At 45.2% G+C, this 57,671-nt stretch carries 52 protein-coding genes, 8 tRNA genes and 3 pseudogenes (1 of these 63 running past the window's edge); 48 read left to right on the plus strand and 15 right to left on the minus strand.

The genetic code is table 11. The features are described from left to right. Window positions 1-82: 82 nt before the first annotated feature. The 9 genes from C7R92_RS10910 (at window position 83) to rocF (ending at window position 1,919) form a co-directional block, all read left to right on the plus strand. A tRNA-Glu gene (locus C7R92_RS10910) sits at window positions 83-156 on the plus strand. A gap of 86 nt (window positions 157-242) precedes the next feature. Next, a tRNA-Val gene (locus C7R92_RS10915) sits at window positions 243-318 on the plus strand. Between the two features lie 8 nt (window positions 319-326). Further along, window positions 327-411: transfer RNA gene (locus C7R92_RS10920), tRNA-Tyr, on the plus strand. A 21-nt stretch (window positions 412-432) separates the two neighbouring features. Continuing rightward, window positions 433-507 (plus strand) — tRNA-Gln (locus C7R92_RS10925). 6 nt (window positions 508-513) lie between these two features. Next, window positions 514-589, plus strand: a tRNA-Lys gene (locus C7R92_RS10930). Between the two features lie 20 nt (window positions 590-609). Then, a tRNA-Arg gene (locus C7R92_RS10935) sits at window positions 610-686 on the plus strand. Between the two features lie 5 nt (window positions 687-691). After that, window positions 692-768 (plus strand) — tRNA-Pro (locus C7R92_RS10940). Window positions 769-777: 9 nt separating this feature from the next. Further along, window positions 778-851, plus strand: a tRNA-Gly gene (locus C7R92_RS10945). Window positions 852-1,022: 171 nt separating this feature from the next. Beyond that, the gene (gene rocF / locus C7R92_RS10950) at window positions 1,023-1,919 is read left to right on the plus strand and encodes an arginase (RefSeq protein ID WP_026042930.1); all 897 of its coding nucleotides are present in this window, start codon (window positions 1,023-1,025) and stop codon (window positions 1,917-1,919) included. Window positions 1,920-2,012: 93 nt separating this feature from the next. Here the strand turns inward: rocF and C7R92_RS10955 are convergent, their stop codons facing one another. Further along, complete coding sequence (locus C7R92_RS10955) at window positions 2,013-2,171, minus strand: aspartyl-phosphate phosphatase Spo0E family protein (protein WP_017247071.1); 159 nt, start codon at window positions 2,169-2,171, stop codon at window positions 2,013-2,015. A gap of 170 nt (window positions 2,172-2,341) precedes the next feature. On the opposite strand from C7R92_RS10955, the gene sigW reads away from it, so the two are divergent. The 13 genes and pseudogenes from sigW to C7R92_RS11025 all read left to right on the plus strand — a co-directional run bounded on the left by sigW (window position 2,342) and on the right by C7R92_RS11025 (window position 15,785). Beyond that, entirely contained in the window at window positions 2,342-2,905 is a 564-nt protein-coding gene (gene sigW / locus C7R92_RS10960; RefSeq protein ID WP_016742677.1) for an RNA polymerase sigma factor SigW, read from the plus strand. Window positions 2,906-2,922: 17 nt separating this feature from the next. After that, window positions 2,923-3,546 carry a zf-HC2 domain-containing protein gene (locus C7R92_RS10965; protein WP_069852820.1) on the plus strand — a complete coding sequence of 208 codons (624 nt, stop codon included), beginning with the start codon at window positions 2,923-2,925 and terminating at the stop codon, window positions 3,544-3,546. 105 nt (window positions 3,547-3,651) lie between these two features. After that, window positions 3,652-4,476, plus strand: a complete 825-nt coding sequence (gene cdaA, locus C7R92_RS10970; protein ID WP_017247073.1) for a diadenylate cyclase CdaA — start codon at window positions 3,652-3,654, stop codon at window positions 4,474-4,476. Next, a complete protein-coding gene (locus C7R92_RS10975) occupies window positions 4,469-5,716 on the plus strand; it encodes a CdaR family protein (protein WP_017247074.1) in 1,248 nt (415 codons plus the stop codon). The genes cdaA and C7R92_RS10975 overlap by 8 nt, the downstream gene beginning before the upstream one ends. A gap of 43 nt (window positions 5,717-5,759) precedes the next feature. Then, window positions 5,760-7,106, plus strand: coding sequence for a phosphoglucosamine mutase (gene glmM, locus C7R92_RS10980; protein ID WP_069852817.1), 1,347 nt, complete (start codon window positions 5,760-5,762; stop codon window positions 7,104-7,106). A 482-nt stretch (window positions 7,107-7,588) separates the two neighbouring features. After that, window positions 7,589-9,421 (plus strand): glutamine--fructose-6-phosphate transaminase (isomerizing), encoded by a 1,833-nt coding sequence (glmS, locus tag C7R92_RS10985; protein ID WP_106834278.1) that lies wholly within the window; start codon window positions 7,589-7,591, stop codon window positions 9,419-9,421. A gap of 257 nt (window positions 9,422-9,678) precedes the next feature. Further along, window positions 9,679-10,038 (plus strand): annotated as a pseudogene (locus tag C7R92_RS10990) (PDDEXK family nuclease); the annotation flags it as partial. 645 nt (window positions 10,039-10,683) lie between these two features. After that, window positions 10,684-12,093, plus strand: a pseudogene (locus C7R92_RS10995) (helix-turn-helix domain-containing protein). A gap of 350 nt (window positions 12,094-12,443) precedes the next feature. After that, on the plus strand, window positions 12,444-12,605 hold the full coding sequence (locus tag C7R92_RS32840) for an aspartyl-phosphate phosphatase Spo0E family protein (RefSeq protein WP_244195719.1): 162 nt from the start codon (window positions 12,444-12,446) through the stop codon (window positions 12,603-12,605). 134 nt (window positions 12,606-12,739) lie between these two features. Further along, window positions 12,740-13,471, plus strand: coding sequence for a hypothetical protein (locus tag C7R92_RS11005; protein WP_106834280.1), 732 nt, complete (start codon window positions 12,740-12,742; stop codon window positions 13,469-13,471). 101 nt (window positions 13,472-13,572) lie between these two features. After that, window positions 13,573-13,716 (plus strand): HNH endonuclease, encoded by a 144-nt coding sequence (locus C7R92_RS32845; RefSeq protein WP_279629816.1) that lies wholly within the window; start codon window positions 13,573-13,575, stop codon window positions 13,714-13,716. A 21-nt stretch (window positions 13,717-13,737) separates the two neighbouring features. Further along, on the plus strand, window positions 13,738-14,250 hold the full coding sequence (locus tag C7R92_RS11015) for an SMI1/KNR4 family protein (protein WP_106834282.1): 513 nt from the start codon (window positions 13,738-13,740) through the stop codon (window positions 14,248-14,250). Window positions 14,251-15,272: 1,022 nt separating this feature from the next. Then, on the plus strand, window positions 15,273-15,785 hold the full coding sequence (locus C7R92_RS11025; RefSeq protein WP_106834284.1) for a GNAT family N-acetyltransferase: 513 nt from the start codon (window positions 15,273-15,275) through the stop codon (window positions 15,783-15,785). Between the two features lie 390 nt (window positions 15,786-16,175). Here C7R92_RS11025 and C7R92_RS11030 read toward each other — a convergent pair whose 3' ends face one another. Beyond that, window positions 16,176-16,565: a hypothetical protein gene (locus C7R92_RS11030; RefSeq protein ID WP_106834285.1), complete on the minus strand. Its 390-nt coding sequence runs from the start codon at window positions 16,563-16,565 to the stop codon at window positions 16,176-16,178. Window positions 16,566-16,979: 414 nt separating this feature from the next. Here C7R92_RS11030 and C7R92_RS11035 point away from each other — a divergent pair, with 414 nt between their 5' ends. From C7R92_RS11035 to C7R92_RS11050, 4 genes are all read left to right on the plus strand, one after another. Further along, window positions 16,980-17,666, plus strand: a complete 687-nt coding sequence (locus C7R92_RS11035; RefSeq protein ID WP_017247084.1) for a response regulator transcription factor — start codon at window positions 16,980-16,982, stop codon at window positions 17,664-17,666. Next, complete coding sequence (locus tag C7R92_RS11040; protein ID WP_106834286.1) at window positions 17,659-18,660, plus strand: sensor histidine kinase; 1,002 nt, start codon at window positions 17,659-17,661, stop codon at window positions 18,658-18,660. The genes C7R92_RS11035 and C7R92_RS11040 overlap by 8 nt, the downstream gene beginning before the upstream one ends. 85 nt (window positions 18,661-18,745) lie before the next feature. Next, the gene (locus tag C7R92_RS11045; RefSeq protein ID WP_106834287.1) at window positions 18,746-19,429 is read left to right on the plus strand and encodes an ABC transporter ATP-binding protein; all 684 of its coding nucleotides are present in this window, start codon (window positions 18,746-18,748) and stop codon (window positions 19,427-19,429) included. Further along, entirely contained in the window at window positions 19,426-22,023 is a 2,598-nt protein-coding gene (locus C7R92_RS11050; RefSeq protein WP_106834288.1) for an ABC transporter permease, read from the plus strand. Before C7R92_RS11045 ends, C7R92_RS11050 begins: the two co-directional genes overlap by 4 nt. Before the next feature lie 97 nt (window positions 22,024-22,120). Here the strand turns inward: C7R92_RS11050 and glpT are convergent, their stop codons facing one another. Next, the gene (gene glpT / locus C7R92_RS11055; RefSeq protein WP_069852764.1) at window positions 22,121-23,485 is read right to left on the minus strand and encodes a glycerol-3-phosphate transporter; all 1,365 of its coding nucleotides are present in this window, start codon (window positions 23,483-23,485) and stop codon (window positions 22,121-22,123) included. Between the two features lie 479 nt (window positions 23,486-23,964). On the opposite strand from glpT, the gene C7R92_RS11060 reads away from it, so the two are divergent. Both C7R92_RS11060 and sstT read left to right on the plus strand, forming a co-directional pair. Then, complete coding sequence (locus C7R92_RS11060) at window positions 23,965-25,485, plus strand: chitinase (protein WP_106834289.1); 1,521 nt, start codon at window positions 23,965-23,967, stop codon at window positions 25,483-25,485. Window positions 25,486-25,850: 365 nt separating this feature from the next. Next, window positions 25,851-27,089 (plus strand): serine/threonine transporter SstT, encoded by a 1,239-nt coding sequence (gene sstT / locus C7R92_RS11065; RefSeq protein ID WP_106834290.1) that lies wholly within the window; start codon window positions 25,851-25,853, stop codon window positions 27,087-27,089. Window positions 27,090-27,211: 122 nt separating this feature from the next. On the opposite strand, the gene C7R92_RS11070 is transcribed toward sstT, so the two are convergent. Next, on the minus strand, window positions 27,212-28,273 hold the full coding sequence (locus C7R92_RS11070) for an SDR family oxidoreductase (RefSeq protein ID WP_106834291.1): 1,062 nt from the start codon (window positions 28,271-28,273) through the stop codon (window positions 27,212-27,214). Window positions 28,274-28,670: 397 nt separating this feature from the next. Between C7R92_RS11070 and C7R92_RS11075 the strand changes: the two genes are divergently transcribed. Continuing rightward, window positions 28,671-30,641: a methyl-accepting chemotaxis protein gene (locus tag C7R92_RS11075; RefSeq protein WP_106834292.1), complete on the plus strand. Its 1,971-nt coding sequence runs from the start codon at window positions 28,671-28,673 to the stop codon at window positions 30,639-30,641. 74 nt (window positions 30,642-30,715) lie between these two features. Here C7R92_RS11075 and C7R92_RS11080 read toward each other — a convergent pair whose 3' ends face one another. After that, window positions 30,716-31,297, minus strand: coding sequence for a TetR/AcrR family transcriptional regulator (locus C7R92_RS11080; protein WP_106834293.1), 582 nt, complete (start codon window positions 31,295-31,297; stop codon window positions 30,716-30,718). A gap of 249 nt (window positions 31,298-31,546) precedes the next feature. Here C7R92_RS11080 and C7R92_RS11085 point away from each other — a divergent pair, with 249 nt between their 5' ends. From C7R92_RS11085 to C7R92_RS11095, 3 genes are all read left to right on the plus strand, one after another. Further along, window positions 31,547-32,785 carry an MFS transporter gene (locus C7R92_RS11085; protein WP_208636199.1) on the plus strand — a complete coding sequence of 413 codons (1,239 nt, stop codon included), beginning with the start codon at window positions 31,547-31,549 and terminating at the stop codon, window positions 32,783-32,785. A gap of 96 nt (window positions 32,786-32,881) precedes the next feature. Continuing rightward, window positions 32,882-33,952: an LLM class flavin-dependent oxidoreductase gene (locus tag C7R92_RS11090; protein WP_069852748.1), complete on the plus strand. Its 1,071-nt coding sequence runs from the start codon at window positions 32,882-32,884 to the stop codon at window positions 33,950-33,952. A 13-nt stretch (window positions 33,953-33,965) separates the two neighbouring features. Next, on the plus strand, window positions 33,966-34,907 hold the full coding sequence (locus tag C7R92_RS11095; RefSeq protein WP_106834294.1) for an alpha/beta hydrolase: 942 nt from the start codon (window positions 33,966-33,968) through the stop codon (window positions 34,905-34,907). Window positions 34,908-35,025: 118 nt separating this feature from the next. On the opposite strand, the gene C7R92_RS11100 is transcribed toward C7R92_RS11095, so the two are convergent. Beyond that, window positions 35,026-35,370, minus strand: coding sequence for a carboxymuconolactone decarboxylase family protein (locus C7R92_RS11100; RefSeq protein ID WP_012684054.1), 345 nt, complete (start codon window positions 35,368-35,370; stop codon window positions 35,026-35,028). 387 nt (window positions 35,371-35,757) lie between these two features. On the opposite strand from C7R92_RS11100, the gene C7R92_RS11105 reads away from it, so the two are divergent. Beyond that, complete coding sequence (locus C7R92_RS11105; RefSeq protein ID WP_069852742.1) at window positions 35,758-37,137, plus strand: amino acid permease; 1,380 nt, start codon at window positions 35,758-35,760, stop codon at window positions 37,135-37,137. A 187-nt stretch (window positions 37,138-37,324) separates the two neighbouring features. Next, window positions 37,325-37,849: a DUF420 domain-containing protein gene (locus tag C7R92_RS11110; protein WP_017247099.1), complete on the plus strand. Its 525-nt coding sequence runs from the start codon at window positions 37,325-37,327 to the stop codon at window positions 37,847-37,849. Between the two features lie 57 nt (window positions 37,850-37,906). Here C7R92_RS11110 and C7R92_RS11115 read toward each other — a convergent pair whose 3' ends face one another. The 3 genes from C7R92_RS11115 to mphJ all read right to left on the minus strand — a co-directional run bounded on the left by C7R92_RS11115 (window position 37,907) and on the right by mphJ (window position 39,921). Then, window positions 37,907-38,416, minus strand: coding sequence for a PepSY-associated TM helix domain-containing protein (locus C7R92_RS11115; protein ID WP_106834295.1), 510 nt, complete (start codon window positions 38,414-38,416; stop codon window positions 37,907-37,909). Window positions 38,417-38,532: 116 nt separating this feature from the next. Next, complete coding sequence (locus tag C7R92_RS11120) at window positions 38,533-38,853, minus strand: hypothetical protein (protein ID WP_244195721.1); 321 nt, start codon at window positions 38,851-38,853, stop codon at window positions 38,533-38,535. 141 nt (window positions 38,854-38,994) lie between these two features. Further along, entirely contained in the window at window positions 38,995-39,921 is a 927-nt protein-coding gene (gene mphJ / locus C7R92_RS11125; protein ID WP_106834297.1) for a macrolide 2'-phosphotransferase MphJ, read from the minus strand. 226 nt (window positions 39,922-40,147) lie between these two features. On the opposite strand from mphJ, the gene C7R92_RS11130 reads away from it, so the two are divergent. Continuing rightward, window positions 40,148-40,909, plus strand: a complete 762-nt coding sequence (locus tag C7R92_RS11130; RefSeq protein WP_069852829.1) for an exodeoxyribonuclease III — start codon at window positions 40,148-40,150, stop codon at window positions 40,907-40,909. Window positions 40,910-41,117: 208 nt separating this feature from the next. Next, window positions 41,118-42,428 (plus strand): hemolysin family protein, encoded by a 1,311-nt coding sequence (locus C7R92_RS11135; RefSeq protein ID WP_412678976.1) that lies wholly within the window; start codon window positions 41,118-41,120, stop codon window positions 42,426-42,428. A 158-nt stretch (window positions 42,429-42,586) separates the two neighbouring features. Here the strand turns inward: C7R92_RS11135 and C7R92_RS11140 are convergent, their stop codons facing one another. Beyond that, window positions 42,587-43,138, minus strand: a complete 552-nt coding sequence (locus C7R92_RS11140; protein ID WP_106834299.1) for a dihydrofolate reductase family protein — start codon at window positions 43,136-43,138, stop codon at window positions 42,587-42,589. A 131-nt stretch (window positions 43,139-43,269) separates the two neighbouring features. Here C7R92_RS11140 and C7R92_RS11145 point away from each other — a divergent pair, with 131 nt between their 5' ends. Together C7R92_RS11145 and C7R92_RS11150 are read left to right on the plus strand one after the other, a co-directional pair. Continuing rightward, entirely contained in the window at window positions 43,270-43,728 is a 459-nt protein-coding gene (locus C7R92_RS11145; RefSeq protein ID WP_106834300.1) for a MarR family winged helix-turn-helix transcriptional regulator, read from the plus strand. Between the two features lie 130 nt (window positions 43,729-43,858). After that, entirely contained in the window at window positions 43,859-45,265 is a 1,407-nt protein-coding gene (locus tag C7R92_RS11150; RefSeq protein WP_106834301.1) for an alpha/beta hydrolase family protein, read from the plus strand. 169 nt (window positions 45,266-45,434) lie between these two features. Here C7R92_RS11150 and C7R92_RS11155 read toward each other — a convergent pair whose 3' ends face one another. After that, a complete protein-coding gene (locus C7R92_RS11155) occupies window positions 45,435-46,445 on the minus strand; it encodes an alpha/beta fold hydrolase (RefSeq protein WP_106834302.1) in 1,011 nt (336 codons plus the stop codon). Between the two features lie 92 nt (window positions 46,446-46,537). On the opposite strand from C7R92_RS11155, the gene C7R92_RS11160 reads away from it, so the two are divergent. The 3 genes from C7R92_RS11160 (at window position 46,538) to C7R92_RS11170 (ending at window position 48,658) form a co-directional block, all read left to right on the plus strand. Next, window positions 46,538-47,341, plus strand: coding sequence for a MerR family transcriptional regulator (locus C7R92_RS11160; protein ID WP_106834335.1), 804 nt, complete (start codon window positions 46,538-46,540; stop codon window positions 47,339-47,341). Between the two features lie 137 nt (window positions 47,342-47,478). Continuing rightward, on the plus strand, window positions 47,479-48,258 hold the full coding sequence (locus C7R92_RS11165) for a cyclase family protein (protein ID WP_106834303.1): 780 nt from the start codon (window positions 47,479-47,481) through the stop codon (window positions 48,256-48,258). A 4-nt stretch (window positions 48,259-48,262) separates the two neighbouring features. Continuing rightward, a complete protein-coding gene (locus tag C7R92_RS11170; protein ID WP_106834304.1) occupies window positions 48,263-48,658 on the plus strand; it encodes a hypothetical protein in 396 nt (131 codons plus the stop codon). Between the two features lie 41 nt (window positions 48,659-48,699). Here the strand turns inward: C7R92_RS11170 and C7R92_RS11175 are convergent, their stop codons facing one another. The 3 genes from C7R92_RS11175 to C7R92_RS11185 form a co-directional block, all read right to left on the minus strand. Continuing rightward, entirely contained in the window at window positions 48,700-48,999 is a 300-nt protein-coding gene (locus C7R92_RS11175; protein WP_106834305.1) for an Ada metal-binding domain-containing protein, read from the minus strand. Between the two features lie 83 nt (window positions 49,000-49,082). After that, window positions 49,083-50,201, minus strand: coding sequence for a deoxyribonuclease IV (locus C7R92_RS11180; protein ID WP_106834306.1), 1,119 nt, complete (start codon window positions 50,199-50,201; stop codon window positions 49,083-49,085). 19 nt (window positions 50,202-50,220) lie between these two features. Continuing rightward, window positions 50,221-51,153: a DNA-3-methyladenine glycosylase 2 gene (locus C7R92_RS11185; protein ID WP_106834307.1), complete on the minus strand. Its 933-nt coding sequence runs from the start codon at window positions 51,151-51,153 to the stop codon at window positions 50,221-50,223. A 169-nt stretch (window positions 51,154-51,322) separates the two neighbouring features. Between C7R92_RS11185 and C7R92_RS11190 the strand changes: the two genes are divergently transcribed. The 6 genes from C7R92_RS11190 to C7R92_RS11215 all read left to right on the plus strand — a co-directional run bounded on the left by C7R92_RS11190 (window position 51,323) and on the right by C7R92_RS11215 (window position 55,062). After that, complete coding sequence (locus tag C7R92_RS11190; RefSeq protein WP_035290891.1) at window positions 51,323-51,883, plus strand: bifunctional transcriptional activator/DNA repair enzyme AdaA; 561 nt, start codon at window positions 51,323-51,325, stop codon at window positions 51,881-51,883. An 82-nt stretch (window positions 51,884-51,965) separates the two neighbouring features. Continuing rightward, the gene (locus C7R92_RS11195; RefSeq protein WP_106834308.1) at window positions 51,966-53,072 is read left to right on the plus strand and encodes a threonine aldolase family protein; all 1,107 of its coding nucleotides are present in this window, start codon (window positions 51,966-51,968) and stop codon (window positions 53,070-53,072) included. A 91-nt stretch (window positions 53,073-53,163) separates the two neighbouring features. Further along, window positions 53,164-53,646, plus strand: a complete 483-nt coding sequence (locus C7R92_RS11200) for a GNAT family N-acetyltransferase (RefSeq protein WP_069852710.1) — start codon at window positions 53,164-53,166, stop codon at window positions 53,644-53,646. Between the two features lie 62 nt (window positions 53,647-53,708). Beyond that, the gene (locus C7R92_RS11205; protein WP_106834309.1) at window positions 53,709-54,293 is read left to right on the plus strand and encodes a TetR/AcrR family transcriptional regulator; all 585 of its coding nucleotides are present in this window, start codon (window positions 53,709-53,711) and stop codon (window positions 54,291-54,293) included. A 99-nt stretch (window positions 54,294-54,392) separates the two neighbouring features. After that, window positions 54,393-54,728, plus strand: a complete 336-nt coding sequence (locus C7R92_RS11210; protein WP_106834310.1) for a DMT family transporter — start codon at window positions 54,393-54,395, stop codon at window positions 54,726-54,728. A gap of 19 nt (window positions 54,729-54,747) precedes the next feature. Then, a complete protein-coding gene (locus tag C7R92_RS11215) occupies window positions 54,748-55,062 on the plus strand; it encodes a DMT family transporter (RefSeq protein ID WP_069852705.1) in 315 nt (104 codons plus the stop codon). 62 nt (window positions 55,063-55,124) lie between these two features. On the opposite strand, the pseudogene C7R92_RS11220 reads toward C7R92_RS11215, so the two are convergent. Continuing rightward, window positions 55,125-56,193: pseudogene (locus tag C7R92_RS11220) on the minus strand (response regulator transcription factor). A 134-nt stretch (window positions 56,194-56,327) separates the two neighbouring features. Here C7R92_RS11220 and C7R92_RS11225 point away from each other — a divergent pair. Further along, window positions 56,328-57,671, plus strand: partial view of an MFS transporter gene (locus tag C7R92_RS11225; RefSeq protein ID WP_106834311.1) — the 5' portion only. The gene runs 45 nt beyond the window's last position; the window shows 1,344 of its 1,389 coding nt (coding positions 1-1,344); its start codon is at window positions 56,328-56,330; the stop codon falls past the right edge of the window.

Here is a 57,671-nt window from a genome sequence, read left to right on the forward strand (position 1 = left end):
AGTCGGTAGAGCGTTTCCATGGTAAGGAAGAGGTCGCAGGTTCGATTCCTGTCGGGAGCACCAGAAGTAATCTTATGAAAATGGCCCGTTGGTGAAGCGGTTTAACACAGCAGCCTTTCACGCTGTCATACAGGGGTTCGAATCCCCTACGGGTCACCTAAAAACGCCTTAACAATGGTTAAGGTACCTGCAAAGTTCTCAGAGTATGCTAAGCAGCATACTCGTCACTTTGTCAGGGATTTGGAGGCTTAGCTCAGCTGGGAGAGCATCTGCCTTACAAGCAGAGGGTCGGCGGTTCGATCCCGTCAGCCTCCACCATAAAAAATGGGGAGATAGTGAAGTGGCTAAACACGGCAGACTGTAAATCTGCTCCCTCCGGGTTCGGCGGTTCGAATCCGTCTCTCCCCACCATTTTTTTATTTTGCGGGTTGTTGGGGTATAGCCAAGCGGTAAGGCAACGGACTTTGACTCCGTCATTCCTAGGTTCAAATCCTAGTACCCCAGCCATTTTGCGAGCCATTAGCTCAGTTGGTAGAGCATCTGACTTTTAATCAGAGGGTCGAAGGTTCGAGTCCTTCATGGCTCACCAGTTTTTTAAAATCATAATAGGTGCCCTTAGCTCAGCTGGATAGAGCGTTTGACTACGAATCAAAAGGTCGGGAGTTCGAATCTCTCAGGGCACGCCACTTATCGGGAAGTAGCTCAGCTTGGTAGAGTACTTGGCTTGGGACCAAGGGGTCGCAGGTTCGAATCCTGTCTTCCCGACCATTTTTATATGCGGGTGTAGTTCAATGGTAGAACTCCAGCCTTCCAAGCTGGTCGCGTGGGTTCGATTCCCATCACCCGCTCCATATGCTTACTAGAAACGAGAAACCGAAATGGTTGCTCGTTTTTTTGTGTTTTTGACAAAGCTTGTCCGACAGGTTATTTATGCAAAATCATGTCGAGTTGAGTCATTTTGCTTTCCGGGGCTACAATATAGGGGTAGAGAATGAATGAACGAAGGAAAGGGTGGCACTTCTATGAACAAAAACATGAGCATTGTTGGTGTACCGATGGATCTAGGTGCAGACCGCCGCGGAGTTGATATGGGACCTAGCGCTATCCGTTATGCAGGTGTGGTAGCACGCCTTGAAAAGATGGGTTTCAATATTGAAGACCGAGGAGATATTTTTGTAACGCGCCCTCATCACTTCACCGAGACGGAAAACCATAAATACCTGGATGAAGTCGTGGAAGCCAATGAAAAGCTTGCCAATGTTGTAAGCGATATCATGACTGCTGGTCGATTCCCACTCGTATTGGGGGGCGATCACAGCATTGCCCTTGGAACCATTGCAGGTGTGGCTAAGCACGTAAAAAACCTGGGCGTGATTTGGTTTGATGCTCATGGTGATCTGAATACGGGTGCCACTTCTCCATCGGGAAATATTCATGGTATGCCTTTGGCAGCGAGCTTGGGTTATGGGCATGAGCGTCTGACGAGCATTGGGGGATATACACCAAAGGTACAAGCAGAAAACGTGGTCATCATCGGTGCGCGTGATCTGGATCAAGGTGAGCGTGAATTGATCAAGCGTATTGGAATGAAGGTTTTCACCATGCATGAAATTGATAAATTGGGTATGGCTCGAGTCATGGATGAAGCAATCGCGCATGTGTCCAAAAACACAGATGGCGTGCATTTGAGTCTCGATTTGGATGGACTTGATCCACACGATGCTCCGGGAGTAGGGACGCCAGTAATAGGTGGTATCTCCTATCGTGAAGGGCATGTCTCATTGGAAATGCTGGCAGATGCAGATATTCTTTGTTCGGCAGAATTCGTAGAGGTCAACCCGATTCTTGACCGAGAAAACATGACAGCTCGCGTTGCAGTCGCTTTAATGAGTTCCGTTTTTGGCGATAAATTACTGTAAAATAAATGAAGATCATCATGAAAAAAGAGAGGCTTTTGGCCCTCTTTTTTTGTTTTTCCGCATCTTTACATTGATAGGGGAAAGCGGTACATTCTAAGGATGGAGACGAAGTTTATTTAATAGCTGGTCCAGTTGTACACTTAGCGTAACTAATTCTGGAGTAATGCAGGCTTGTTTTTTGTACTGTTCGTTGAGTTCTTTTCGCAGCATCTCAATCTCGAGGAGAACGTCTTTTTTTGACAATCGTTGCACTCTCCTTTCCACCCGTGAGATAAATGAGCTATCATTACTTATATATAGAGGAAAGCAAAACGCTTATTCCTCTATTTCCCAACAAATTATCCGCACAAACACAAGATAAAAAATGAAACCATATGCAGTATCATCCGTATATAGGATTACGGTATTGTGGGGAGGATCGCATGGATTTTGTAGAGAAACGGTTGACTCAGCGGGCAAAACGCGGAGACCGTGAAGCTTTTGCGGAGTTAATCGAGATTTATAAAGACAAGATATTTCAGCTCGCATATCGTATGGTGGGAAACCGTCAGGATGCAGAGGACATCGCGCAAGAAACATTTTTGCGTGTCTATGCCAATTTGCATTCATACGATGACAGCTATAAGTTCTCCACGTGGATCTACAGGATCGCGACCAATCTATGTATCGACCGTGGCCGGAAAAAACGACCTGACTTTTCATTGGATGAAGAAACCGAACCAGGGCAAGGCCTGGACTGGTATTCACGCCTGTCTTCTAACGAGCGAACACCGGAAGACAAAGTCGTAACGCAGGAGCTGCAGGAGACGGTGCAAGATGCTTTGTCTCATTTACAGCCCAAATATCGCTCGATTATGATCTTGCGTTATATTGAGGATTTGTCGTTGCAGGAGATCAGCGATATCGTAAAGCTTCCCATAACGACAATCAAGACGCGTATTCACCGAGGAAGGGAAGCATTACGCAGCAAGTTGCGATTGATGTGAGAAAGGAGAAAATCACGATGGAATGCCGGGATATGATTTGCCTCATCCACGAATATTTAGATGGGGACACTGATGAATTAGCCAATCTGCAATTGCAAACACACATACAGTCTTGTGTGAATTGTCGCCAGCATATGCATGAGTTGCAGAGAGCCATCGCGTTTGTTCAAAGCGCTTCACATATTCATGTCTCTTCTGATTTTACAGCTCGTGTACTTGCGCAATTGCCTGCGCCGACAAAAGCGAATCTGTTATCAGGATGGCTTCGAAATCATCCGTTTTTGACAGCTGCAGCGGTATTTCTCTTTTTGATGACCGGCAGCGTATTCAACAGTTGGTTTGACCGGGATGACACTTTACAGGTATCCTCTGCTAATTTGGATAAATTAAAAATAGATCGTGAACGCAATGTCGTAGTTGTACCAGCAGGAACCAATATTAATGGAGACTTGGTTGTCCGCAACGGAAACGTAGATGTTCAAGGCCATGTAACAGGAAATGTTGTGGCTATTGAAGGAAAAGTGTTCGTGGCATCGACCGCCCAAGTCGTGGGAAATACCGAATCAATCGAAGCAATCGTAGATTGGATTTGGTATGAGGTGAAAAATATTGGAAATGACTTGCTTCCGATCTTGCCATAAGAGAAAATAGAGAGTACAGCTATCAGAGCACGGCAGTGGAGCCGTGCTTTTTCCGCAGGAGATAGACTGACTTCATTAGATGGAGCGAGATATGGGGGCTTCGTTATGATATCGATATCCATGGAATATGGGGATTTGCTACGGTATGCAACGGATATTTTACTCGTTACATACGTGTTCTATAAAATCATTATGCTTATTCGCGGGACGCGCGCTGTACAATTGCTGAAGGGGATTATGGTCATCGTCATCACATGGTTCCTTAGCAAATATTTTCAGCTGACGGCACTGCACGCGCTGATGAATCAAGCTTTTACATTCGGGGTTTTGGCAGTCGTCATCATCTTCCAACCGGAGTTGCGTCGAGCACTGGAGCAGCTTGGTCGAGGCAAGCTTTTTTCCCGTTCAAGCAGTACGCAGGATGACGAGGCTGTTAGCCGCTTGGTTCAAGAGGTGGGCAAATCAGTTACGTACATGGCCAAGCGTCGTATTGGTGCATTGATCGTCATTGAGAGAGAGACGGGTCTAAATGACTACGTGGAAACGGGTATTGGCATTAACGGGCGAGTCAGCTCAGAGCTGTTGATTAATATTTTCATCCCGAATACACCGTTGCATGATGGTGCAGTCATTATGCGAAAAGACATGATTATGGCTGCTGCCTGTTATCTTCCACTGTCTGAAAACAATTCCATCTCCAAGGAGTTGGGGACGCGCCATCGTGCGGCAATAGGGTTAAGTGAGGTTTCCGATGGCATTGCGATCATCGTATCCGAAGAGACTGGTCAGGTGTCCTTTGCCGCGCATGGAGCAATGAATCGCAATCTGACGGAGGCGCAACTGGCAGAGATGCTGACAGAACAGCTTCAGCCTCTGTCCAAAGGCAAATCCATGGGAAGTCGTTGGCAATGGAGGCGAAAACATGGATAAATGGTTAAACAGTCACTGGTTTGCACGTGCTGTTGCGTTGCTTTTGGCTATCATGACATGGATGATTGTCAATCTGGAAGCAGAACAAACGACGACTCCTGAGGCAAGTCAGCCAACTTTTATTGATAGTGTCAATTTGCATGTGAGATACGATACCGATCGTTATCAGGTGGTCAAGCAGCAACGAACGGTAAAGGTCGCCTTGGAAAGCAATAATCCTTTTTATCGACACAATTTCTTCCCAGAGGAATCGTGGGAAGTGTATGTCGATGCGACAAGCCTGGGAAAAGGAACACATCGTGTACCTGTCCAGTACAAAGGATTCCCGGATGAAGTCAAGGTAGGGATCATCCCGAATATCGTGGAAATTACATTGGAAGAGAAAAAGACCGTTGAGCGTGAAGTTTCCGTGGAGAAATTGGGACAGGTCGCCCCTGGTTACACGGCTGGAGAGCCTATTGTGAAGCCGTTTAGGGCGCTTGTAAGGGTACCTGAAAGCCAAGTGAATAAGGTAGCAGCAGTTAAGGCTTCGGTTGACTTGGAAGGGGCTACTTCGGCAATCAAGACAACGGTTCCGCTCAAAGTCGTGGACAAGTCTGGTAACGTGATTCAAGGGGCGGATGTGGTGCCACTTACGGTAGAAGTGAACATCCCCGTAACGAGTCCGTTTGCCAAAGTGCCAATCAAATTAAACTTGACGAATGAATTACCAAATGGCTATAGTTTGGCTAGTATGGGTATGAATGTGGAAGAGGTCACGGTCTATGGACCGAAGGAAGTCATTGATGGCATCAAATCCAACACATACCCAGGCCCGGAAATCGATCTCGGCAACATTACATCAGATCGCGACATAGAGTTAAAGATACCGTTAATGGATAATATTGTGAAGGTCGAGCCGGAGTATGTGACCGTATCGCTGAAAGTCGTTCCATCAACGACCAAGCGTTTGGATAAAATTCCGATTCGCATTAGCGGGCTATCAGAAAGCATGGAAGCAAAGGTACTATCCACCGATGGCCAGGAGATGTCTACAATCGACTTCGACGTGATCGGCGCACCAGACGTGCTGAATCAGTTGAGGCATGAAGACTTGCAGGTCGTAGCAGATGTCAGCAATATGCCGGCGGGTGTATACGAAGTACCATTGAATTACATCTTCAATCAGTCGGAGTATATCAAGACTTCTGCGGGCGCACCTAGAAAGGTCACAATTCAAATCACGAACAAGCAAAGGTAGACATAAGCTGTTGTGTGCACAAGGAAGGAAATGAGGGACAATCATGGGGAAGTATTTCGGAACAGACGGTGTACGCGGTGTAGCAAATACACAACTGACACCCGAACTGGCATTTAAAATCGGACGCGTTGGCGGTTACGTTCTCACCAGACACAAGCAGGAAGGGAAACCAAAAGTGGTGATTGGGCGCGATACGCGCATTTCCGGACAAATGCTGGAAAACGCACTTTTGGCTGGACTGTTATCGGTTGGAGCAGAAGTGGTCAGATTGGGTGTTATCTCTACCTCGGGGGTAGCGTATCTCACACGTGCACTTGGTGCAGATGCGGGTGTTATGATCTCCGCCTCTCACAATCCGTTTCCGGATAACGGAATCAAGTTCTTCGGCAGCAACGGTTTTAAACTGTCCGACGAAGTGGAAGCTGAAGTAGAACAGTATTTGGACGCGGCAGAGGACACTTTGCCTCGACCAACAGGCGAACAAATCGGGACGGTTCTGGAATTCCTTGAGGGTGGACAAAAGTACCTCTCTCACTTGAAGAGTACCGTATCTGAGCGATTTGACGGTCTGAAAGTAGTCCTGGACTGTGCAAATGGTGCTGTCTCATCATTGGCAGCTCGTCTGTTTGCGGATGTGGACGCTGAAGTGATCACGATTGGTGCGAATCCGAATGGAATCAACATCAATGACCAGTGCGGGTCAACGCATCCTGAACGTCTAGTAGAAGAAGTATTGAAGCATAAAGCTGACCTGGGTCTTTCCTTTGATGGGGATGCGGATCGCTGCATTGCAGTAGATAATACTGGTGAAATCATCGACGGCGACTATATTATGGCGGTCTGTGCACGAGCACTCAAGGCAAAAGGAAAGCTCAACAACAATACAGTTGTCACGACAGTAATGGCCAACATGGGCTTCTTTAAAGGGATGGAAGAGTGCTCCATCAATACGACGAAGACTGCTGTAGGGGATCGCTATGTAGTTGAAGAGATGCTGCGCGGCGGCTATAATCTCGGTGGCGAACAATCCGGTCATATCGTCTTCCTGGACTACAATACGACAGGAGACGGTCTGTTAACTGGTTTGCAGCTCTTGAACATCATCAAGGAGTCTGGCAAGCCGTTGTCCGAGCTCAAACAGGTGATGGTCAAGTATCCGCAGCTTCTGATCAATGTCCGTGTAGAGGACAAGTCAAAGCTGAATGGCAATGAAGCGATTGCGCAGGCGATTCGTGAAGTGGAAGAAGATTTGGCTGGCAATGGTCGCGTTCTGGTTCGTCCGTCCGGAACAGAGCCAATCGTACGTGTCATGGCAGAAGGTCCAGATGCGGCTCAGTTGGAAGGGCTCGTGAATCGGATTGTTGACGTGGTTAAACAAGAACTGGTGTAAAATTAGTGTAAAAAGTAGCAGGGAGCGGTTTCGATGCCGCTCCCTTTTGCATACAACTAAAATACGACGACGAGATATTGTCGCTCTCCACAATCTGTGGTACAGTGTTTATGTGCGCTAGCACCAAGAAAGAAAAAATTGGGAGGGATTGTGCAAAAAAGAACAAGCATCGTAAATCAAATGCATACCATTGAAAAGCGCCAGCACTGAGGCTGCCCGACATGGAGCCCAGTGGACGAGGTGGAGGTTTATCGAAGCATTCGGCGGATACCTCCCGGCAGCAGTATCACTGCCGCAGAGCGCAGGGACAAAACATCAGGGTGATCTGATGGACAAAACCTTGCGTGTGATATGTTTTTTGCCATTGCCGAAATAGATGAAACAGAATGATCATATAAAAAACATGGAATGGCGGGGGACTCACCCCCGTACCATTGTTCGGGTCGAAGTCCCTCGCCAAATTGGAAGGGGACCATACACTTATGTGCGGAATCGTTGGATATATTGGAAATAAACAAGCGCAAGACATCGTGATCGGAGGACTTCGCAAGCTGGAGTATCGCGGCTATGATTCAGCAGGGGTCGCTGTCGTGAATGCAAACGGATTGGAGTACTCAAAAGCTCAGGGTCGACTGGCTGTTCTCGAAGGTCGTTTGGAGTCGAATCCATTAGCTGGTTCTATGGGAATCGGGCATACGCGTTGGGCGACACACGGAAAACCGTCTGACGAGAACTCCCACCCACACACAGACGAGAAATCGGCTTTTGCAGTCGTTCACAACGGGATCATCGAAAACTTCCTGCCATTGAAAGAAGAGCTGCTGGAAAAAGGCTACACGTTCACTTCTGAGACAGATACCGAGGTTATCGCTCACTTGCTCGCTGACATGTACGACGGCGATATCGTTTCTACAGCGCGTCGTGCTGTTCAACGCATGCGTGGTGCCTATGCATTGGGAATCATGACAGAGCACGAGCCAGATAAGCTGGTAGCGATTCGTTTGGCTAGCCCGTTGGTAGTTGGTGTGGGTCAAGGCGAGAGCTTTATCGGTTCCGATATCCCGGCTATTTTGGAGCATACACGTGACGTGTACATTTTGAACGAAGGCGAAATGGCTGTATTGACTCGCGATGGTGTGGAACTGATGAACGCAGAGACCGGCGAGAAAATCGAGCGGGAACTGTTCCATGTCGAGTGGGATCTGGTACAAGCGGAAAAAGGCGGATATGATTCCTTTATGCTCAAGGAAATGCACGAGCAGCCTCAAGCTGTTCGCGATACCATGGGTGCCCGCATTGACGAGGACAACAAGCGAGTGATTTTGCCTGAGCTGAAAATGAGCGATGTGGAGCTGGCGACGTACGATCGCATCTACATCGTGGCATGCGGTACTTCTATGCACGCAGGTCTCGTCGGTAAGGATGTTATCGAAAAATGGACTCGCGTACCTGTAGAGGTAGCAGTCGCTTCCGAGTTCCGTTACCGTGATCCGATCTACACAGACAAGACACTGATGATCGTCATCAGCCAATCTGGTGAGACAGCAGACACGCTGGCTGCGCTGCGTGAGGCGAAGAAGAGCAACGTGAAGGTATTGGCTATCACCAACGTGGTAGGCAGCTCTGTAGCTCGTGAAGCTGACGAAGTGATCTTTACGTGGGCGGGCCCAGAAGTAGCGGTAGCATCTACGAAAGCATACACCTCCCAAGTCGTTGCCCTGTACTTGTTCAGCCTGTATCTGGCTCAAGTAAAAGGCACCATGGCGGCTGCTGAGGTTGCTGAGGTTGTTGAGCACCTGAGCGAGATCCCTGGCAAAATCGCTTCCATGCTGAATGACGATGATCAAATTCGTCGCTTTGCAGAGGGCACAAAAGAGGTAAGCAGCCTGTTCTTCATCGGCCGCAGCCTCGACTATGCGGTATCGCTGGAAGGCTCTCTGAAGCTGAAGGAAATCTCCTACATTCACTCCGAGGCGTATCCAGCAGGTGAGCTGAAGCACGGTACACTTGCGCTGATTGAAGATAATGTTCCAGTTGTAGCTTTGGCTACGCAACCAGACATCTACGAAAAAACGGTAAGCAACATCGTGGAAGTAAAAGCTCGCGGCGCTCATGTACTGGGCTTTGCGACTGAAGGCAACCACGACCTGGCGAAGAGTGTGGATGAGGTCATTTACATGCCAGCCACACTGCCAATGCTCACACCGATTCTGACCGTCATTCCATTGCAATTGCTTGCTTACTACGCTTCTGTCGCTCGTGGCCTTGACGTGGATAAACCACGGAACTTGGCGAAGAGTGTGACGGTTGAGTAGGGTAGAAGAATAAGAACATCCTTTTTGTTCGATGAAAATAATGTTTTAGACTCAGAAAATAAAGTATTAGACTAAGAAAATAATGTTGTAGACTGTGAAAATAATGTATTAGACTGAGTAAATGGGCTATTATGGTAGTAACGGCTCTACTATTACGTCAACAGATCTTACAGCATAGACTTACATCATGACTCCATTTTGGGGCTGCCTTCGGGTGGCTCCTTTTTTATTTTTGAATATGAGTTAGGAGTGAGCAAATGGCCAAGCGCAAACGGCAAATTACTGGTGCCAAGATCGAAAAATATATAAAAGAAGGTAGAGGTCAAGGAATCGGTAAAGACTATTTGCCTTGGCTGGAGATACAAGATGTTCCATCTGATGGCAGAGCAACTCGCGGTAAAGGATGGACAACCAATCGACGGCATGAATTTATGTCGGACCTCGAAAGAGATTACTTCTACATCCTTGATTTTTCTGATGAGGTCACTGATATAAGGGAACAGTATCCTCTTCTTCCACTTGAGGAAACAATGATAATTGCAGAGGAAATCGGTGTGAAGCATCCCATGATTCGACATACGGGAGAGCCGGTCGTGATGACTACAGATATTCTAATTAACAAGTTTTAGACTTGGGTCGTTAAACTAACGTGCAGGATAACGCTGTTACCTGTTGAAATAAATCGTTGCATGAAATCGTTCGTTTCTCTCAAGAGATGGAGAACTAGTCGATTTTTTATATCGCTACATAGGTATTATCATTAACACTAGAAAAGAAAATCCTATTCTTTTTTAAGAGAAAAGGCCTCACCTGAGAGAGAAGAGCCCCCAGGTAAGGCCTTTTCGTCTGTTCAGCGTTTTGCACCCGAACATCCAACAATCACATTACAACCATAAGTAGAATCAATTTGGACAGAAATATTAATAGAGAAGCCTTACGTCCGTCAATTTTAAACGCATAATTTAGTGGCGTTCTCGTGGTGACCTCCTTCAGTAGAATCCAAAGTAGAAGCCGCACGATCCCTCTGCTGAACGTTGCGATGGAATGAAAAATGGTATTCATCATCTTGGATTGGATCAAGCAAATAGCACCAATTCAGGAGAATACGCTGTGCATGCGATACCAGAGCGCTCCGCCTAATGTCATTGTTTCGGCAAATCTTGAAGGGTGATAGCTTTTTGTAAAATATTTACATTTGTTCGAGCCTTCTGTAAAATATAGGAAGTTTGGTGTTTCTTGTGTTAAGGAGGAGTAGATGTAATATGGGGGAAGGTAAGACAGTTCAACGATCATTACGATCAGAGATTGAACATCATCTGAAAGAACGTGGTTACACACTGACTAGACTTAGCGAGATAACAGGTATTAATCAGGGAGTATTGAGCGACCTCTTAAATCGAATTCCACCCCGGGCAATGACGATTGGTCACTTGGATGCATTTGCTCATGCGTTTGAGCAATCTTAAGGGTGGCTGTACGAATTGTACGCGGCAGAGTGTTTTGTGGAAGGAAGGGTGTCGCGATCAAGGGTTATCCCCTACCTGGTTCGGTGCGCGGAAATTGGTCGGCGGGATTGTATTGATTCGATTGTCTCGAAGCTACTGGACAATCAGAAAAATACATCCATTCTCTTTCTGGTAGCCGAGCAACTCTTTACTAAAGGGAAACGTAAGGAGTCTGTTCTTTTTTATCAGCTCGTCATTGATACGGATAAAAACAGTCACAATGAGCGCTTTGTCATCGCACAGTATCGATTATTTCGAGCTGTACAAGGTACCGATTCCGAGAAAAATTGGGGGGCTGTCATACAATTTGATCCATATCGAAAGAGACTGCCGGAAAACTATCAATTAGATGCCCTATTACAGCTTGCCAATGTATGCTTTTCGCTTCACAAATGGAAGGAAGTAGAGCGTTATGCAGATGAGCTAAGAGAGTTGGCAACTGCTGTTTATCAGAATGAGTTGCGTGGGCGAAAAATCAACAGAAAAATCCTTCCGCTGAAGACAGAGCGGCATTTAGTTGTATACTACGGTCAGGGATTCCTTTTGAAGAGTGCTGCCCTGGAAAAGCAAGGATTGTACGAAGAAGCGAAGGATTATATCTCTGGTTATGCTGATCTGAGTGGGTTTGAACTATTGGATGAAACAGGACGTGTAGAGGTAGACAAGTTTCGACTGTGGGCAACGGCTAATCGCTATACGTTGGATGTCCTCTTGGGTGACATCGATGTTCTGCCTACTTACACTCGTTTTCTTATCGATCACCCAAAAGAGATCCTTTCTGGCCTAATAGCCATTATGGAATCGGCCAATAAACATGGATTTTTAGTGGATGGGATTCTCAGACAATTTTCAAGTCAAATTAATAATTTTAACGATTACGATAACCTCATCCAGACAGATCGTTATTTTCGTTTTCGATATGAGCTAGCTATGTATCGACTTCACAATGGCCAGTACGTGAGCGGAATGGAGGATACTTTACACTGCTTGGTTTTATCGACTATCATGAAGAATGACAGTGGCTTCATACGTTGCGTTACACTATTCGAAGCTTTCCGATCACATGCAACAGATCAACAAACAAGGGAGTACAAGCGAATCATGGAGGGGATACGAAATGAAGAGGTCGATTTTGCTATCAATAGCTTTAGTTTTGGGACTGTGTAGCAGCGTCACGAGTAGCCAAACAGCAATTCCTAAAGAAACCGTTATACAATATGAACACGGTGTTGGTGGGTAACCACCGAAGGTAATCATCCTCTTTTGAGGATGATTTTTTTACTATTCAAATTTTATCAACCGCCCACTTCCTGAATGTTAGTATATAGTTATAAATGTACTTTATTGTAATAAAATGGGAGGTGATAACCATAGGAGCTATTGCCTATAAAAAGGGCGTCCCACCCCTTCACCAGGTTAAAGGAACGCCCACAAGAGGAGCAGTTACAGCTCCTACAAGTAAATGTACCACGCTACCTTTAGATCGGGAAGGAGGAACTAATCAGGATATAGAACATTTGAAAACCATTGTGGAAAAATTGCGGGAACAACTGGTGGAACTGTTTTTAGAGAAGAATGATTTGTTGCATGAAGACGTCGTGGAATTAAGCCAACGATTGGATCAATACATTCTAGTCATTCAATCAAAAATGATGAAGAAAGAATGTGAACAAGCGTAGTAAGGGAAAAATCTAGCGTCATCCCCTTAGAACAGGTAGATTCATAGAAGAAAAACATGTAAAAGAACGCACCAAATTAAATGTTAGGAGGATAATTAAGTGAAGAAATACTTCTAACTTTACTCGCTTTCGTTGTGCTCTTAATAAGTCCATCTGGTTCGTATGCGGAAAATTCTAACGAAAACATCGAAGAAAGAATAGAAAGAGGTGAACTAAAAAAACTTCCTTCAACGGAAATTGAACTTACTATTGATTCTGGTATAGGTGAACTTTTAAGCGCAGAGGAACTTTCTTCAATTCATCTAGCGGCAATAGAAGAACTTGAAGATGAAACCGGAGAAAAACTAGACAAGAATTTCGAAATATCAGAGCATGATGTTCAGGAGTTACATCTGGAAGAAAATACAGATGAGGAAGTCTCCCTACGTTCAAAAACAGGAGGTTCAGGTGTTAAACTTGTAGCGGGTCTGATAATAGATGAACGAAACAAAGAAATCGTTTCGTATATAGAAATTGAGGATATCAATGTTGCCAGGGTGGCAATGATTACCAGGAAAGTAACATTGGAGTCTTCAACTAATCGGAAACGATCATACCGTGATGAAGATGTTTTTCACTACACCTTTACAGCTCCCGAAATAAAAAAAAGAGCAATGAAAGTAAGCGATCCAGTCAGCATTGCAGATACAAATTTTTGGCGGACTGTAAGCACGTCATTAGCAACATGGCCCAATGGGAAAACCGATGCAGACCATAAGGTAGGAAAAGAATTTTTGCTTAACAAAAAGGGTATCGAATATCCTAAGTATAGAGACGCTCATAGTAGAATAAAAATGTTTGAGCCTGATGAAGCAGACCTCGCTTGACTTCCTAAATCCCAGCGAGAGATCCAGGAGTTAGGAAGGAATATATTAAATGGTATGAGAATAAATATGGTGTACCAAATTTTAATTGGAGCGATGTAGATATCCACCATATTATTCCATTGGCTTATGGTGGGTACAATGACTTTGACAACTTGATTCCATTACCAGAGGATTTTCATAGGCAGGAAGTTACCCCTTGGTGGGCATCTTATGGTAAGTACATACCAGATGGAGATGACTACTAAAGCAGGAAAGGAGATCTGTTTTTGGAAGGAAATATTTGCTTAATGGCACTAGAGGGATTGAAAAGTCGGCTTGATAAAGACAACACACTGTTGGTGCAAAATCTACGAGGGGATGTGTATCAAGCAGCTTTTTCATTTAATACTCCAGCAACTGATTCTGAGATAGAAAAATTTACAAGAGTTACAGGATGGAGCGTACCAGCAGATTTCCAAAAATTCATACAAATACACAATGGAGCTAGGCTCTTCCGGGACACAAAATATGGAGGTGGATATGAGCTATTAAGCCTAGAGAAAATTATACACAATCATCTTGATTATATGCCTAAACATTGGTATCCAATCTCTGTGAGCAATGGTGACTATATCTTTATTGATTCAAATCGTGTAAAAGAAGGAAAAGCGCATTATTTAGTTCGCTTTGATCATGATGATGATGTTAATCCAGAAAATGGATCAACTATGAAGATGAATTTTGAAACTTGGTTCGAAAGATTAATAATTGCTCAAGGAACAGAGTTTTGGACTGGGTAAGTGGAAATAAAGAAGGGGCTGTTTCAAAAGTCGATTTTTTCGGCTGAGAGACACCCCTCTTTTTAATATCGAAACCCTTCATACATCAACGTTTTTGAGGGACTTCTCTAGTTTTCTAGTTGTTTCGTCAGCTGTGACAGCTACGCTGGTTTTGTTAACGTGGGAATTTCGCGTTTTGCTGACGGCACTATAGTTAATTACATGATCGCTAAGGTCTTACCGTACAAATTTCGCATTTGGTTGGCGGTACCCCCCTTGTAGAGAATAACGACTAGTTTCCATATTATTACATGCGTTTGCGGGTGGTATCAGCGACGCTGGTACTACCCCTAATTGTGAGATAAAACATGAAATAAAGCTTGGCACTATTGTTTGGAAAAATGCAGAGTAGTTGCAGTCATTCTAAGATAGGAGAAGGAAATGTGGAAATCGTATGGCAAGCCGAGCTCTGCGGATTATTGGAACTTTTGAATCTTTCCATCGTATTGGATAATTAAGGAATATATCAGGTGAAAGGAAGGGGTTCTATGTTGAAAGCTGAAGCACGGAGAGAAATAGACCTGACGGAGGATTACAAAGGAGTAAAGCTTTTTTCTAATCTAATTGGGAGCATTATTGGGCCTACTAGCGTATACAGCGACACTAGTAAACACACCAGAATATTGGTTAGACGCGGGAACCCTCTTGATGGCACTTGCTTTTTCGTGTAGTTTAATTCATTTCATCATTGCAGGTAGTACTTTGTTCGTTCATAAGTATATTAGAAATTTTCCTTTGAAAAGGAAAATTGTTTCAATTGTTGCAGGAGTACTATGGTCTATTGGGTCAACCTGGTATCATGTGTTTACCCAACCAGAATTGTATGTTATTCCCGTATTAATTTTAGGCTGTTGTATATTGATATGCTAATGAAATCACGGATAGCTCAAAACGGTCCCCTCAGATATGCGAGGGGATAGCACGAGAGTTGATCACATAATACGAACGGGCAGTATTCGCTATTGAAGGTTGGAGGGAAAGCAATGTATGTAACTACGGATAGATTGATAATCCGAAGTTTTGAATTAGAGGATTGGTCAACAGTTCTTGAATATACTGCGAACATAAGTGTTATGAAATATATACCTGAAGGAGTTTATAACAAAGAGACAGTCAAAGAATTTATAAAGAAAAACATCGGCGAACAAGCCCAAAATTTCCCTGTTGTATTAAAGGATAATGGAAAGCTTATAGGTCATATTGTTTTTCATAAATATTTTGGTGAGCATACATATGAAATTGGGTGGGTGTTCAATCCCAGCTTTCACAATCAAGGTTACGCTTCTGAAGCAGCATTAGCCATATTGAAATATGGATTCGAGGAACTGAATTTACATCGAATAATTGCAACTTGTCAGCCAGAGAATTTTCCATCATATCGGGTTATGGAGAAGATTGGAATGAGACGAGAAGGGTATTTCAAGAAATGTATTCCCCATGAAAATGAATGGTGGGATGAATATTACTACGCTATTTTGAAGGAAGAGTGGAACTAACGGTCTTCAACTATCGGATAACGATAGCTGAATAAAACATCGGTGAGTCTAAGACTTTATTTTCAGGTCTTCGGTCGCCGCTGTTTCATTTGTTATGGTCAGTCTAAAACATTATTATCAACGAACACCTTGTGTGTTCGTTGACATTAGAGTAAGTAAATTTACATTAGACTTGGTAAAGAGTATAAAGTTTTTCTTTGCGATTAAAGTCATGTTAATAAGTCGAGTGAAATTCAGGTATGCACATCTGTTTTTCCTCGGCTTATTTTTATTTTCAAGCCATAAATTTACCGGAGTGCAAATTAGGCACTCTTCTGCAATTGCCAAACCCCGCCACAAGCTCTATCAGAGTCGAGGCGGGGTTTAACGGTATAACGTACTTTTTAACTTCTATGGTTCCTCATTTGCAAACATCTCCAACGTAGCGATAAGAATGTCTTTCTTTTCAATATAGTAGTCTACATATGGAGAACCTATTAGCGCCGCACCTTCAATCATTGAACAAAAATCATAAACAGGTATAGGGCGTCCGATTCCTAGGGCAGCACCTACTGTCGATAGTAATGCCAGTAAACGAACCGGGTTCCATTCCCATTCTAAGAGTTGAAGAAGTTGGATGGCACTAGAAGCTCTTTTCGTTTGCTCGAGCGTATATACTTCGGGGAATCGCCCATCCGTCTTGTAGGCATGGAAATACTCGTTGTAGTAAGCTTCTGCTGCGAAATCGATATCGCGGTACATTTCTCTAAAATCAGTGTATGGTTGACTTTCATTCTTCATTACTGTCACACCAACCTTATTTAAATTTCCCTCTTCTGTCATATGGTAATGGGGGAGATTGGCAAGTTGTCCCAGCTTGATATGCGCACCTTCATCATAAAATGAATACCCATCTTGATCAACTACTCGTTCTGCACGACTTTTGTTAATACTAAATGTGTCTTTTCAGTTCATTAATTCATTTTGAAGTATTTCAAGATCATCTAAATCCATTTCGCTTTTTTGTACGACCTTATTCCAAACTTGCAAAGTATCTTACCAATTAAGTAAATTGAACTAATAACAAATAACATCGGCAATAATGACTATATGGCTCAATCAACGTAACATACGATTCTTGTTTTTACATTGGGTTACGATGTGTTTCGTAGATCAACAGTATATAGATATTTTGAAACCAGGGGAGGATTCACATTGAAGGTTTTAGTAGTAGAAGATGACAAGACCATTGCAGATGGTTTGCACTATTCGCTTTCCAGTGAGGGTTATGAAGTCGTTCTTTGTGAAGGGAAACAAACTGCAATTGAAACAATCAAGCAACAACGTTTTGATATTTATTTACTGGATCTAACTTTGCCAGATGGTAATGGCTATGAGATTTGTGAATATGTAAAAGAAAATCAGGAGGCACCTGTCATCTTCTTGACGGCGTGTGATGATGAAATCAATGTGGTTCGGGGGTTAGATATGGGGGCAGACGACTATATCACAAAACCGTTTCGTATTCGGGAGCTGATTAGCCGAATGAAGTCATCCCTTAGGCACTATCAAAAAGACCATACCCCGACTGACAAAGTGAAGATTGGAAATGTTGTCGTAAATACGAAACTGGCTAAAGTGTACAAAGGAACCGAGGAAGTGATGCTGACTGCTTTAGAATACCGTTTACTGTTGGCATTCATAAATAATAGAGGGCAAGTTCTGTCTAGAAATCAGTTGTTAGAGGGCATTTGGGATCTAGATGGTAACTTTATCAATGACAATACCCTTTCTGTCTACATTAAGCGGCTTCGAGAAAAGTTGGAGGATGATAGCCAGAATCCCAAAGTGATAGAAACCGTACGCGGGCTTGGCTATCGAATGAGTGGAAGTCATGCTTAAAAACAAAGAAATACGGAAGTTATGTATGTATAGCGTGCTTATTTCCGTCATTGGGATCACGATTCTTTGGATAATCGATTGGAAAGCGGGGATTGTGGCGATTGCCATGGTATTTCTGCTCCTTTCCTGTTTTTTCCTGTTTACCCGCAAACGCTATCAGGACATCAGTAAGCTCGCTTATTATTTGGCTTCTGTCTATTCAGGTCAACCCACGATGGATATTAGGGATAACGTTGAGGGTGAATTGAGCATTCTGAAAAATGATATTTATAAAGTCACATTAACGTTGTCTGAGCAGTCTACTCTTCTGAAAAAGGACAAACAATACTTGGCAGATACTCTTTCGAACATCTCCCATCAACTAAAAACGCCACTTGCCTCCATGTTTGTCATGGCTGATTTGTTAAACAACCCGAGTCTGCCAAAAGACAAGAGGGAGGAGTTCTTAGGCAAGATTATCAATCAGCTGAAGCGTATTGAATGGCTCGTGACTTCATTGCTCAAGCTGTCCAAAATCGATGTGCAGAGCGTTATTTTCAAGAAGGAATCCGTATCTGTCAAAAAGATGATAAACAAGGCATTAGAACCACTCCTTGTCCCCATGGAATTAAAAAATCAGGAGCTTTCTTTTTCCTGTAAAGAAGACCTTTTCGTGTATGGAGATGAAAACTGGACGGTAGAAGCCATTTTGAACGTAATTAAAAACGGGATTGAGCATACGCCGGTCGGGGGACGTCTTGCTATTTCGTGTGAAGAAACACCATTGTATACACAAATTGTCATCGCCGACAGTGGTGAGGGGATTAGCCCGGAAGATGCTCCACACATTTTTGAACGATTTTATAAAGGGAAGAATGCTGGAGCGGATAGTATTGGAATAGGGCTAGCAATGTCAAAAACAATCTTGCAAAGCCAAAACGCCGATGTGTTTATGGAAAGCCAGATTGGTGTAGGCACAGCATTCAAAATCAAATTCTACAAGCAAATGATTTAGATGACAAAATTGTAAGATTGAACGTCACCGACGAGACATCTTTGGCAGCTATTCTATACGTAATAACGAATCTAGGAGGTTCATGATGGAGATTTTGCGAGTAGAGAACCTGTCAAAGACGTACGGTGATGGTGAAACAGCTGTTACTGCACTGAACGATATCTCATTTTCCGTACAAAAAGGGGAGTTTGTTGCGATCATTGGACCATCTGGTTCAGGTAAGTCTACCCTTCTGCATATTCTGGGGGGCGTTGATACGCCCACATCCGGTAAGGTGATTGTTGACCAGACTGATATGTACGCGATGGATGAAACGGCACTGGCCATCTTCAGACGCAGACAGATTGGGCTTATCTATCAATTCTACAATCTGATCCCTGTCCTTACTGTAGAGGAAAATATTACTCTACCATTGCTATTGGACGGTAGAGAAGTAAATCAAGATATCTTTTCCGATATCGTAGAGACTCTAGGTCTTCAACAGCGATTAAAGCATCTGCCAAACCAGCTTTCTGGAGGACAGCAGCAGCGTGCGTCCATTGGCCGTGCCTTGATTAGCAGTCCCGCCATTGTATTGGCTGACGAGCCTACGGGGAATCTAGACAGCAAAAACAGTTCTGAGATTGTGAAGCTCTTGAAAAAACTACACAAAGAGCGGCATCAAACCCTGATTGTTATTACACATGACGAAAACATTGCCTTACAAGCGGACCGTATTATCGGCATTCAGGATGGCAGGATTTCTAGAGATGAGGTGATCAGGCGATGAATATCGTAAATCAGCTCACTTTACGCTATATGAAGCAGAATAAGAGCCGTACTCTTGTTACCATCATTGGGGTTATCATTTCTGTCGCAATGCTTACAGCAGTATTTTCGATTAGTAGTTCTTTCATGGATATGATGCAGAGAAACACGATTGCCTACACTGGTAAATGGCAAGCAGCTTTTCTCGATGTTGCAGGAGAAGATGTTGCAGTTATTACAAATACAGAAGCAATTGAAAGATACGACATTGACCAGGATCTCGGATTTGCACGACTTTCTAACTCTGCAAACAGGGCTAAGCCTTATTTGTATATTACTGGACACAGTAATCATGATGTAATAGGGATCAGCCCAATTGATGGGCGTTTGCCTAAGAATGAAAATGAACTGGCACTTTCATCGCAGTTTCTTCAAACCGCCGGTGTTAGCTGGAAGGTTGGAGATGTAGTCACATTAGATTTTGGTAAACGTAGCTTGAATAAAGATGGTACGAGCGAGACGTTGGGCAACAATGATGCCTATCAATCAAAGGAAGTCTTTACGCCTACAAAGACGAAAACATACACCATTACCGGGATTGTTCAAGCACCAGCTAGAGAGCAGGATGCAATGGCTGCATACCGTGCATTTAGTGGTCTTTCAGAGGGTGCTTTGGAGGAGGGTTTTCCCTACACGGTAAGAGTTGAATATAAGGATTTTAAAGGTTTAGGGAATGACATTTATGAAACGAGTGACACGATCGCTAGTAAGGTGAGCGGAGTAAAGAATCAAGGTAAATCTAATGGAGTAAAAATCAAGTACAACCGGGATCTTTTGCTTTATTCAGGGATTTCGAGTGATTCCCGCTTTCTTAACACCATGTATCTGGCAGTCCTTACCGTTGGAAGTATCATTCTGATTGGATCTTTCTCACTCATCTACAACGCGTTTTCGATCTCGCTTTCAGAGCGTAGTCGCACTTTAGGGATGTTATCTAGCGTAGGGGCAACCAAACAGCAAAAAAGGGCTTCTGTATTTTTTGAAGCTGCTGTGATCGGGGTCATAGCGATTCCAGCTGGGTTGTTTTTCGGGTCCATTGGTATTGGGGTTACTCTCCATTTGCTTAGTCCATTCATTCAAAAAATGTTTGTCGTTAGTGAACCGATGCGATTGGTGATAGAGCCGTACAGTATGATTGCTGTCATTTTGTTTTCCATTTTGACGCTGCTCATTTCTGCATGGTTTCCAGCAGTGAGGGCATCGAGAATTACACCGATAACTGCGATCCGCCAGACAAAGGATATCGAAATAAAAGGTAAAGATGTACGTACATCCAAAATGACCCGTAAGTTGTTTGGATATGAAGCGGAACTAGGATTAAAAAATCTGAAAAGGAATAAACACCACTATCGCTCAACTGTCTTTTCTCTTGCGATCAGTGTAATCTTGTACCTTGCAGCTTCTTCCTTTTCGTTGTATATGGATAAGTCCTATAATATGGCACAAGCACCGCTACCATATGATCTGTCCGTATACGCAAGGGGAGCCGATTGGGAAAGGGTACGTTCATTAACAAATGATTTGATGTCTGTCCAAAACGCAACAACAAAAGTGAAGACCCAATTTATCGAAACGGATCTATTCCTCAACGAAAACGAGGTTACCACAGACATCTCCAGTCGCAAGACTCTGAATCCAGATGGGAAATACTTCATGTCTGCAAAGATTGTTTCTCTTGATGAGGCCTCTTTTGCAGCGTACCTGCAATCCGCGGGGATTGATGCAAAGAAACTGGAAGGTGACGAGATTTCTGCCATACTTGTCAATCAGATCACCTTGAAGGAAAAACATAATTTTACAGATATCACTCAACTAACCGTACAAGAGGGATCAGAAATACCTCTCCCTTTGATTGAAGGAGCTAAAGTCCGAATTGCTTCTATCACGGATAAACGTCCACCTTTTATGCTACGCTATGAGGAAGATGTTTATAGGGTGACATTTGTCGTTTCTGAACGAGACTTTGACAAGCTACGAGAACTAGGTAACGATATGCTGACTGAGCAAATTATCAGCGAGGTTCAATTTACAACAGAGCAGTCTGCGGCATTGGAAAATGAAATAAACCCGATTATTAATAGATATCCAGATGTCCATGTCTATACGACCAATCTGATTGCGGAGCGTCAGGATGCACTGAATCGCGCCACAGTCACATCCGTATTCCTTTATGGGTTCGTGGTTCTCATCGGACTCATTTGCATGGCAAATATTATCAACACGATTTCGACAGGGATGGCCTTGAGAAAACGTGAGTTTGCGATGTTGGCTTCCATAGGCATGACACCAGAGGGCATGAAGAAAATGCTACGCTTCGAAGGATTCTTTTATGGAATGAAGTCGCTTATTTACGGTTTACCGATTAGTTTATGCGTGATGTTTTTCATCTACATGAGCCTTAGCCGTAATTTTGAATTTGCTTTTACGTTGCCTTGGGCGAATCTCATCATTGCAGGGATAGGTGTGTTTTTCATTGTGGGTACATCCATCCTCTATGCGACTAGAAAATATAAAGAACAGAGTATCGTTGAATCGCTGAAGAACGAAAATATCTAATGTAGAGGGTAATTTTGGGACTAGCGAAGAATGGTTATTCAAGCCATAAAAAAGAAGGATAAAAATCACAACGATTTTCATCCTTCTTTTTGCTATTTTAATGATTTTTAACTACTTCTTGTCCCCGCACATTCCACGTAAGGGCAAAAACAAGAGCAGCCAATGCGCACGAAGCCGTCAGCAACATAAATCCTGCATCCCAGCCGGAGGCATCAACGATAACCCCCATCAATGCATTCGCTGTAACTGTACCGCCCAGGTAGCCAAACAGACCCGTCAGCCCTGCAGCGGTTCCGGCAGCTTTTTTCGGAACAAAATCAAGGGCTTGCAAACCAATCAGCATGACTGGACCGTAAATCAGGAAACCGATAGCGATCAGGCAAATCATATCAACCACGGAATTTCCAGGTGGGTTGAACCAGTAGACCAGAACAGCGATCAATACGCCGAGCATAAAGACAAACCCTGCGGGTCCACGGCGGCCCTTGAACAATTTATCGGACAGCCAGCCGCACAGGAGCGTTCCCGGGATACCTGCCCATTCGTACAGGAAGTAGGCAACGCTCGACTTGCTCATATCAAAGCCTTTTTCTTCACTCAAATAGGTCGGCGCCCAGTCCAGAACACCGTAACGGACGAAGTAGACGAAGATGTTGGCAATCGCGATTGCCCAAACCCATTTGTTGTTCAACACATATTTGAAAAGGATTTCTTTTGTGGAGAATTCTGTTTCAAACGTTTTCTTCTCCTTGTTTGGATAGTCATTGCGATATTCTTCAATAGGCGGCAGGCCGACTGACTGCGGCGTATCGCGAATTAAGAAATACGTAATGAATCCAAAGACAATGGCAACCAGAGCAGGCAGGACAAACACGCCTTCATACCCGGAAGAGGTATTACCCGAAAGCCCGGTGAACATTGCTACACCTGCAACAGCGAGGGGGGCCATCAAGCCACCACCAACGTTATGGGCTACATTCCAAATGGCTGTTTTATTTCCTCTTTCACTTACACTAAACCAGTGTACGAGAACACGCCCGGATGGAGGCCAGCCCATTCCCTGGAACCAACCGTTCAGGAACAGCATCACAAACATGATCGAGACGGATGAAGTGAAGTAAGGAACAACGCCCATCAGCAAACTAATAAGTGCAGAAAGAATTAAACCGGCAGGCAAGAACATTCGCGGGTTGCTTCGGTCTGAAAAAATGGCCATTACAAACTTGCTGATCCCGTAGGATATCGAAATGGCGGATAACGCAAAGCCGAGCTCTGATCTTGTAAATCCTTCTTTAATCAAATAAGGCATGGCGAGTGAAAAGTTTTTGCGGATGAGATAGTACGCCGCATAACCGATGAAGATTCCGAGAAACACCTGAAGCCTGAGCTTTTTATACTCAGAATCAATTTGTTCGTCAGGCAATCTGTCAATCGGCGGTGCAGGCTTAAACAGCTTGAGCATCTTATTCCTCCCCCTACGTAATTTCTAACAATGATGACGATACACGTAAAAAAACCCATACCTTAATGGCGCTTTCAAAAATGAAAGTGCCAAAAAGTATGAGTCTCCGAATCTCCATCATAGTTAACTTGTTAAGTGTATTCTATTATTCTGTGAAAACGTTGTCAACGAAGTTATTCTGGGTTATTTTTCCAAACAAAGATGCGATCTATGCGAACGGTCATGTAATCGTATACGCTGGAAGTATGATATGTCTGTCTCTGTGGGAGGCAGGCTAAGAAAATTTTCCGCAAAAACGCGGTCGCACCTCTTCGAAAAAGCCTCGATAGAGGTTTTCTTATGTATACTTTATTCATAAAAATACATTATTTCCAAATATAAGGATATCTTTATGTTAGCTCATCTGTATGAGGGGGGGTAAGCAAAGATGTAAATGACACTCTTTTTTGCACAAGTAAAAATGAAGGAGGCTTTGTTTGATGCATTTGATGAGAAAAGCAGGAGTTTTGGTAGTGCTGTCGCTTATCTTAATTTTTTCTATATTTCCGCAGTCTTCACACGCCATGACACCGTGGACTCCCAACACCGTATACAAGTTAGGAGACATGGTTACATACCAAGGGCAAGATTACAAATGTACATTTGCTCATACATCGCTTGTCGGATGGGAACCGCCCAACGTACCGACACTGTGGCAACTGCAAGGTCCCTCTGCTCCCGATACCATCCCACCTACGTCCCCCACAAATCTTAGTGAAGTAGGGATATCAAGTAGTTCGGTCAGCTTATCTTGGTCAGCTTCTACGGATAACATAGCTGTTCAGGAGTATCTCGTCTACAACGGAGATACACTCGCTGGTACATCGAGTACAACATCCTATACCGTGACTGGGCTTCTAGCAAATACGACATATTCATTCACGATACAAGCAAAAGATGACGCTGGCAATGTATCCCCACCCAGCGCCTCGATAACCGTAACAACTTTATCTAAATCCCCAAATGAACCGGTATCCAAACGAGTTTTGATCGGCTACTGGCATAATTTTGACAATGGTTCTACGGTACTCAAGCTAAGAGATGTCTCAGATAAATACGATGTAATCAATGTTGCGTTCGCAGAACCAGTCGGTGGCGATCATGCGACAATGGGATTCGTGCCGTTCAATGCATCGATTGAGGAATTTAAGTCGGATATCGCCTTCTTAAAATCAAAAGGGAAGAAGGTCCTCATCTCGATTGGCGGAGCGAATGGTACAGTAGAGCTGACGACGGAAGCTGCCAAACAAAATTTTATAACCTCGATGACCTCGATCATTCAAACGTATGGTTTTGATGGTATGGATATTGATCTGGAAGGAAGCTCTCTGTCGCTAAATGCGGGGGACACTGATTTTAGAAATCCGACAACGCCGAAAATTATAAACTTAATTTCAGCGACTCAGACGATCACGAATACATTTGGCCCATCCTTCATTTTGACGATGGCGCCAGAGACGGCTTATGTCCAAGGAGGTTACGCTTCCTATGGTGGGCCGTGGGGCGCTTATCTTCCTGTGATTCATGCCCTTCGCGATCGAATGAATTATATCCACGTCCAACACTATAATTCCGGAGCGTTAGAAGCATTAGATGGTCGTACGTATCAACAAGGAACGGCTGATTTCCAAGTAGCGATGGCAGAAATGTTATTGAAGGGATTCCCTATCGGTCGTAATCCTAATAACATGTTTCCGGCCTTGAGGGAAAACCAAGTCGCAATCGGGCTACCTTCTGCTCCAAGTGCTGCCGGGGGAGGTTATACGTCTCCTGCCGATATCCAGAAAGCACTTCAATACTTGGTAAAAGGCACGTCTTTTGGAGGAACTTACAAACTCCAAAATCCAGCTGGATATCCGCAGTTCCAAGGAGTTATGACCTGGTCTATCAACTGGGATGCGAAAAATAACTATTCGTTTGCCAATCATGTTCGCACTTCGCTTGATTCACTGAGCCAGTAATAACGTGCCAATTAAGAAAAAACACCCACTCTCACGGGTGGGTGTCATTGTCACTATGCAAATTTGATCTGAGTACGACTTTTGATATGGTTGCTTCTTTGAAGTTAATCCACGCTGCTTTTTTCGTTATGGAAGCATGATTCTTGGTTGTGTAGGTGAAGCCATAAATTCATGTAAAAAGGTAGTTGTTCCGTTTAGCAAAATTTGTACATTTGTAATATATCAAAAAATCAGTATAATGATACTTATTTGTCTCTATGGAGTGGACTTTGATTAGAATAGCCACCCATCGAAGAAATAAATCATACAGAAAGTGAGAGTCTATTGCAGGGTCGGGAGAAGTTTATCTTAGTGGGGGGACATCTATGAAAAGTATGCTGACGAAGGTAAGTCAAGTAAGTCTGGTAAAACAAATAATTGTAGGTTTGATTATTGGTATTATCCTGGCTATAACGATTCCCGAAGTAGCAAAACCCGTAGTAGTTTTAGGTTCTTTATTTGTAAGCGCTTTGAAAGCGATTGCACCTGTGTTGGTACTCTTTTTGGTTATGTCAGCTATTGCTCAACATAAAAGTGGGCACCAAACGAATATGAAATTCATAATTGTCTTATACCTTTTAGGAACCTTTTTAGCTGGATCAGTCGCCGTTATTGCAAGCTTTCTATTCCCTGTAAGCTTAACACTTGTAGAGGGAGCTAAGGATGTGACGCCTCCTGGCGGTGTTGTTGAGGTTCTCAAGACATTACTGCTAAATGTGGTTGATAACCCAGTTAATGCAATTGTTAAAGCGAACTATATCGGTATTTTAGCTTGGGCGGTACTTATTGGTTTAGCTTTACGAAATGCCGTTGATACGACAAAAACGATGATTTCTAATTTTTCGGATGCCGTTTCGAAAATGGTTGGTTGGGTAATTAAGTTTGCACCATTAGGAATCATGGGACTAGTATTTGAGTCAATTACTACAAATGGACTTGCTGCGTTACTAAGCTATGCGAAATTACTCGCTGTTCTGATTGGTTGCATGCTCTTTGTGGCACTGGTTGTCAATCCAATCCTTGTCTATGCAGCTATAAGACAAAACCCTTACCCGCTTGTTTTCAAGTGTATAAAGGAAAGCGGCATTACAGCATTCTTTACACGAAGCTCAGCTTCAAATATTCCTGTAAATATGAAATTATGTGAAAATCTAGGTTTGAATAAAGATAGTTATTCAGTCTCGATACCATTAGGGGCTACTATTAATATGGCTGGTGCAGCTGTTACGATTTCTGTTTTGACCCTTGCAGCGGTTCATACACTTAGTATTCAAGTGGATGTCCCTACCGCTATCATCCTTAGTATAGTATCGGCTATATGTGCTTGCGGTGCATCAGGGGTGGCTGGCGGATCTTTATTACTAATTCCTCTAGCATGTAGCCTCTTCGGTATTTCAAATGAAGTTGCGATGCAGGTAGTCGGAGTCGGCTTTATTATTGGAGTGTTACAAGACTCTTTTGAAACGTCACTTAACTCCTCTTCAGACGTTCTTTTTACAGCAGCAGCTGAGTTTAAAGAGTGGCGAAAAGAAGGAAAGAAAATAAGTATCTCCAAAGCAGCATAGGTGAATGAACAGCACCCCAATTTTGAGACTTCATTAACCATTGGGGTGCTGTTTTATTTTGGTAGATCGAGAACCTCACAGAAACGCTGTTACCACGTTTCTCCACGTATAAAATTATAGAACTAAGAAAGAACAGCCTGCTTTTGAAATCCTCTCATAATCCCCACAAGCATCTCTTTATCCATCTGCAATTCACTTTGCCCCACTTTTTGCAGCAGCTTCCTGGTGTTGTCATTCGGGAAAGAGATACTCCGCTTCCAATACGAATGGAACAAGCTCATGGATGCATTGAAGGCTTTCTCTTCTTCGGTTAGCAGCTCGTCTGTTTCAAATGGAACAGGAACTAGATTCGGAAAATCCAAGACTTCTTTGATGCAATCTACTACCAATTGTTGGGTAGGTGGAACAGGGTTGGTAGCATGATAGATTTCCTTATGTTCCCCATGAGTAAGTGCTGCCAGCAAGACAGAAGAGACATAGTCAACCGGAACGAGGTTCGAGTTCACGTCGACATCCACCAAGATCCGGTACTTTTGCTTGTCCCAGCCTTCTGTTCGCGATGCTCTTCTTTTCAGTACGCGAAGACCTTTTAATAATCCATACAAGCCAAAAGTGGTATCGGCTTCGCCCGTTTTGGAATCGCCGATAATGATCGACGGTCTGACAATGATGGTCTCCATTTTGTCGCTGCAGGAGAAGACGAGATGTTCCGCCAAGCATTTTGTCTCTTCGTAGTTGTTTACGAAGGAGCGTTCCGGGCTGTATAGCGCTTCTTTTCCTTCTGTTTCGGTGCCGATGGTGTAAGCCGTACTCACATAGATAAAGCGGGGGGAGCGAATGGCTTCTGCGAATTGTAATGTATTTTGTGTTCCCTCTACATTTACCTCGTACGTCTGCGGTTTCTGAGCGGGATCGAAGGACAGGTATGCGGCAATATGGTACATCGCATCTATTTTTTTGTTGAGCTGTCCCAGATCATTTTCAGAGACGCCCAAGTCTTTTTTCGAAACATCACCTAGTAAAATATGTACCCGTGTCCGGTGTTTTTCGGCAAAGCTATGCAACAAATCGCTTGCCTTCTTTTCATTTCGAGCGAGTAAGTAAAGGGTATGGCCTTCGTTTAATAGATCTTGAGAGAGTTTTTTTCCGAGAAAACCTGTTGCTCCGGTTACAAGGATATTCATATGGTTAACCAGCTCCGTATGTTTGTTAGGTAGGGAGTTGCTGAAATATCAATAATTCATTATATGATGAAAAATGCAGCTTTGACGAGTGCGGATGAAACGGTATCGTGAAAATACACTGAAAAAACCTCCAGAGCTGCTATTGTTTATATATCTGAATTTTAAGGCGATTGGCAAACTGTCGTGTTTGGATGCAGTGAAGTTTCAGAGTGGTAGTAATAGGGGAAATATACTTTACATGAACTTGGACAAGGCCAGCACAGCTATGGGGCTTGGCCGTCTATCCGTACGCCTTTAGTCGACCTGTGAGGCGGTGTTTGGGCTGCAAAAAACGGTTTGTTCGGCTGCTCTCACAGCAGCTAGTTATCTTATTTCCATAAGAGAGGAGTCATCATAGATGATCAAAAAGATGTTTACTGGCTATAAAGCATCGCTATCCAAGCAGATGCTGTTTTTTCTCGTCTTGCTTATCGTTGTTCCTTCTGTCGTTCTCAGCCTTTCCTTGACACAACTGGCACGCAACCAGTTAGAGCGCGAATTGTTGTCCCAAGTTGAATCGGTTACCACAATGATTACACAAGTACTCAATAATTCGTACCGGGATTATTCTGTTACGATCGATAGCTTTGCGGATGTTCAAGTTCCTCCTGGGCAAAATGCGGATACGTATATCTACGATCGTATCCACAACATAGAGAAAGACATCGACAATGTTTTGGCTGCGTTCATGTACTATGACAATCGATACTACAACTCTGCGAAAAAGGAAATTGATCCGACTACGCGAGATTGGTACAAGCAAGCGATTCAGCATAAAGGGCAGATCATTGTGACGCCCCCTTACATCGACGCGGTCAGTGGGAGCTACGTGATTACGTTTGCCAAGACGCTCTCGGGCGGTACAGGAGTAGCGGGTATCGACGTTTCTATCGATCACTTAAACGAGCTGGTAAAGACGTACAAGATCGGTGAAAAGGGATATGTCAGCCTGTTCGATCAGAACAACGTGACGATGTCGCATCCGCGATTCCCACAAGGCAAGCCACTTGAAGACGAGCGCTTCCAAGTGATGCGTGATCAAGAGCAGGGTTCTTTTGAAATGGACGTTGACGAGCTTCGTGAATATTACCATTTCAACAAGCAAAATTCGCTCGGATTGAACGTCGTTTCCGTGATTGATTGGAGTGAAATCAAGCAAAAAACAGGGCCACTGTTACGGATGTCGTTCATGTTTATCGTGCTTTTGCTTGCCCTTATTGCCTTGTTTGTCTGGATCTTCATGAAACGGACTGTGCGACCTATCCTGCAATTGAAGCAACTGACCGATTCGATCGCGCAGGGGGATTTGACAGTCAGGTCCATCGAGAGCGGAAGAATAGATGAGATTGGACAGCTACAATCCAACTTCAATACGATGTCGCAATCGTTGTCCGATGTTCTGCGTCAAATTACCGATCATTCCGAGCAAATCTCTGCTTCCTCCCAGCATTTGTCTGCCAATTCGGAGGAGAACGTGCAAACGATTGAACAAGTGGCAGCCTCCATGCAAGAAATAGCGTCCATGTCTTCCGATATGAATCGGAGTATAGATACCGTGAAGCAATCGGCGACGCAAGCGCAACAGGAGCTGGATGATGCCATTCGCATTCTGCGTGAGAGCACGGAAATGTCACAGCTCATCACAGGTTTGGCTAATACCGGAGAGGAGTCCCTCGGAGCGGCGAGACAACAGGTGAATATGATCGTGGAGCATTCCACTCGTTCAAAAGATGAGATGGAGGAGTTAAAAGGGGTTGCTGGAGAAATTAGCGGGGTGACGAATTTTATCCAGGAAATCGCCTCTCAGACAAATTTACTTGCGTTGAATGCAGCTATTGAAGCGGCACGTGCCGGGCAAGAAGGCCGCGGGTTCGCTGTCGTTGCTGATGAGGTACGCAAGCTGGCTGATCAGACAGGTTCTGCTGCTGAAAAGATCGACAGTCTGATCGGCGAGGTTCAGAATCGCGTCCTGCACATGGTTAGACGTACGGAGGAGGGCGTGGATTCTGCTACAGCGGGAAGTGATTTGACACAATCGGTTGAGCAGCGTTTTACGGAAATGTATGAGGCCATTAACCGCATTGATGCGCACCTCGCGCAAGTAGCTCGCGTCAGCGAAGGGTTGATGCAATCAAATACATTGATGCTTGTGGCCTTTGGTGAATCGAGTGCCATGAGCCAAGCCACTGCACAAGAGGTCGACCAAGTCGCCGCAGCCAGTGAAGAACAGAATGCTTCAATGGAGGAAGTGGCGGCTTCGGCAGCGCACCTTGCTAACATTGCGGAAGAGTTGCAGTCATTGGTTCAGCGTTTTAAATTGCAACGCTAACAGTAGTTGTAGTGATGGAGAGAAAGAAGACCAACAGACGTTGGTCTTTTTTTTGTCCAAGTTGATCGCAATAGTTACCTAAGTAACGTAAGCGTAACTTCTATTGAATTATCAACAAATGATCGATTTGGACGAGATTTCATGATTACGGTCAGTCCAATTAACGATACGATAAGCGCTTGTGCGGTAGCTTTCGCGTCTATACTCGAATCGAGTTCACCTGTTTGGATACCTCGCTCGATTGTTTCTTGAAAGATGACAGAGAGGTACATTTGGTGTTCCCTTGTCAAAATCTCAAATTTCTCATCATGAGGGGCAAGTTCGACCATGGTATTAATGCAAAAGCATCCGCGGCTGAGACCTTCCGTATATTCCTCGTCGGCCACCTCTTTAAAAAAATGGCGAAACGCCTCTTTTACGGATGGATTGTTTTGAAGCTTCGTTCGTATCTCCGAAGCACGAGACATCGTGTATCTGCGTAGTGCGGCTTCGAACAATTCTTTTTTGTCCCCAAAGGTTGAGTAAATACTGGGGCGCTGGATACCCATTCGGGAAGTTAAATCACTTAATGAGGTAGCTTCATACCCCTTCTCCCAAAAGAGCTGCATAGCTGCATCGAGTACTTTTTCTTCGTCAAATTCGCGTGTTCTTGCCATAAAGAGTTCCTCTCATTACTCATGTATTCGAATCTATGTAACTGCCAGTGGATTTTTTGTACTGAACGGTAATTTATATTTTATTGATTTTCATCTGCGTTGTCAATTTTATGACGGTTTATCCTACCGTAAAAAGAATGGTGTTGACAGAAAAAGAATAGTGGGATATATTTACTGGGCACAATAATGTACCGATCGGTATGTTATTTTGTTCTAAACGTAAAATGAGAGGAGGTAAGGTGAAGACAGATGGAGGAGGTTAGCGAAAAAGTAGCGGCTAAAGCCGATAGGAAGGCAGATTCAGTGCAAGGCTCTCCCATGCCTCGCTATGTAACACTATTGTTTGCGGTTGCTTGCGGGATGTCGGTTGCGAATATCTACTTCGCGCAACCACTACTTGATCATTTGTCGATTGAGTTCGGAATTGATTATTCCATCATTGGGATTCTCATTACTCTTACGCAAATCTTTTATGCAGTAGGACTGTTGCTGCTTGTGCCACTTGGCGATCTATTGAATCAGCGTCGCTTGATTATCGGTCAGATGTTTTTATCTGTGGTAGCGCTGGTTATCGTAGGGACTGCCTCCACCAGCACGGTACTATTCGCAGGTATAGCTGCGGTAGGATTGCTTGCCGTTGTGACGCAGACAATTGTTGCATTTGCGGCGACAATGGCCGCCCCTGCTGAGCGAGGACGAGTGGTGGGAGTCGTTACAAGTGGAATCGTTATTGGCATACTTCTAGCGCGAACCATTGCAGGAGTTTTAACAGATCTTGCGGGGTGGCGTGCCGTATATCTGGTCTCTGCTGCATTTCTATTGGGATTGGTTTGTGTATTATTTCGGGTATTGCCAAATAGGGAGCGGGAGGTAAAGCCGCTATCCTACTTCCAGTTGCTTGGATCGGTCCTGATGTTGTTCGCACAAGAACGGCTATTACGTATTCGTTCTGTTCTGGCTATGCTGATTTTTGCTGCCTTTAGTATTTTGTGGACGCCATTGGTACTGCCTCTGAGTGAGCCGCCATTATCTTTGTCGCATACGGCGATCGGGGCGTTTGGCCTCGTAGGAGTTGCCGGAGCGTTAGCTGCAGCAAGGGCAGGGAAGCTCGCAGATCGAGGTTACGGACAGAGAACGACTGGCTTTGCCTTGAGTCTATTGCTACTATCGTGGCTGCTAATCAGCTATTTAGAACAGTCGCTATTTGCCTTGGCGATAGGTATTGTTTTGCTTGATTTGGCGGTGCAGGCCGTACATGTTACGAATCAAAGTATGATCTTCACCTTGGGTGCAGAGGCGCGGAGTCGGCTCACGGCGGGGTACATGGTTTTCTATTCGATTGGCTCTTCTGCTGGCTCTATTACCTCGACCTATACATATGCGCATTTTGGTTGGGAGGGAGTATGCTTGCTCGGAGCCTCTGTCAGTGCTTTGGCTCTGGTGTATTGGGCTGTGACCAGACGCGTTTCGGCTATCCCAAGGAAATAGAGCTACTAAAATAGTTCGAAGTGAAGATATCTGAAATGAAACTATTTTGCTTTCAGAGCTGTTGATTGATACAAGTTTTGCAAAAGGAGAGATGGTGTGGAGATTGGGATTACTTCGTTTGTGGAAACGACGCCGGATGTTCAGACAGGTGAAGTGATGAGCCACGCACAGCGATTGCGTGAAGTTGTCGAGGAAATCGTCCTCGCTGATCAGGTTGGGCTTGATGTATTTGGCATAGGTGAACATCATCGCAAGGATTATGCGGCTTCTTCTCCAGCAATGGTGTTGTCTGCGGCTGCGCCACTGACAAAAAGGATTCGGCTGACAAGTGCTGTGACAGTGCTTTCTTCGGCTGATCCAGTGCGTGTTTTTCAAGATTTTGCGACACTCGATGGCCTTTCAAATGGACGGGCAGAGATTATGGCGGGACGGGGTTCCTTTATTGAGTCTTTTCCACTATTCGGCTATGACTTGAATGACTATGATGAGCTGTTTGATGAACATTTGGAACTGCTCCTTAAAATACAGGCGTCCGAAAAAGTAACCTGGAGGGGCGGTCATCGGCCAGCTATTCAGAATTTGGGCGTGTATCCACGGCCTGTTCAGAATCCTTTACCTATATGGATTGGCAGCGGAGGCAATCAGGAGTCTGTTGTTCGTGCAGGTCTGCTGGGATTGCCACTGATGCTAGCGATCATTGGTGGAAGTCCTCGGCAGTTTGCACCACTTGTGCAGCTTTATAAGAAGGTGGCCGTGCACGCTGGTCATGACGTATCGCGATTAACAGTTGGGTCCCATTCACTAGGATTTGTTGCGGAAGAGACGGAACTAGCGGCAGATACATTCTTTCCTTCTACCCAAGCAGGAATGAATAAAATCGGAAGGGAGCGGGGCTGGGCGCATTATAACCGTGCTAGCTTCGATGCCGCACGTAGCTTCGAAGGAGCGTTGTATGTGGGTGATCCAGAGACGGTGGCCCAAAAGATCATTCACCTTCGCAAACATGTAGGCATGACACGCTTTATGATGTATGTGCCGATATCTACGATGCCTCATGATCAGGTAATGAGAGCCATTGAGCTCTTGGGAACAGAGGTAGCGCCTCGGGTGCGAGAGGAAATAACCAAGTGGGAAGCAGAGACACAGCAAGAATCAACATTTGCTTAAGGGAGTGATTCACGTGGATTTTCATCGTCGAGTACTGCCGGAATTAAGGCAAACATTAGCGCAATTCCCTGGTTTTCAACTCGAAGAAAATTTGGAGTCGAGCAGGGCCATGCTGAGAAATCCGCCTATTGTGAAGTCAGAGCATGTACGTACCACAAGTCGAATGATTCAAGGCGCAGCAGGAGAGATGCTAGCGAAAATATACGAGCCCGCCCAGCGGACAGGCAGTAAGCTTCCGGCCATGCTGTGGATTCACGGAGGAGGCTATGTGCTGGGGCACCCCGATATGGATGATGCTCTCTGCGAACGCTTCGTACAAGCGGCTAATTGTATCGTCGTATCGGTCGATTATCGTCTGGCTCCCGAACACCCCTATCCAGCCGCCATCCATGACTGTTACGCCGGGTTAACGTGGATGACAGACGAAGCAGAGTCACTCGGCATCGATTTGGATCGGGTTGCGATTGCTGGTGCAAGCGGGGGAGGGGGGCTGACCGCAGCACTTGCTTTAATGGCTCGCGACAAAGGTGGACCAGCCCTTATTTTCCAAATGCCGTTGTATCCAATGATCGACAACCGTAATCGTACAGCGTCGAGCTATGAAATTGAGGCTGAAAATGCAACCTGGAACCGGACAAACAATTTGGATGCGTGGAGTATGTACTTGGGCGAAGGTACCGACGACAGTCAGCTATCCGCATATGCGGTGCCATCGAGAGCAGAAAGCTTGGCGGGGCTGCCGCCGGCCTATACGTGTGTAGGACAGCTCGATTTGTTCCGAGATGAGACGATCGAATATGTGACGCGCCTTGCACAAGCGGGCGTAGACGTAGAATTTCATCTGTATCCCGGCTGCTACCACTGCTTTGAAGTGTTTGTCCCCGAAGCGGAAGTGAGCCAGCGTGCCAGCCAAAGCTATGTGGATGCGATGGCAAGAGCGCTTAATCCTGACTAATCTAAGAGACAGAGACAGAGACAAAAAGCACAACAACCGAACGAGGGCGATCTCGGCGATTGTTGTGCTTTTGTAAGCTCTTATAACCGCAGTGGCACAAAAATTTTCGGTCATCTTCTCATTGAATCGTTCCCTGTTTTTCCTCCATCACATCATTGATTAATATGACTCCATGCGAAAGGGTCGTTCCGCCGCCGAATGCTCCGGCTACCGCTACTGTTTCAGCAATTTCTTTTTGGGAAACTCCGTCGTTGAGAGCTGCTTCCAAATGATAGACAATACAGTGCTCATTTCCGGAGTAAAGGGAGATAGCCAGTGCCTGCAAATGCTTATGCTTGGATGACAATTCACCGGACGAAAAGCATTGGCTGGTGAATTCATTATATGCTCGCAAGGCCTCTGGCATCAGCTGTCCAAAAGCTTGCAGTCCTTCACGATACTGTTCGGCCAAATAGTGCTCCATGGTTCCATTTCCTCCTATTTTAAAATCGCTGATAGTATTTCTTTGCTGGTAAATTTTCATACTGCTTATCCTTTATAGAGGTACGATCACATTCCGAAATAATTGATTTGTCACATATTATTTCTTCTTTTTAGATACAAGTATATTTGGTTATCAAGTATTTTCCTTGTAAATATAATTGTGGATATTATAAAAACATATTAAAATGTATGAAGTGATCAACAAATGTTACGTAAGGCAAGTGAGGTGAATAATCTTACTAACTAGTAGGAATGCTTGATAAGAAGTGAAGAGAATTTTAAGCGGCAGTTTTTCAATCAATAAAATCAGAATGACTAGAAGCTTTCCAAAAATACCGCCAACAGCAGAGAGGAAGAGGAATCTTACGTGGAAAACAAAGAACTGAAGAGAGGCCTGGAAGCCCGTCATATTCAGATGATTGCTTTGGGCGGTACGATTGGTGTTGGGCTATTTATGGGGTCTGCCAGCACGATCAAATGGACAGGACCATCTGTCATGCTAGCTTATGCAATTGTAGGAATTTTTATTTTTTTCATCATGCGTGCAATGGGTGAAATGTTGTATATGGAACCGAGTACGGGTTCATTCGCGACTTTTGGGCATAAGTATATCCATCCGTTAGCAGGTTATATGACGGCTTGGAGTAACTGGTTCCAGTGGGTCATTGTCGGGATGGCAGAGATCATCGCCGTTGGGCAGTATATGCAGTATTGGTTCCCGGATTTACCGCCTTGGATTCCAGGCATAATTGCCATGGTGATTCTCGGTGCAGCAAACCTGGTCTCGGTAAAATCATTTGGTGAATTTGAGTTTTGGTTCGCCATGATCAAAATTGTAACGATCGTTTTGATGATTATTGCAGGGTTTGGATTGATTTTCTTTGGCTTTGGAAATGGTGGAAACGCAATCGGATTATCGAATCTGTGGGAGAATGGCGGATTCTTTACGGGCGGTTGGACAGGCTTTTTCTTTGCCCTTTCCTTGGTGATTGGGGCGTATCAAGGTGTCGAACTCATCGGGATTACCGCAGGGGAAGCAAAAGACCCGAGAAAAACATTAACGAGTGCGATCCAAAGTATTATCTGGCGTATTTTGATTTTCTATATCGGTGCGATCTTTGTTATTGTAACCGTTTACCCTTGGGATCAATTACAGGCAATCGGCAGTCCGTTCGTTGCTACTTTTGCGAAGATTGGTATTACCGCTGCTGCAGGTATCATTAACTTTGTGGTGATCACTGCTGCTATGTCTGGCTGTAATAGTGGGATCTATAGTGCAGGGCGTATGCTGTATACCTTAGGTGTTAATGGCCAAGCTCCGAAAGTTTTTACGAAGCTGTCTTCGAATGGTGTGCCGTTGTTAGGTACGATTGGTGTGCTGATCGGTCTGGGCATTGGCGTTATCTTAAGCTATATTGCCCCAGAAAATCTCTTCGTCTATGTGTATAGTGCGAGTGTGCTGCCTGGTATGGTACCGTGGTTTGTCATTTTGATCAGTCAAATCAGATTCCGAAAAGCAAAGGGTGCTGAAATGGACAACCATCCATTCAAAATGCCTTTTGCCCCAGTGAGCAACTATTTGACTATTGCTTTTCTCATCATGGTACTCATTGGTATGTGGATCAATGATGACACACGCGTTTCCCTGATTGCCGGAATTGTCTTCTTGGCGATTGTGGTCATCAGCTTCTTTGCACTAGGAATTAGCAAGGCCGTACCACTGGACGAGCAATCAAATAAGAAGTAACGAAAGGGACCAACATTTGTTGGTCCTTTTTTTGTTCATCAAATCGCCTTTGTACGGCATACCTACTTCGTTTATCATTAGGATGACTGGACTGGTTAACCGTCTTCGGCTGCCAATGTCCGGGCTCGTCAATGGGTAGACTAAAGCGGGATACTCATTCATGATCTGAGAAAAAAGGAGCATAAGAATGAAACAACGCAACTATACACCGATTATCGTTATTCTCACCATAGCGATTAACACGCTGATCGCCATCTTGTACTTCATGCCGAAGAACAATGATTTCAGCCATCTCGATCTGACGTTTCTGCCGTTTTTTAATGCGGTCATGAACAGTTTTACCTTTGTATTTCTGGTTGCCGCACTCGTTTCCATCCTGAAGTTCAAAAACATGAAGATGCATCGAGGATATATTTTTGCAGCCTTCTCGACAACAGCTCTCTTCTTGGTTTCGTATGTGATCTACCACGGAATGGCACCTAGCACTTCCTACGGGGGAGAGGGAATTCTGCGGCCGATCTATTACTTCATTTTGATTACACATATTCTGCTGTCGGCGCTTATCGTGCCTTTTGCGCTGATTACGACTGCACGTGGACTCAACATGAAGGTGGAAAAACATAAAAAAATCGCCCGCTGGACGATGCCGATGTGGCTGTATGTCAGTGCGACGGGTGTCATTGTTTACATCATGATTTCTCCGTACTATTAATCAAAAAAAGAGCATTAGCTGCTGAAGGCTAACGCTCTTTTTTTATGGCCGAAGCCTTTATATTTTCGTTTCACGTTTCTTAAACCAGCGTTTGGGCAGGAAATAAATGAGCCCGGAGACGACAAGAAAAGCAGTTAAAATGGAGATAATCTCTAACACAGTCACATAGTTAAGGTCTTCCCATTCGCCCACATGCAGTCCGTAGAAGAAATCTAAAATAGGATCTTGTTTCAAGGCTGTGATGTGCCCTTCTGAAGAAACAGTCAGCCGCAGAATAGGTTCTCTGCTGACGTAGACTTTGAAAGAGTCACCTGATTTTGCGATCGATCTGATCTCAGCCCAAGAATATTCCCCAGTTTCTACTAACTTCTCCCCCACATAGGCAATGGTTAGCTCTTCTGGTTTTGCGGGTACCTCGATCATTGAGGTTTTCAAGTCTGTGGCTTTTTCCTGATACCAAGGAACATTTAACAGGAGAAAACCAGTAATGGCCCACATCAGCAAGAAAAGGCTAACGATAAGTCCGATGTAGCGGTGGAAGTTACGGTTCCACTTCTTAAATAGCATGCAGGGTTACTCCTCTCGATGACGTTCTTGATGATTTTATAAACTTTGTTGATAAAAGGAGATGGCTCACATGAGCTATTTTCCTTGAACAATTCGTGAATCAAAACCTGGTGCATTTACCAATCCCATTGGCTTTGTTTCATTCCAAGGTTCTCGGCGAGTATGGAAGCGATCGGTTGCTTGATGGGGGCAAGTGAATTTGCCGTGCAGCTGGATTCTGGCTGATAATTCAGTTCCTGCGCTTTTTTCATATCAGCTTCGGCTAGATTGTTCGTTTTGTTAGCTTGCTCATAACAGGGCGGTGAAATATACGTCTTGTTCGTGTGCTCCAATATGATACGTGTATCGGGGGAAGGGCTAGCCTCAACAGGAATGGAAAGCACGCCTGTTACTGCGACTACAGCACCAATGCCAATAAGAAGTCCTCGCTTCATCATATTCACTCCATCTATTTAATAAAGGATTGTCCAAATGAGCCGATTTATTGTAACACCATATTTTCAAGACAGTAATGGCTCATTATAGCTATTTACATGGAAAAACCACCGCCTCCAATCGGGGACGGTGGCTGGTTTTATTCAGTAAGAAATCTCTTTGCCGTTTTCATCGACTCCCAGAGCTTGTTGTGCCATGATCTTGAACTCTTCCAGTCCTGATTTCAACGCAAAGGTGGCAAGAATGACGGGATACACGGATGTCATTTCTGCGATATGCTCATGCATGCGCGGCCATACACGGCCTCCTGCTTTTTCGTAGCGTTTGATGAAATCAGCCAAGCCTGAATCCCCAAACAACATGTAAAAGACCGTAAAGTCCGTCGCCGGATCAGCTACTTCGGCCTCCGTCCAATCCAGGAGCCCCGTTACCTTTCCGTTTTCATCAACCAGGATATGCCCCGGATGGAGGTCACCATGCACGAGAACAGAGTGAGCAGGCCAGAATGTATCATCCGCAAGCCATTTTTGCCAACGATCCCATAGCGCCCCAGAAACGCCAAAGACGCGTTTGACTTCATTCATCTTTTCTCGAAGGCTTGCTCGTGCTTCGCTAGGCTGCTTGACGCGGATACCAGCATCTCGAGCAAGATCATGATGGATACCGTGTAACTCGACCAATGCTTCTGCCCATGTTTGTATGCACAGCTCAGGTAGAGATTCAGGGTTCAAATACCACTCATAATTTTTTGTTTCCATATTGATCGTTGCCATCGGTGTGCCACTTAGGATCGGATAAGCGATGAATTCAGAAGTGTGAACCTGCCAATCCGGTACTTCTACACGTAGATGTTTTGCCACGAGATCTAACACCTTTTTCTCGTAACGAGCTGTCTCCACGACATCGTCACGGCGCGGTTGGCGCAATACCCATGGGACGACATCTATCGTACTTGCAAAAATCGCAAGGAAATCTAAGCCAGATTCATTCACTTTCACGGTAGTTGGGTCTACAAGGATTCCGTTGTTTTTCGCGATGGCGAGCATTTGCTCTACATTGTTTTTAGACATAATAAAAACACCTCATTCATGAATAGGTAAAATCAATCAAACACAAATAAACTCATCCCATTCCGAGTTTTGAAAATGGCTGAGCCGACTTGGGGTCTTGTCGATATTAACGAAGTCTCATGAATGCGATGCCCATTGCAATGTCCATCATTGTACCCTCCTATAATTGAAAACAAAGATAGTGTACCATGGAATCTAACGAATAGCGACGAGGAGATAAGCGATGATGAAATTGATATCTTGGAATGTAAATGGACTTCGCGCATGCGTAAACAAAGGGTTTTACGAGTACTTCAAAGAAGCGAATGCCGATATAGTTTGCTTGCAGGAAACGAAGCTGCAAGAAGGTCAAATCGAGTTGGAGATCGGTGAGGAGTATCATCGATATTGGAACTACGCAGAGAAAAAGGGCTATTCCGGGACGGCTGTTTTTACAAAAATGGAACCACTCTCTGTTCGTTATGGACTGGAAGAAAACCATGAGCCTGAGGGCCGCGTGATTACTTTGGAGTTTCAGGATTTCTACTTGGTCACGGTCTACACCCCGAATGCGAAGCGTGATTTGTCGAGATTGGATTATCGGCTGGAATGGGAGGATCGGTTTCGGAACTACTTATTGCAGTTGGATGCGAAGAAGCCCGTGGTGGTTTGTGGGGATCTGAATGTCGCCCATCAAGAGATTGATTTGAAGAATGCGAAGTCGAATCGCAATAATTCTGGCTTTACGCCGGAAGAGCGTGAGAAGATGACGAGATTGCTTTCATCCGGATTTGTGGATACCTATCGATATTTTTATCCGGATCAGACCGATGCTTATACGTGGTGGTCTTTTATGCCGAAAGTGAGAGAACGGAATATCGGATGGCGTATTGATTATTTTCTTGCTTCTGAGAGGCTAGCTCCATCGTTGCTTGGGGCGGGAATTGACTCACAGGTGATGGGAAGCGATCATTGTCCAGTTGTGTTGGAGCTGGGGAATATCGAATAAAGAGAGGGAGGAAGGGTAGGATATGAGTGAGTATGCCATGCCTGTAGTCAGCAATTGTGAGGGTGAGTGACCTGAAATAGCAAAACTGCCTATAATCAAACAATTAAGACGAAATTGGATATAAGCGAACTTTGATATGAGGGAGTGGAGTTTCGTACAATGAAAACGTAAGACTTCTAAATGAAGAGGGGATAGGATATTGCTAACCATGAATTTGTTACTAATTGCTTTTCTGATTGTTGCTACTGCATTTTTTGTGGCAACTGAATTCGCAATTGTAAAGCTTCGCCCAAGCCGTGTGGACCAACTGGTCATGGAAGGGAGAAAGAATGCTATTGCTGTTCAGAAAGTAGTTAGTAACCTAGATGGATATTTGTCAGCGTGTCAGTTGGGGATTACGTTGACAGCCATTGGCTTGGGGGTATTAGGGAAACCGACGATTGAAAGCATCATTAGCCCATTTCTTACGCCTTATTTACCCGAACAAGTCGTTGCAGTTCTGTCGTTTGTGATTGCTTACTCGCTTGTTACGTTTCTACATGTGGTTGTCGGGGAACTGGCACCGAAAACAGTGGCGATTCAAAAGGCAGAAGTGGTTAGCTTACTTTGTGCGAAACCTATTATTTGGTTCTATAAATTGATGTACCCTGCAATCTGGGTGCTGAATGGCTCTGCTGCTCTACTTGTGCGTTCATTCGGGATGAAACTGACCAAGGAGCACGAAGAAAGTCACTCAGAAGAAGAACTGCGAATCATTTTGACGGAAAGCTATGAGAGCGGCAAAATTAATCAGTCTGAGTATGGATACGTTAGCAATATTTTTGCTTTTGACGAGATGCTTGCTCGCGAGATTATGGTCCCGCGAACAGATATGAGCTGCTTGCACAAGGAATATACCCTTGAGCAAAACCTGCGAATCATGAAAGAAGAGCAATATACCCGTTTCCCGGTTATATCGCAAAACAAAGATCATATTATCGGGATGATTAACACGAAAGAGTTCTTTCTGAATTATGCCGATGATCCAAATTTGGATTTTTCCAAGCTCATCCGACCGTTTTTGACGGTTTCAGAGGCTACTCCTGTAAAAGATCTTTTGAAAAAAATGCAGAAACAAAGAACGCATATCGCCATCCTGATTGACGAATATGGCGGTACCTCCGGAATGGTTACGATCGAAGACATTTTGGAGGAAATTGTAGGTGAGATCCGTGATGAGTTCGACGCGGAGGAAAAAGCCGAAATCGAAATCGTGGAAGAGAACAGCCATGTGATTGTGGACGGAAAGGTATTGCTCTCCGAGGTTAACGATTTGCTTAACGCCAATATTAATGAAGAAGAGCTCGATACCATCGGGGGTTGGCTATACAGTCAAAATTCGACGCTCAAAGAAGGTATCCAATGGCAATACGATGATCTCGTCTTTACGATCAGAAAGAAAGACAAGCATCGCGTACGGAAGATTGAGATTCAGAAGGCATTGGAAGTCCCAGCTCGTGAACTGCAGGATGTAACGTAACGAAAAGATGGTACCTTATTGAAAGTATCGGCAAAAGGAGCTTACGTGGAAAAATACGAGCGTGTAGAAGCTGCGGAAGTACCGAAAAATATTACGTTGTCATTTCACAAAAGAAACGGGACCGAATGATGGGGTCCCGTTTCACTTATTAAGCGAGATTATACATAAACAATGTTGTAAGTAGGTTTCGTTACGCCGTTCGCGTACTGTTTCATGTCCACTAACTCGAGTTTGAGACGTGGCTTCGCACTTCCGAATAGAGGGATACCTTCACCGACCATCACCGGATTCACTTTCAGCACTAATTGATCAATTAGTTGATGTGCCAGTAACGCTCCTGCCAATTCACCGCCCCCACACAGCCACAGCTTGCCGTTTTCTTGATGCTTGAGATTCTTGATAAATTCGATGGCATCGCTTTTGACCAGCTCGACTTCTGCATTGGATTCAAACTGCATGGAGCTTGAGAAAATATAATGCTTGATTCCCTTATAGCCTGGTTCGCCCGGCTTGGCACCGAATTTAAACCCAAACTCGTAGGTTTTGGCGCCCATCAGCACAGCATCATATTCCTGAATTTCAGATAAAAAGTCCGGTACATGTTCTCCCTCAAATAAAAAGAGAGTGCTGTCGATATTTCCGTCCATCATGGCTTGATCAGCAATGAAATTGTCTAGCGAAACGGCAACATGATACGTTAAGGTAGCCATTCAGAGATCCCTCCTTTTTCCTACTTCCATTTTATGTGAACAAGCTGGGATTTGAACACACTTGAATTGACATAGTCGTAGATTACGTTTATTTTAATAGTTAAGTTAACTTAATTATTGGTGGTGGTTAAATGAATGGAGAGCTCGTCGCTTTTGTCCGGGAGCTAAACGAAATCGAGTATGCTTGCCAGGTGATGCTGACGCAAGAATATGCGGATGTGCTGGATGAGACGATTACGAATAACCAGATCATTATGATTAACTTGTTGCATGATCGCGGTCGACTGCTTACTGGTGAATTGGCAAAGCAAATGGACATCACGCCAAGTGCAGTCAGCCAAATGTTGAACAAGATGGAAAAGCGCCAGTTAGTTAAACGTTCGATTAACCCCGGGAATCGCCGAGAAATTTTTGTGGAGCTGGATACTGCCGGAGTGAACTATATCGAAACAAGCCGCAAGATTGAATTGTCGATCATAGAGCGCTTCTATTCCAAGCTTCCTTACGAAGATTTGGTAGCGCTAAAGGAAATCATGTTGAGGTTCCGGAGAATTATTGAGGAAGAGCAGAAGCGGAAGACAGTTGAATAATTACGAAACAAGGGTAAGCGGTTGGGGCACCAGGAGACGGGCGAATGTCTTGGCTAACCTGCGCCTAATATTTAAGTTTAATTAAATATTAATATAGATTAATAATTAGTGTGAAGGAGGCAGATTCATAATGCGGATTTTTGAAGTTGTGTTTGTCATGTTGGCTATAGGCTCATTGTGGTACTTGATTTGGGCTCGGAAAGCTCCAGGGCGGCTATTTCTATGGGGAATGCCTATTTTGCTGGTCGGTACAGGGCTGTTTCACCTGATTTTTGAAAAGGCGCGTTGGCAAATGGGTCCAGCGTATTTGGTTGCTCTAATCGCCCTATGCATGTACGGAGCCAGGGCTTACCGGAACACGATAAGGGATAGGGAATGGAAGAAGTCTATTTTACTCAGTGTGCCGGCTTTTCTGCTCAGCGCACTCGCCATTTGCCTGCCATTTATGTTACCTGTCTTTTCCTTTGAGAGACCAACTGGCGCTTATCGTGTAGGAACGGTTACCTACACATGGTCGGACAACTCTCGCATAGGGAGTAACGGGACTTCCAGAAAAATCAATGTGCAGATCTGGTATCCAACTGATTCGTCATCTTCTGCTACTGGGGGTAAATACATTTCCAATCTGCCGACGTTTGCCAAAGCTATCGAGGAACAGTACGGATTTTCTGGGAAAGTATTGAGCTACCTCGAACAGGTGGAGACGCATACTTACGCGGGAACTTCCTTCGCCTCAGACTTAAAAGAAGCACCAATCATTTTCTTATCGCATGGGAATATGCTAGGTAGCCGCTTCACGAATACGTTTCAAGCGATTGAATTAGCCAGCCACGGTTATATTGTAGCGGCGGTCGAGCATCCTGGAACGGCGATGATTTCTGTTTATCCAGATGGCAGCTATGCTCCTTTCATAGACATGAGCTCTCATCTCCCTATGGAATACAACGTACAGAACCATGCTTCTATTCCCGTTATCAAGGAGCAGACGCAGGATATCGAATTTGCCCTTCAGCAGCTTATGGATATGAGTGAAAGTGTAACGGAGAGTCCGTTTGCCTATCGAGCTGACTTTTCCAATGTGGGCATCATCGGTCACTCCTTTGGGGGTGCAACTGCGGTGGATGTTCTATACAAAAATCCTGCATTTAAAGCAGGTATTAATATGGATGGCTACTTGTACGGTGAGGATCGTGACAAACCGTTAACGAAACCGCTTATGATTATGAATGGAGGCTTCAAATTACCAGAACTGGAGGATTCGCCGGAGATGAAACTAGCCGAAGAAGGGCGGCGAGAGCGAATATTAGCTCAATCAGGTGTGGAGTTGGATATCTGGCAGGCGGGGCATCTCAGCTTTACAGATGTTCCTTTGTATTCACCACTGATGGAAGCGCTTAGTCCTGAAGTGCGGCGCAATCACACCATTATTAACGAAGTATCGCTAGCCTTCATGGACCGGAATCTCAAGGGTGATCCAAATACTTCCTATTTAGATGTTGTGGAGCGCTATCCAGATGTTACGATAAGGATGAAGTGATGTACCTCCCAATAAGAAAGGAGATTTCCTTTGCAGCGTGAAAAAATTAGCCATATTCTTGAAGCAGTTCGAAAGTTTCTTCCGGAAGATATAGCTGTATCCGTCGAGTCACTCCTAGCAAAAAGATAAGGAAGGGGCACCATTTTAGGTGTCCCTCTACTTCATAATTTCATTTTGTCCCTAATAGTTCTTTTAAGGTGTTATCAATAAACGCGGTATCGACAGGGTTAAGCCCAAACCCAGCCAAGTGTCCCCAGATTGATTCTATCGGCTTAAAGGTAGCGTTGGGGATGTGCTTCGTCTCATATTCACTGTCTTCTGGCGTGAAATACAAATCAGTCCGTACAGGCATCACAACCGTTCGTGCCTGGATGCTTCGCAACGCCGCCTCAAAGTCTCCATTGTATCTATCATTTTGACTAATGTCGGCATGCTGCCACGTCCACATCATCGCCAGCAAATCGTTTGCATCCGACGGAACAAAGCTCTCCTCCCAAAATCCCGAGATAAATTCGGAAAGGGTCGCATAGCCCAAAGCTTTATAGCATGCCTCGCGGTAAAATGGCTGTGAAAACCCCCAACTTGCATAAACGCACCCTAAGGTACGCAAGCCAGCCTCGGGAGATGCTGTATACTGCCCGTTGTTCCAAGCTACATCGGCCTGCAAGGCTGCTCGGATGCCTTCGATCAAGACGATGTTATGCGGCCATGTTTTTGCAGTTCCGGCAAAAGGAGCCAATCGTTCGACCATATCTGGGTAGCTCGCCGCCCAATGAAAAGCCTGGATGGCCCCCATCGACCAGCCAGTTGCCAGCGCAATTTTTTTGATGCCAAACCGCTCTGTAATGAGTCGATGCTGAAGGGTGACATTATCGTAGATCGTCACGTGTGGAAAATTGGCCTGATCATACGGGCTGGCTGTATTGCTCGGGGAGGACGATAGCCCGTTGCCGAGCATGTTGGGAATGATGATAAAATATTGATTCGGATTCAGAGCCTTATCTTCCCCGATAAGCCATTCGTTTTGGTAATGCTGGTCTCCAAACGATGTAGGAAATATAATGACGTTATCCTTGGCTGCGTTGAGCGTGCCGTACGTTTTGTAAGCAATATATGCATGTGGTAGGGTCACTCCTGACTGCAAGCGCACCTCTCCCAAGTGAAAAATATGGTAATCCATCTCGCATTGCTCCTTTGTAAGCATGATTTTTTTCAACTATAAACGTTCCCGTACAGGGGAAAGTCAAGGGAATGATAGATTGGGGTTTTTCCATGTTTAAGATCAGTGAATTTTCCCGATTGAGCAGAGTGTCATTAAAGACGCTTCGCTTTTATGACCAGATTGGTATTTTGAAGCCAGCGGATATCGACAAAGAGACTGGCTATCGGTTTTATGCAGCAGAGCAATTAGTTACGCTCAATCGAATCCTCATGTACAAGGACTTGGGATTTACGTTGCAACAAATTCAGCAATTGCTTCATGAAGAGATGTCCATGGAACAACTACAAGGCATATTCAGGCAAAAAGAAAGGGAAACGAAACAGCTCCTTGAGGAGGAGCAAGCACGATTGCATCGAATCAAGGAGCGTCTGCTATCGATCGAGCAAAAGGGGTATGGAGAACAAGAGGTTGTCTTTAAACAAGTCGAAGCTCAAAAAGTTGTCTCGTTCCGTGCGGAAGGGACGGTAGAAGAGATTCCGATGCTTTTCGATCGACTGGCTCATTATGCAGGCAAGCAGCAGAGAGGGATGCTTTCTCCCATCGTTTTGTGGAAGGAATCGGAGAGAGACGAGACGGCATTCGAATTGGAGATCGGCTATGTACTCAAACAGGACATTCCCTTGCCATCCGATAGGTTGGAAATACGTATGCTGCCAGAGGAGCCGATGATGGCCACCCTGGTCCAACGTGTAGAGCCATTCGTTCCTTCTACGGCCTGTATTGACTTGGCAAAATGGATAGAGCGCAATCAATACCGGATCAAAAAAGATCAGCCAGGCAGAGAAAACTATCTGCAATCCGCAGATGGGGGCGATACGTATGTAGAAGTACAAATTCCTATTGAATCTCCATAAACAAGGCCAGTACCTGTATAGACGACGAGGTACTGGCCTTTTGCTTGTGTTCATTTGACGCTGGTAGAACGCAGGTAGTACAGTAATGTTGAGCGAAAATACAGAAAATTACAAAGGAGAAAGAAGGGAATCCTGCTATGAATAGAAAAGCACGTCGGTTCATTGATCTGAGTGTGCCTCTTGATCGTCTGGCAAAAGAACCGTTTCCACCTGAGATTCAATACAATAGTCATGAAGAAGGGGCTGTCCAAGCTGCGCAGTATTTCGGACTCCAATCAACGGATTTTCCCGAGCAGAAGGCTTGGGCGAGTGAAACGGTGACGCTCACGACACATACAGGGACACATGTAGATGCACCTTGGCATTACTGGCCTACTTCCGAGGGAGAGCCGGCAAGAACGATTGATCAGTTACCGTTGGAGTGGTTCTACGGAGATGGTGTCTTGCTTGATTTTAGTGGGAAACCGTCTGGCTATGAAATCACGGTGAACGATATGAAACAAAAGCTCGCCCAAATCCAATACGAACTGAAACCGTTCGATATTGTCCTGATCAGGACGGATGCAGATAAAAGGTACTATGAGGAGCACTATTTCCTATCACATGCAGGGGTATCGGCGGAAGCAACTCATTGGCTGATTGATCAAGGAATTAAGGTCATGGGAACCGATGGGTGGGGATGGGATATCCCGTTTTCGGTTCAAGCCGCTGACTATAAACAAAATCCGCGCGATGGCGTATTATGGGCGGCTCACTATGTGGGAAAAGAGAAAGAGTATTGCCAAATTGAAAAGCTCGCGAACCTGGAGCAATTGCCGAGGCCCTACGGGTTTACCGTTTCTGTGTTTCCTGTAAAAGTAAAAGGGGCGAGCGCGGGATGGGCGCGTCCTGTTGCCATTTTTGAAGAAGGGGAGTAGTTGCATGAACATGAACAAGAGAGCGAAAGTTCTGTTCCTCCTATTCTTCTTAGGCTTTTGTTTCATCATGATCGCGTATGTTTCCCTGATCTGGTATCCTGCATTACCATTCGATTCCAAATCCAAAAGAGAAGTGACAGAGCTGTTGGGCGAAAACACGGGAACCATCGTCAAATTGACGACGGAGGAAAACGTCGATTGGTATGGGTATGGGCCGCAAGCGAATCAAGCATCAGCGGCAGAAGCGATGAAACGAGCAATGACAGAAAAAGGCTGGACCTTTATTGAGCAAGAAGGGGCTGGATACTTTTTTGAACGGAGGAAAGAGAAGATGATTATCACGTCACAAATGTGGACGGGCAACTATGTACTCTTTCGAATACCCGCAGGTGTTCTATAGAGACCAGGAGGCAAAATGAACGGAATGGCAGGCGCATTGATCTACGCACGCATCGCTTTCCACAACAAATATTTCTCTCGTAAACAAACTGCACAAGGCCGATATCCCGCAGCAATAGCAGTTGCTTCATCCGCAAAAAATACGCGATGGCGCACATAACCGCCTCGCGTAATGGCTCTGATGGCAGAGGGACAATCCAGTCGGCCATATATTTTGCGTTGCTGGTACCCTCCTAATGTACCCGGAGTATTACTTTGATAAAAAGAGCGATCAGCTCCGAGCAGGGTGTATGTTTTGGCAGAGTCAGCATCTTGAGGTGCTGGCTTTTTTGGCGTAGGCATATGGCTCCCCCATTATTGGTACGTGTGTCGGTTTCACTCCAACAGGAGGAAGCCACGGTCAGCCTACATCAAGTGCTTTTACATTACGAGAATTTTGGAATCGCGAAGTAGGCGCTCAAGCGATGGTTGATCTGCTCCTCGGTAAGCTCAGGGAACAATCTCGCTTCCTTCACCATATCGTACAGACGCTCCATCGGCTCGCGGCCATCGGCTTTCTTTGCCTTCGCGTCGTTTTTGAGCAGCTCCCAAATCCCAATCACATACTCACGTCTGGTGATATCTTGTTTGCGGAAAAAGAAATCGAGGCGCTCCACATGATCCATGAATTCGTTACCGAAGCGCTTGTCCACTTCCCCGCGCAGGAGGGCAATTTCTGCTTCGTACATCGGACGCTCGTTGCCTTTATCTTTGCTGATCCAAGGTGTCTCCAGTACAAGCGGCAGGTGGCGGATTTTCTCGTGGTTCACGATGTAATTCATTGCATCAAAGCCGATGAGTCCCGCACCGATTGGCGCATGGCGGTCTTTGCCTGCCCCGCGGAAGTTTTTGCTGTCATTCAAGTGAACGACAGCGAGACGGTCCAAGCCGATTGTCCGGTCAAACTGTTCCAAGACGCCATCGAAGTCGTTGACGATATCGTAGCCAGCATCGTGAATATGGCAAGTATCCATGCAGACGGTCAGCCTGCTGTTGTCTTCTACTTTCTCGATGATGGCCGCGATTTCCTCAAAGCTGCGACCGATTTCCGTCCCTTTGCCCGCCATCGTCTCCAACGCGATGTTCACGTTGGTGTCTTTGACGCCTGTCAGAACTTCATTCAAGCCTTCTGCGATTCGGGCGATGCCGTATTCTGCATCCTTGTCCGTGTACGCGCCAGGGTGCAGCACGATATTTTTGACGCCAATGTAGTCGGTCCGGCGAATCTCTTCTTGCAGAAAGCGGACAGCGAGCTCATAGGTATCGTCCTTGTAAGAGCCCAAGTTAATAATGTACGGGGCATGTACCACAATTTCATCCACGCCCTGCTTAGCCATTATTTCTTTGCCTTCCGTAATGTACTGGTCCTCGATCGGCTTGCGGCGGGTGTTTTGCGGTGCACCCGTGTAGATCATAAAGGTACTCGAGCCGTAGGTGGCTGCTTCTTCGGCGGCATTCAGCAGTCCTTTACCGGAGAATGATACGTGTGAACCTATTTTTAGCATAGGATAGAACCTCCTTTGATTAATAAAGAAAACGCCATAAATAAAAAGTAGCGTACGACTCCCAATTCGTCCAAGCCTTGGACAGCTCTCGTATTTCTGCTTTTGTCGGCTTTTTTTCTTTGCCTAGTAAAAATTTGATCGCATTGTGCAGGCCGACATCATCAATGGGAAAAGCAGAGGGTATTCGCAGACAGCGCATGAGCACATAGTTGGCTGTCCACGGTCCAATCCCGCGGATGCGGGTCAAACGTTTTTCCGCAGTTTGATAATCTCCTCCGTCCCATAATAGCTCTTTCGATAGTTTCCCTTCAACGATGAGTTGTGCGACGTCAATCAAATACTCGCATTTCTTGGTCGTCATGCGCAATCCATCCAGATCAGCGACGGATAATCCGGCGATTTTTTCCGCTGTGGGAAAAAGCCAATACGTCTGTCCTTCGAACTCTACCCGTCTTCCGAATGTCTCTACCAACCGCCGTTTAAGCGTGTACGCATAGGTCAGGTTAATTTGTTGTCCAATGATTCCCCAACTGAGCGCTTCAAACAGGTCGGGAATACCCATGGTCCGCAGCCCGTAGAACTTTTCAACAGCCTGCTGTAGAAGAGCATCCCCTGCGGCAAGCTCATAAAACGGAACCAGGTCTCGATCGAGATCGAACCAATCGCGAACATAGCGTGCTACCTCCATCCGGACTGTTTCAGTGGGAAGCGAAGGGCTGAGAAAACGCACAGTCAATCCTTGAGCGTTATCTGCGTGAATTTCGACCACTTGTGGATCTTGTTCAATCGGGATGGCTTTGTAGAGGCGCCCGTTTTGAATGTGAAACATACATTCGTTGGTTGCTCTGGACAAGTAGTGAAGATTTTGCGAAAAACTGAATTCCGTAGGTACGGACAAGATTATTTCTTCTCTATTATCGACCCAAGCCTCGTGTGATAGACCGCTTGTCATGCGAAAACCTCCTGTCTGACTTCCTCCTAGTTTTATAACAAGAAAAGCAATACTGTCATTTCGTTATCTTGCTATTTTAATTTTCTAGCAGTACGGATCACGTAGCGTAGGGGTATACTGTTGGTAAGAGCAAGCGATTCGATAACGGCTATGGCAAAGGAGATGACATGTGTTGGAGGAACGGGTAACCGATGAGCGATGGCAGGCCATTATTCATAACGATGTGTCTTACGATGATCAATTTTTTTATGCGGTAAAAACGACGAAGATCTTTTGTAGACCGTCGTGCAAGTCGAAGCCGCCGAAGAGGGAGAACGTGCGAGTTTTCCAAAATGCAAGCCAAGCTATGCGGGAAGAATTTCGCCCATGTAAACGATGCAAGCCCACGGGAGAGAGGTTGCCTGATCGTGAGTGGGTGGCACAAATTACACAGTATATTGATTCTCATTATAACGAAAAGCTGACGTTGGAGCATTTGGCGGATATGTGCCATGGCAGTCCGTTTCATTTGCAGCGAACATTTAAGCGACTCATGTCAATGACGCCCGTGGAGTACATCCAGAAAAAGCGGATAGACAGGGCGCGAGAGCTGCTGGTTCATTCGAACAACCAGATCGCGGATGTTGCGCAATTGGTAGGAATGCCGAATACGCCGTATTTTATCACGTTGTTTAAAAAAATGACGGGCAAGACCCCGAGTGAATATCGCCAACAGTGCGTCAAACAATAAACGACATAAGCTGCTCGTGAAATGTAATATCTTTAGAAGTAAGAAGCTTTGAAGATGAGCAAGAAAAAGGAGCACTGCCAAAATGAGCGATATGAAAACCTTGCGAGAAGTATTTAAAAAGACCACTTATCAAATCGCTGGGCACAGCAAGAGAGACCTCCATCAATTGCAGCAGGTCCTGTTCAGGGTGGATGGGAATGTAGAGGGTGATATGTACGGAACAGGCGAACTCATCGGGAATTTCGAGAGCAAGATGGCCGAATATTTGGGCAAAGAGTCTGCCGTGTTCTTTCCCAGCGGTACGATGGCCCAACAAATCGCGTTACGCATCTGGTGCGATGAGAAGGGAATCAAAAAGGTCGCCTATCATCCGCTCTGCCACTTGGAGATTCACGAGGAAGATGGGCTCAAGGAGCTGCATCAGATTGAGGCAGTCTTGCTGGCGGATAAAGACAGAGTGATTGAACTGGACGATGTTCTCGGCATGGACGACGATATCGCGTGCCTGTTGCTGGAATTGCCACAGCGTGAGATTGGCGGACAGCTGCCCTCGTATGAGGATTTGGAGGCGATCTCCCAGTATTGTCGGGAAAAAGGAATTCGGCTGCATCTAGATGGTGCCCGGCTTTTGGAAATCCTGCCGTATTACCAGAAATCAGCCGATGAGGTATGCGCATTGTTTGATAGCGTGTACGTTTCCTTTTACAAAGGGATAGGCGGAATTGCCGGAGCGATCCTGGCTGGGGATGAAGATTTCACGAAGCAATCGAAGGTATGGAAAAGACGCCATGGCGGGGATCTGATTAGTTTGTACCCGTACATTGTTACGTCAGAATACCATTTTGAGCAAAGAAAACATAAATTCAATCAATATTACGAGCATGCAAAAGAGCTGGCGAGATTGTACAACCAATGCCAGGGGATATCCACGAGACCAGCCGTGCCTGTGTCCAACATGTTTCATGTGCACGCAGATTTGCCGCAAGAAGAGCTCGAGCGTATCATGGTCTCACTTAGTGAAGAGACAGGGATTGGCTTCACGCATTATGTAAGGCAGAAAGACGAATCTTCTAGCTCCTATGAGGTAAGTATTGGCGATCGGTATGCGATGATCCCGAAAGAAGAGCTAGCATTGGCATTCGAAAAGCTGAATCAGAAAATAGGGGAGCAGAAATCAAAAGCCGAGTAAATGAATCCATTTCGGGGCGGTGGCAGTCTGGTGCTTACAGATTCATACCGGGCTGCCGCAGCATTTTCCGAAAGAAGAGAAAGGGAGCATTATGTTCATCATCAGACCGTACGAGAAAAGCGACTACCCTTCGATCATGGCTTACGATTTGCCGCTAGAACAAGCGATCTACACGTCTATGCCAGTCGATATCATCGAAGTATCTCAAAACAATTCTGATCAGCAGCCCTATGTGATTTTTGACCAAGGTCATTTAATCGGCTGTTTTGCCTTATTCACACCACAGACAGGCAATCCCTACACACCAAATGAACAGGCGATTATTTTTAAATCGTTCTCGATCGATTCCCGTCATCAAAAGAAGGGATACGCTTTGAAAGCTTTACAGAGCTTGCCTGACATCGCACGAGAGTATTACCCCATGCGGGATGAAATTGTGTTGACGGTTCATCATACAAATACCCCGGCGATCCAACTGTATAAAAAGGCGGGTTTTGTAGATCAAGGATTAAGGTTTGCGGGAGAATATGGCGAGGAGCTGATTTTTCATCTCGATTTGACAGTTTCAAAATGAGTTGATAAAATGAATGAGAGTCAGTCAGTTATAATCGTTCGGTTAATAAGGAGGGAAGTTACTTGGCGGTCAGCAAAGACGATAAATATTCCAAAATCCTCAACGCGGCTATCGAGATCATATCGGAAAAAGGGCTGGATAAGACGTCCATATCCGATATCGTAAAAAAAGCAGGGATTGCCCAAGGGACGTTTTACCTGTACTTCTCATCCAAGATGGCTCTGGTTCCAGCGATTGCTGATAATCTGCTGACGATTACCTTCCAGCGGATCAATGATAAGCTGAAGGGAAAAAAGGATATCGAGAGCGTTCTCGAAGTTTTGGTTGATGAGACTTTTTCCATTACGGATGAATATAGGGACGTCCTCATCCTTTGCTATTCTGGGTTTGCGCTTGATCGTTCACTGGAGACGTGGGGAACGATCTACAAGCCTTTTTATGAATGGATGGAAGACGTTCTGGTAAAAGCTATCAATCAACAAGCCATCTTCAGTGATATTGATGTAAAATGGACGGCCAAAATGATTATTACGCTTGTCGAGGCTACATCAGAACGCTATTACAGTAGCGATCAGAAGAACGTAGCACCAGATGAATATAAAGCGGAAATCCTGCGTTTTTGCAAAAGATCACTAGGTATCCAATAAAGAAGTATTGGAGCATATCCAATTCTTTTTTTATTTGGCACAAAATGACTGACGTTCATTCATTGTTAACACAACAAGAACAACGAAGAGGTGATTACCATGGCATGGTTTTATTTAATCATTGGCGGAATGATCGAAATTGCTTGGGCATTGGGACTGAAGTTCTCGGATGGATTCACGAAGCCCGTAGTGAGTGTCGTCACGGTTCTATTGATCGTTACCAGCTTCTACTTTTTTGCTCAGGCCATGAAACGAATTCCAGTCGGAACTGCGTATGCGATATTCACAGGGATTGGTGCAGCGGGAACGGCCGTCATTGGTTTTACGTCTTTGGGTGAGGATGTATCATTCTTGAAAATCTTTTTTATCCTGTTGCTGCTCACGTGCATTATCGGATTGAAGCTGTCGAGCAAGCCAGAAGAAGAGAATGCATAATAACTTGGAGGTGGACAGTATGGCATGGGCGATGTTGATTATCGCTGGTTTCGCAGAAATTGGTGGAGTGATTTCGTTAAAATTGACCGAAGGATTTACAAAGTGGAAGCCAACGGTTGCTTGTTTGATCTTCGCAAGTATTAGCTTTTATTTGCTCTCGTCTGCTGTACAGACGCTCCCGGTCGGAACAGCTTATGCTGTATGGACGGGCATTGGCTCAGCGGGTAGCGTACTGGTAGGGATGTTGTTTTTCAAAGAGTCGAGGGACAGGAAACGGATTCTGTTCATTACAGGGATTGTCATCAGTATTGTTGGTTTGAAGTTCATCGCATAGTGATAGCGAAAAGCCCCTTTCTAGCAGCGTGTGCTGTAAGAAGGGGGCTTTTGGCTAGGGTTTCACTGGTTCGCTTGTACGCCAAATCGGGTAAACAATTGCCAGATCAGCTCTCGTCTGCTGGATACCCCAGTTTTTACGAAGATGGACTTCAAATGATCCTGAACCGTATAAGCGGAGATGTGCAGTGTGCGTGCGAGCTCCTTCGTGGAAGCGCCGCGGACAATCTGGTCGAGTATTTGCTTTTCCCGTACAGACAATCCGTATGCTTCGGCGATGAGCGGCAGCATGTCAGCAGGTTTTGCGGGACCGAACAATACAGCCAGGTGCACCGAGCTGCTTTGGGTGTTCATCGGGCTTGCCTGAATCGTCATGTAAGGGCCATCTGGCATGCGAATGCAGACTTTTGCCATGGATGTCTTGTGACCTGATTCTGTCAGCTGGGAGAGTGCCCGCGAACAGCAAGGTATCGCGATCAATCGACTCCCATTGGCGCAGCAAGGTCAGCCATTTTTCCGCTGTGGGATTGGCAGCGAGTAAGGTGAACTGATCCGACAGCATCAATATTCCTATCTCTTCTTCCATCCATGTATTTTCCTCAGCGGGTAAGGACAGACTCGTCTTTCGCAACTGATACCCAATCAGCGGCGCCAAAGCCAAAATACATTCACGCTCCTGCTCAGAAAAAAAGGGACGTCCCTGCGAACGAAACAACGTTAAATAGCCCCAGCATGCACCGTCGTACTTGAGGGAAGCACGCATCTCATCATGAAAACCGGCGGGGAGCAGAACATTGCGATAGCGGTCACTGCGTGCAAGCTGGCCATCGGTCGCTTGGCTCAGCGTCGCAACGGGCTCAGCCGCTTTGCTCAGATGATCATACCGATTGAAGTCCTCGCGCAAGTATTCATGCTCAAAAATGCCATGATGAATGGCTTCCACCCCGTCTTCCGTAATGGCTCCGGTGGATAAAAGTGTTTGCGGATCAACGGCGGTACAGCAGGCCCCGTCAAAAGGGACGAACTCTCGCAATAGCTGCAAGAGCGCTGTCCGATAGTCTTGTGAAGAGTGAGAAAAGCGTTCAGCTAGTGCCATCACTTTTCGTTTGCTCGCTTCCCGATTTGTGCTCATCTGTATTCTCCTGTACGTCTATTGGCAAAGGAAAATCCCATCTTTGTGGGATGGTGCTTTCCCCGTTCCTCTTTATAATTGAGAATAATTCTTAGTCTAAATTTACAAGATACGCGAGGAGTTGGAAAGACCATATGAGCCAGCGGCAGCGCTTTTTCATGATGATCGCGATTTGTCTGGGTGCATTCTTGTCTCATTTTACGGCGGGGATTGTCAATGTCTCACTCCCTCAGTTCACATCCATTTTCCAGACGGAGCTGGCGATCGCACAATGGATTACAACGGGTTATTTGCTTGTCATTGCGTCTCTTCTTCCTTTCATGGGCAAGCTGGGAGATCGATACGGGCATCGTGTGCTGCACAATTACGGCTTCCTGCTGTTCACGGTAAGCTCTGTCTTGGTGGCATTTTCGACGACGATTACGATGCTGTTGATGCTTCGAATCGTGCAAGCCGTCGGAGCGGCTATGTTCCAGGCTACCAATATCGCGCTCATTGCGATGTTGCTCCCAAAAGAAATGCGGGGAAGGGCAATGGGGATCATGAGCACAGCTGTTGCGCTTGGTGGCATGACTGGACCGATTGCAGGTGGGATGATCGCGTCGTGGTTGAGCTGGGAGTGGTTGTTCCTCATTCATGTTCCTGTCGCGATCTTGGCTACGGGGCTGGCTTTTCGTTACATTCCTTCTCATAAGCAGACGAAGAAGGCCCGTTCACTAGATCTCGTTGGGGCAGGTCTGTTCATGCTACTGGTCAGCTCAGTCATTATGGCGATCTCCAATGGAAACGGGTGGGGCTGGGATTCACAAGGGATGCTCATTCTTTTTGGGGGTGTACTCGTCTTGGCAGGGGCGTTTGTCTGGTGGGAGCGGCGACAGTCCGTGCCGTTTTTGCCCGTGGCAGTCTTTCGCCTATCAGCTGTGTCCAGTGGATTGTTCATTAGCTTTACTTCGTTTGTGCTCGCGAATCTCGTACTGGTTGTCATGCCGTTTTACTTACATGATCAAGCGCATGTTTCCCCTTTGACGGCAGGGTATATGATGACTGCTTACCCACTGATGCTGGCGCTGACGGGTCCTTTTAGTGGCTGGGCTTCGGACCGCTATCGGGCACGGCCACTCATTTTTGCAGGTCTTGGTGCAGGGATGACCGTATTGGCGATCTGGCTAGAGGTATTATCAACGGTGGAAATCATCGCGTTACTGGCTTTGGTGGGGGCAGGTATGGGGCTGATTGCTTCGCCCAACAACAGCTACATCATGCGCCACGTCCCGTTGGAGCATGCGGGTGCGATCGGAGGCATGATCGCCTTGACACGCAATGCAGGGATGGTGGTCGGCGCAGCGTTGGGACTGGGCATGATGAATGGCGAATCGAATCAAGCAGTGCAGCCGATGATCGATGCGTATCGTGCGGTTTTTGAAGCAGGTGGCCTGATTTGGCTGAGCGGTTTGTTGGTCTGGTGGTATGCGGGAAGT

Origin of the sequence: Brevibacillus porteri (genome assembly GCF_003013475.1) — a bacterium.
Taxonomy (GTDB): Bacteria; Bacillota; Bacilli; order Brevibacillales; family Brevibacillaceae; genus Brevibacillus; species Brevibacillus porteri.

Excerpts from the sequence above, each read along its gene's own strand:
- rocF (WP_026042930.1), top strand. The coding sequence starts at position 1,023 with ATGAACAAAAACATGAGCATTGTTGGTGTACCGATGGATCTAGGTGCA.
- sigW (WP_016742677.1), top strand. The coding sequence starts at position 2,342 with ATGGATTTTGTAGAGAAACGGTTGACTCAGCGGGCAAAACGCGGAGAC.
- C7R92_RS10965 (WP_069852820.1), top strand. The coding sequence starts at position 2,923 with ATGGAATGCCGGGATATGATTTGCCTCATCCACGAATATTTAGATGGG.
- cdaA (WP_017247073.1), top strand. The coding sequence starts at position 3,652 with ATGATATCGATATCCATGGAATATGGGGATTTGCTACGGTATGCAACG.
- C7R92_RS10975 (WP_017247074.1), top strand. The coding sequence starts at position 4,469 with ATGGATAAATGGTTAAACAGTCACTGGTTTGCACGTGCTGTTGCGTTG.
- glmM (WP_069852817.1), top strand. The coding sequence starts at position 5,760 with ATGGGGAAGTATTTCGGAACAGACGGTGTACGCGGTGTAGCAAATACA.
- glmS (WP_106834278.1), top strand. The coding sequence starts at position 7,589 with ATGTGCGGAATCGTTGGATATATTGGAAATAAACAAGCGCAAGACATC.
- C7R92_RS11025 (WP_106834284.1), top strand. The coding sequence starts at position 15,273 with ATGTATGTAACTACGGATAGATTGATAATCCGAAGTTTTGAATTAGAG.
- C7R92_RS11030 (WP_106834285.1), bottom strand. The coding sequence starts at position 16,565 with ATGAAGAATGAAAGTCAACCATACACTGATTTTAGAGAAATGTACCGC.
- C7R92_RS11040 (WP_106834286.1), top strand. The coding sequence starts at position 17,659 with ATGCTTAAAAACAAAGAAATACGGAAGTTATGTATGTATAGCGTGCTT.
- C7R92_RS11045 (WP_106834287.1), top strand. The coding sequence starts at position 18,746 with ATGGAGATTTTGCGAGTAGAGAACCTGTCAAAGACGTACGGTGATGGT.
- C7R92_RS11050 (WP_106834288.1), top strand. The coding sequence starts at position 19,426 with ATGAATATCGTAAATCAGCTCACTTTACGCTATATGAAGCAGAATAAG.
- glpT (WP_069852764.1), bottom strand. The coding sequence starts at position 23,485 with ATGCTCAAGCTGTTTAAGCCTGCACCGCCGATTGACAGATTGCCTGAC.
- C7R92_RS11060 (WP_106834289.1), top strand. The coding sequence starts at position 23,965 with ATGCATTTGATGAGAAAAGCAGGAGTTTTGGTAGTGCTGTCGCTTATC.
- sstT (WP_106834290.1), top strand. The coding sequence starts at position 25,851 with ATGAAAAGTATGCTGACGAAGGTAAGTCAAGTAAGTCTGGTAAAACAA.
- C7R92_RS11070 (WP_106834291.1), bottom strand. The coding sequence starts at position 28,273 with ATGAATATCCTTGTAACCGGAGCAACAGGTTTTCTCGGAAAAAAACTC.
- C7R92_RS11075 (WP_106834292.1), top strand. The coding sequence starts at position 28,671 with ATGATCAAAAAGATGTTTACTGGCTATAAAGCATCGCTATCCAAGCAG.
- C7R92_RS11080 (WP_106834293.1), bottom strand. The coding sequence starts at position 31,297 with ATGGCAAGAACACGCGAATTTGACGAAGAAAAAGTACTCGATGCAGCT.
- C7R92_RS11085 (WP_208636199.1), top strand. The coding sequence starts at position 31,547 with ATGGAGGAGGTTAGCGAAAAAGTAGCGGCTAAAGCCGATAGGAAGGCA.
- C7R92_RS11100 (WP_012684054.1), bottom strand. The coding sequence starts at position 35,370 with ATGGAGCACTATTTGGCCGAACAGTATCGTGAAGGACTGCAAGCTTTT.
- C7R92_RS11110 (WP_017247099.1), top strand. The coding sequence starts at position 37,325 with ATGAAACAACGCAACTATACACCGATTATCGTTATTCTCACCATAGCG.
- C7R92_RS11115 (WP_106834295.1), bottom strand. The coding sequence starts at position 38,416 with ATGCTATTTAAGAAGTGGAACCGTAACTTCCACCGCTACATCGGACTT.
- C7R92_RS11120 (WP_244195721.1), bottom strand. The coding sequence starts at position 38,853 with ATGATGAAGCGAGGACTTCTTATTGGCATTGGTGCTGTAGTCGCAGTA.
- mphJ (WP_106834297.1), bottom strand. The coding sequence starts at position 39,921 with ATGTCTAAAAACAATGTAGAGCAAATGCTCGCCATCGCGAAAAACAAC.
- C7R92_RS11130 (WP_069852829.1), top strand. The coding sequence starts at position 40,148 with ATGAAATTGATATCTTGGAATGTAAATGGACTTCGCGCATGCGTAAAC.
- C7R92_RS11135 (WP_412678976.1), top strand. The coding sequence starts at position 41,118 with ATGAATTTGTTACTAATTGCTTTTCTGATTGTTGCTACTGCATTTTTT.
- C7R92_RS11140 (WP_106834299.1), bottom strand. The coding sequence starts at position 43,138 with ATGGCTACCTTAACGTATCATGTTGCCGTTTCGCTAGACAATTTCATT.
- C7R92_RS11145 (WP_106834300.1), top strand. The coding sequence starts at position 43,270 with ATGAATGGAGAGCTCGTCGCTTTTGTCCGGGAGCTAAACGAAATCGAG.
- C7R92_RS11150 (WP_106834301.1), top strand. The coding sequence starts at position 43,859 with ATGCGGATTTTTGAAGTTGTGTTTGTCATGTTGGCTATAGGCTCATTG.
- C7R92_RS11155 (WP_106834302.1), bottom strand. The coding sequence starts at position 46,445 with ATGGATTACCATATTTTTCACTTGGGAGAGGTGCGCTTGCAGTCAGGA.
- C7R92_RS11160 (WP_106834335.1), top strand. The coding sequence starts at position 46,538 with ATGTTTAAGATCAGTGAATTTTCCCGATTGAGCAGAGTGTCATTAAAG.
- C7R92_RS11165 (WP_106834303.1), top strand. The coding sequence starts at position 47,479 with ATGAATAGAAAAGCACGTCGGTTCATTGATCTGAGTGTGCCTCTTGAT.
- C7R92_RS11170 (WP_106834304.1), top strand. The coding sequence starts at position 48,263 with ATGAACATGAACAAGAGAGCGAAAGTTCTGTTCCTCCTATTCTTCTTA.
- C7R92_RS11175 (WP_106834305.1), bottom strand. The coding sequence starts at position 48,999 with ATGCCTACGCCAAAAAAGCCAGCACCTCAAGATGCTGACTCTGCCAAA.
- C7R92_RS11180 (WP_106834306.1), bottom strand. The coding sequence starts at position 50,201 with ATGCTAAAAATAGGTTCACACGTATCATTCTCCGGTAAAGGACTGCTG.
- C7R92_RS11185 (WP_106834307.1), bottom strand. The coding sequence starts at position 51,153 with ATGACAAGCGGTCTATCACACGAGGCTTGGGTCGATAATAGAGAAGAA.
- C7R92_RS11195 (WP_106834308.1), top strand. The coding sequence starts at position 51,966 with ATGAGCGATATGAAAACCTTGCGAGAAGTATTTAAAAAGACCACTTAT.
- C7R92_RS11200 (WP_069852710.1), top strand. The coding sequence starts at position 53,164 with ATGTTCATCATCAGACCGTACGAGAAAAGCGACTACCCTTCGATCATG.
- C7R92_RS11210 (WP_106834310.1), top strand. The coding sequence starts at position 54,393 with ATGGCATGGTTTTATTTAATCATTGGCGGAATGATCGAAATTGCTTGG.
- C7R92_RS11215 (WP_069852705.1), top strand. The coding sequence starts at position 54,748 with ATGGCATGGGCGATGTTGATTATCGCTGGTTTCGCAGAAATTGGTGGA.